61 protein-coding genes (1 of these 61 cut by a window edge) are annotated in these 57671 nt (G+C 39.7%); 23 read left to right on the forward strand and 38 right to left on the reverse strand.

Annotation, left to right across the window (positions count from 1 at the left end):
• Positions 1-249: hypothetical protein (locus B7E06_RS21975; RefSeq protein WP_218672919.1), on the forward strand; the 249-nt coding region annotated here is incomplete at its 5' end.
• On the opposite strand, the gene B7E06_RS14785 is transcribed toward B7E06_RS21975, so the two are convergent.
• Together B7E06_RS14785 and B7E06_RS14790 are read right to left on the reverse strand one after the other, a co-directional pair.
• Positions 219-578 carry a YlbF/YmcA family competence regulator gene (locus tag B7E06_RS14785; protein WP_082234728.1) on the reverse strand — a complete coding sequence of 120 codons (360 nt, stop codon included), beginning with the start codon at positions 576-578 and terminating at the stop codon, positions 219-221. The genes B7E06_RS21975 and B7E06_RS14785 overlap by 31 nt on opposite strands.
• Before the next feature lie 90 nt (positions 579-668).
• Complete coding sequence (locus B7E06_RS14790; protein WP_082234729.1) at positions 669-1802, reverse strand: DUF445 domain-containing protein; 1134 nt, start codon at positions 1800-1802, stop codon at positions 669-671.
• A 155-nt stretch (positions 1803-1957) separates the two neighbouring features.
• Between B7E06_RS14790 and B7E06_RS21910 the strand changes: the two genes are divergently transcribed.
• Entirely contained in the window at positions 1958-2116 is a 159-nt protein-coding gene (locus B7E06_RS21910; protein ID WP_179134063.1) for a hypothetical protein, read from the forward strand.
• A gap of 32 nt (positions 2117-2148) precedes the next feature.
• Here the strand turns inward: B7E06_RS21910 and B7E06_RS14795 are convergent, their stop codons facing one another.
• Complete coding sequence (locus B7E06_RS14795) at positions 2149-2430, reverse strand: metal-sensitive transcriptional regulator (protein ID WP_082234730.1); 282 nt, start codon at positions 2428-2430, stop codon at positions 2149-2151.
• Positions 2431-2542: 112 nt separating this feature from the next.
• Between B7E06_RS14795 and B7E06_RS14800 the strand changes: the two genes are divergently transcribed.
• Together B7E06_RS14800 and B7E06_RS14805 are read left to right on the forward strand one after the other, a co-directional pair.
• Complete coding sequence (locus B7E06_RS14800) at positions 2543-3436, forward strand: PucR family transcriptional regulator (protein ID WP_082234731.1); 894 nt, start codon at positions 2543-2545, stop codon at positions 3434-3436.
• A 127-nt stretch (positions 3437-3563) separates the two neighbouring features.
• A complete protein-coding gene (locus B7E06_RS14805) occupies positions 3564-4661 on the forward strand; it encodes an ABC transporter ATP-binding protein (protein ID WP_082234732.1) in 1098 nt (365 codons plus the stop codon).
• Positions 4662-4790: 129 nt separating this feature from the next.
• Here the strand turns inward: B7E06_RS14805 and B7E06_RS14810 are convergent, their stop codons facing one another.
• Both B7E06_RS14810 and fumC read right to left on the reverse strand, forming a co-directional pair.
• Positions 4791-4991: an alpha/beta-type small acid-soluble spore protein gene (locus B7E06_RS14810; RefSeq protein ID WP_082234733.1), complete on the reverse strand. Its 201-nt coding sequence runs from the start codon at positions 4989-4991 to the stop codon at positions 4791-4793.
• A gap of 118 nt (positions 4992-5109) precedes the next feature.
• Entirely contained in the window at positions 5110-6498 is a 1389-nt protein-coding gene (gene fumC, locus B7E06_RS14815; RefSeq protein WP_082234734.1) for a class II fumarate hydratase, read from the reverse strand.
• 315 nt (positions 6499-6813) lie between these two features.
• Between fumC and B7E06_RS14820 the strand changes: the two genes are divergently transcribed.
• A complete protein-coding gene (locus tag B7E06_RS14820; protein WP_082234735.1) occupies positions 6814-7725 on the forward strand; it encodes a zinc dependent phospholipase C family protein in 912 nt (303 codons plus the stop codon).
• A gap of 2 nt (positions 7726-7727) precedes the next feature.
• On the opposite strand, the gene B7E06_RS14825 is transcribed toward B7E06_RS14820, so the two are convergent.
• The gene (locus B7E06_RS14825; protein ID WP_082234736.1) at positions 7728-9023 is read right to left on the reverse strand and encodes an MFS transporter; all 1296 of its coding nucleotides are present in this window, start codon (positions 9021-9023) and stop codon (positions 7728-7730) included.
• A gap of 107 nt (positions 9024-9130) precedes the next feature.
• Between B7E06_RS14825 and B7E06_RS14830 the strand changes: the two genes are divergently transcribed.
• On the forward strand, positions 9131-9751 hold the full coding sequence (locus tag B7E06_RS14830) for an NAD(P)-dependent oxidoreductase (RefSeq protein WP_082234737.1): 621 nt from the start codon (positions 9131-9133) through the stop codon (positions 9749-9751).
• Positions 9752-9802: 51 nt separating this feature from the next.
• On the opposite strand, the gene B7E06_RS14835 is transcribed toward B7E06_RS14830, so the two are convergent.
• The 4 genes from B7E06_RS14835 to B7E06_RS14850 form a co-directional block, all read right to left on the reverse strand.
• Entirely contained in the window at positions 9803-10636 is an 834-nt protein-coding gene (locus B7E06_RS14835; protein ID WP_082234738.1) for a M15 family metallopeptidase, read from the reverse strand.
• A gap of 107 nt (positions 10637-10743) precedes the next feature.
• Entirely contained in the window at positions 10744-10986 is a 243-nt protein-coding gene (locus tag B7E06_RS14840) for an IDEAL domain-containing protein (protein ID WP_082234739.1), read from the reverse strand.
• A gap of 196 nt (positions 10987-11182) precedes the next feature.
• On the reverse strand, positions 11183-11791 hold the full coding sequence (gene wrbA, locus B7E06_RS14845; RefSeq protein WP_082234740.1) for an NAD(P)H:quinone oxidoreductase: 609 nt from the start codon (positions 11789-11791) through the stop codon (positions 11183-11185).
• Between the two features lie 123 nt (positions 11792-11914).
• On the reverse strand, positions 11915-12130 hold the full coding sequence (locus tag B7E06_RS14850) for a hypothetical protein (protein ID WP_082234741.1): 216 nt from the start codon (positions 12128-12130) through the stop codon (positions 11915-11917).
• 210 nt (positions 12131-12340) lie between these two features.
• On the opposite strand from B7E06_RS14850, the gene B7E06_RS14855 reads away from it, so the two are divergent.
• Positions 12341-13210: a cation diffusion facilitator family transporter gene (locus tag B7E06_RS14855; RefSeq protein ID WP_082234742.1), complete on the forward strand. Its 870-nt coding sequence runs from the start codon at positions 12341-12343 to the stop codon at positions 13208-13210.
• Positions 13211-13253: 43 nt separating this feature from the next.
• Here B7E06_RS14855 and B7E06_RS14860 read toward each other — a convergent pair whose 3' ends face one another.
• The 4 genes from B7E06_RS14860 to B7E06_RS14875 form a co-directional block, all read right to left on the reverse strand.
• Entirely contained in the window at positions 13254-13793 is a 540-nt protein-coding gene (locus B7E06_RS14860) for a GNAT family N-acetyltransferase (RefSeq protein ID WP_082234743.1), read from the reverse strand.
• A gap of 95 nt (positions 13794-13888) precedes the next feature.
• Positions 13889-14335, reverse strand: coding sequence for a hypothetical protein (locus B7E06_RS14865; protein WP_082234744.1), 447 nt, complete (start codon positions 14333-14335; stop codon positions 13889-13891).
• Between the two features lie 62 nt (positions 14336-14397).
• Entirely contained in the window at positions 14398-14691 is a 294-nt protein-coding gene (locus B7E06_RS14870) for an AzlD domain-containing protein (RefSeq protein WP_082234745.1), read from the reverse strand.
• Entirely contained in the window at positions 14688-15422 is a 735-nt protein-coding gene (locus B7E06_RS14875; protein ID WP_082234746.1) for an AzlC family ABC transporter permease, read from the reverse strand. The genes B7E06_RS14870 and B7E06_RS14875 overlap by 4 nt, the downstream gene beginning before the upstream one ends.
• A 366-nt stretch (positions 15423-15788) precedes the next feature.
• On the opposite strand from B7E06_RS14875, the gene nhaC reads away from it, so the two are divergent.
• From nhaC to B7E06_RS14895, 4 genes are all read left to right on the forward strand, one after another.
• The gene (gene nhaC / locus B7E06_RS14880; protein ID WP_082234747.1) at positions 15789-17168 is read left to right on the forward strand and encodes a Na+/H+ antiporter NhaC; all 1380 of its coding nucleotides are present in this window, start codon (positions 15789-15791) and stop codon (positions 17166-17168) included.
• A 596-nt stretch (positions 17169-17764) separates the two neighbouring features.
• Positions 17765-18592, forward strand: a complete 828-nt coding sequence (locus B7E06_RS14885) for an MBL fold metallo-hydrolase (protein ID WP_082234748.1) — start codon at positions 17765-17767, stop codon at positions 18590-18592.
• Positions 18593-18661: 69 nt separating this feature from the next.
• Positions 18662-19225, forward strand: coding sequence for a helix-turn-helix domain-containing protein (locus B7E06_RS14890; protein WP_082234749.1), 564 nt, complete (start codon positions 18662-18664; stop codon positions 19223-19225).
• Positions 19189-20055 (forward strand): IS3 family transposase, encoded by an 867-nt coding sequence (locus B7E06_RS14895; RefSeq protein ID WP_245807814.1) that lies wholly within the window; start codon positions 19189-19191, stop codon positions 20053-20055. Before B7E06_RS14890 ends, B7E06_RS14895 begins: the two co-directional genes overlap by 37 nt.
• A 46-nt stretch (positions 20056-20101) precedes the next feature.
• Here the strand turns inward: B7E06_RS14895 and B7E06_RS14900 are convergent, their stop codons facing one another.
• A complete protein-coding gene (locus B7E06_RS14900) occupies positions 20102-20872 on the reverse strand; it encodes a cobalamin-binding protein (protein ID WP_082236025.1) in 771 nt (256 codons plus the stop codon).
• A 94-nt stretch (positions 20873-20966) separates the two neighbouring features.
• Here B7E06_RS14900 and B7E06_RS14905 point away from each other — a divergent pair, with 94 nt between their 5' ends.
• The 4 genes from B7E06_RS14905 (at position 20967) to B7E06_RS14920 (ending at position 23515) form a co-directional block, all read left to right on the forward strand.
• Positions 20967-21791, forward strand: coding sequence for an alpha/beta fold hydrolase (locus B7E06_RS14905; RefSeq protein WP_082234751.1), 825 nt, complete (start codon positions 20967-20969; stop codon positions 21789-21791).
• A 22-nt stretch (positions 21792-21813) separates the two neighbouring features.
• Complete coding sequence (locus B7E06_RS14910) at positions 21814-22671, forward strand: hypothetical protein (RefSeq protein WP_082234752.1); 858 nt, start codon at positions 21814-21816, stop codon at positions 22669-22671.
• Between the two features lie 161 nt (positions 22672-22832).
• The gene (locus tag B7E06_RS14915; protein ID WP_082234753.1) at positions 22833-23033 is read left to right on the forward strand and encodes a cold-shock protein; all 201 of its coding nucleotides are present in this window, start codon (positions 22833-22835) and stop codon (positions 23031-23033) included.
• Positions 23034-23314: 281 nt separating this feature from the next.
• Positions 23315-23515 (forward strand): cold-shock protein, encoded by a 201-nt coding sequence (locus B7E06_RS14920; protein ID WP_082234754.1) that lies wholly within the window; start codon positions 23315-23317, stop codon positions 23513-23515.
• A 36-nt stretch (positions 23516-23551) separates the two neighbouring features.
• On the opposite strand, the gene map is transcribed toward B7E06_RS14920, so the two are convergent.
• Together map and B7E06_RS14930 are read right to left on the reverse strand one after the other, a co-directional pair.
• Positions 23552-24307 carry a type I methionyl aminopeptidase gene (gene map, locus B7E06_RS14925; protein ID WP_082234755.1) on the reverse strand — a complete coding sequence of 252 codons (756 nt, stop codon included), beginning with the start codon at positions 24305-24307 and terminating at the stop codon, positions 23552-23554.
• Positions 24308-24380: 73 nt separating this feature from the next.
• Positions 24381-24932, reverse strand: a complete 552-nt coding sequence (locus B7E06_RS14930) for a sugar O-acetyltransferase (protein ID WP_082234756.1) — start codon at positions 24930-24932, stop codon at positions 24381-24383.
• Positions 24933-25014: 82 nt separating this feature from the next.
• On the opposite strand from B7E06_RS14930, the gene B7E06_RS14935 reads away from it, so the two are divergent.
• From B7E06_RS14935 to B7E06_RS14950, 4 genes are all read left to right on the forward strand, one after another.
• On the forward strand, positions 25015-25518 hold the full coding sequence (locus B7E06_RS14935; RefSeq protein ID WP_082234757.1) for a GNAT family N-acetyltransferase: 504 nt from the start codon (positions 25015-25017) through the stop codon (positions 25516-25518).
• 57 nt (positions 25519-25575) lie between these two features.
• A complete protein-coding gene (locus tag B7E06_RS14940; RefSeq protein ID WP_082234758.1) occupies positions 25576-26298 on the forward strand; it encodes an ABC transporter ATP-binding protein in 723 nt (240 codons plus the stop codon).
• Entirely contained in the window at positions 26291-27940 is a 1650-nt protein-coding gene (locus B7E06_RS14945) for a putative ABC transporter permease subunit (protein WP_082234759.1), read from the forward strand. The genes B7E06_RS14940 and B7E06_RS14945 overlap by 8 nt, the downstream gene beginning before the upstream one ends.
• Before the next feature lie 123 nt (positions 27941-28063).
• Complete coding sequence (locus B7E06_RS14950) at positions 28064-30037, forward strand: glycosyltransferase (protein WP_082234760.1); 1974 nt, start codon at positions 28064-28066, stop codon at positions 30035-30037.
• A gap of 150 nt (positions 30038-30187) precedes the next feature.
• On the opposite strand, the gene B7E06_RS14955 is transcribed toward B7E06_RS14950, so the two are convergent.
• Positions 30188-30466: a hypothetical protein gene (locus B7E06_RS14955; RefSeq protein WP_082234761.1), complete on the reverse strand. Its 279-nt coding sequence runs from the start codon at positions 30464-30466 to the stop codon at positions 30188-30190.
• A gap of 141 nt (positions 30467-30607) precedes the next feature.
• Here B7E06_RS14955 and B7E06_RS14960 point away from each other — a divergent pair, with 141 nt between their 5' ends.
• Complete coding sequence (locus B7E06_RS14960; RefSeq protein WP_082234762.1) at positions 30608-31471, forward strand: DMT family transporter; 864 nt, start codon at positions 30608-30610, stop codon at positions 31469-31471.
• A gap of 99 nt (positions 31472-31570) precedes the next feature.
• On the opposite strand, the gene B7E06_RS14965 is transcribed toward B7E06_RS14960, so the two are convergent.
• Together B7E06_RS14965 and B7E06_RS14970 are read right to left on the reverse strand one after the other, a co-directional pair.
• Complete coding sequence (locus B7E06_RS14965; RefSeq protein ID WP_245807748.1) at positions 31571-32617, reverse strand: dipeptidase; 1047 nt, start codon at positions 32615-32617, stop codon at positions 31571-31573.
• Positions 32618-32730: 113 nt separating this feature from the next.
• The gene (locus B7E06_RS14970) at positions 32731-33495 is read right to left on the reverse strand and encodes a (S)-benzoin forming benzil reductase (RefSeq protein WP_082234763.1); all 765 of its coding nucleotides are present in this window, start codon (positions 33493-33495) and stop codon (positions 32731-32733) included.
• 153 nt (positions 33496-33648) lie between these two features.
• On the opposite strand from B7E06_RS14970, the gene B7E06_RS14975 reads away from it, so the two are divergent.
• Positions 33649-34281: a YczE/YyaS/YitT family protein gene (locus B7E06_RS14975; protein ID WP_082234764.1), complete on the forward strand. Its 633-nt coding sequence runs from the start codon at positions 33649-33651 to the stop codon at positions 34279-34281.
• 28 nt (positions 34282-34309) lie between these two features.
• On the opposite strand, the gene B7E06_RS14980 is transcribed toward B7E06_RS14975, so the two are convergent.
• From B7E06_RS14980 to B7E06_RS15015, 8 genes are all read right to left on the reverse strand, one after another.
• Positions 34310-36424: a TRAP transporter permease gene (locus B7E06_RS14980; protein ID WP_082234765.1), complete on the reverse strand. Its 2115-nt coding sequence runs from the start codon at positions 36422-36424 to the stop codon at positions 34310-34312.
• Positions 36417-36926 (reverse strand): DUF1850 domain-containing protein, encoded by a 510-nt coding sequence (locus B7E06_RS14985; protein ID WP_143414504.1) that lies wholly within the window; start codon positions 36924-36926, stop codon positions 36417-36419. The genes B7E06_RS14980 and B7E06_RS14985 overlap by 8 nt, the downstream gene beginning before the upstream one ends.
• Before the next feature lie 119 nt (positions 36927-37045).
• Positions 37046-38044 (reverse strand): TAXI family TRAP transporter solute-binding subunit, encoded by a 999-nt coding sequence (locus B7E06_RS14990; protein WP_082234767.1) that lies wholly within the window; start codon positions 38042-38044, stop codon positions 37046-37048.
• Between the two features lie 915 nt (positions 38045-38959).
• Positions 38960-39400, reverse strand: coding sequence for a hypothetical protein (locus tag B7E06_RS14995; protein ID WP_082234768.1), 441 nt, complete (start codon positions 39398-39400; stop codon positions 38960-38962).
• Positions 39401-39458: 58 nt separating this feature from the next.
• Complete coding sequence (dat, locus tag B7E06_RS15000; protein ID WP_082234769.1) at positions 39459-40328, reverse strand: D-amino-acid transaminase; 870 nt, start codon at positions 40326-40328, stop codon at positions 39459-39461.
• A gap of 96 nt (positions 40329-40424) precedes the next feature.
• Entirely contained in the window at positions 40425-41828 is a 1404-nt protein-coding gene (locus B7E06_RS15005; protein ID WP_082234770.1) for a SpoVR family protein, read from the reverse strand.
• A gap of 125 nt (positions 41829-41953) precedes the next feature.
• Positions 41954-42499 carry a YhcN/YlaJ family sporulation lipoprotein gene (locus B7E06_RS15010; RefSeq protein ID WP_082234771.1) on the reverse strand — a complete coding sequence of 182 codons (546 nt, stop codon included), beginning with the start codon at positions 42497-42499 and terminating at the stop codon, positions 41954-41956.
• A gap of 150 nt (positions 42500-42649) precedes the next feature.
• Positions 42650-43102, reverse strand: a complete 453-nt coding sequence (locus B7E06_RS15015) for a hypothetical protein (protein WP_082234772.1) — start codon at positions 43100-43102, stop codon at positions 42650-42652.
• Between the two features lie 174 nt (positions 43103-43276).
• Here B7E06_RS15015 and B7E06_RS15020 point away from each other — a divergent pair, with 174 nt between their 5' ends.
• Complete coding sequence (locus tag B7E06_RS15020; protein ID WP_082234773.1) at positions 43277-43510, forward strand: YhdB family protein; 234 nt, start codon at positions 43277-43279, stop codon at positions 43508-43510.
• A gap of 39 nt (positions 43511-43549) precedes the next feature.
• Here B7E06_RS15020 and B7E06_RS15025 read toward each other — a convergent pair whose 3' ends face one another.
• The 3 genes from B7E06_RS15025 to sigI form a co-directional block, all read right to left on the reverse strand.
• On the reverse strand, positions 43550-45112 hold the full coding sequence (locus B7E06_RS15025) for a GNAT family N-acetyltransferase (RefSeq protein ID WP_082234774.1): 1563 nt from the start codon (positions 45110-45112) through the stop codon (positions 43550-43552).
• A gap of 202 nt (positions 45113-45314) precedes the next feature.
• Entirely contained in the window at positions 45315-46553 is a 1239-nt protein-coding gene (locus B7E06_RS15030; RefSeq protein ID WP_082234775.1) for an anti-sigma factor domain-containing protein, read from the reverse strand.
• The gene (gene sigI, locus B7E06_RS15035; RefSeq protein WP_425432200.1) at positions 46550-47284 is read right to left on the reverse strand and encodes an RNA polymerase sigma factor SigI; all 735 of its coding nucleotides are present in this window, start codon (positions 47282-47284) and stop codon (positions 46550-46552) included. The genes B7E06_RS15030 and sigI overlap by 4 nt, the downstream gene beginning before the upstream one ends.
• A 395-nt stretch (positions 47285-47679) precedes the next feature.
• Between sigI and B7E06_RS15040 the strand changes: the two genes are divergently transcribed.
• Positions 47680-48261 carry a flavodoxin family protein gene (locus B7E06_RS15040; protein ID WP_082234777.1) on the forward strand — a complete coding sequence of 194 codons (582 nt, stop codon included), beginning with the start codon at positions 47680-47682 and terminating at the stop codon, positions 48259-48261.
• 43 nt (positions 48262-48304) lie between these two features.
• On the opposite strand, the gene B7E06_RS15045 is transcribed toward B7E06_RS15040, so the two are convergent.
• From B7E06_RS15045 to B7E06_RS15075, 7 genes are all read right to left on the reverse strand, one after another.
• A complete protein-coding gene (locus tag B7E06_RS15045) occupies positions 48305-49114 on the reverse strand; it encodes a S1C family serine protease (RefSeq protein ID WP_082234778.1) in 810 nt (269 codons plus the stop codon).
• A 13-nt stretch (positions 49115-49127) separates the two neighbouring features.
• Positions 49128-51161, reverse strand: a complete 2034-nt coding sequence (locus B7E06_RS15050) for an ABC transporter ATP-binding protein (RefSeq protein ID WP_082234779.1) — start codon at positions 51159-51161, stop codon at positions 49128-49130.
• On the reverse strand, positions 51158-52906 hold the full coding sequence (locus B7E06_RS15055; protein WP_082234780.1) for an ABC transporter ATP-binding protein: 1749 nt from the start codon (positions 52904-52906) through the stop codon (positions 51158-51160). The genes B7E06_RS15050 and B7E06_RS15055 overlap by 4 nt, the downstream gene beginning before the upstream one ends.
• Positions 52907-53273: 367 nt before the next feature.
• The gene (locus B7E06_RS15060; RefSeq protein WP_082234781.1) at positions 53274-54278 is read right to left on the reverse strand and encodes a TIGR00341 family protein; all 1005 of its coding nucleotides are present in this window, start codon (positions 54276-54278) and stop codon (positions 53274-53276) included.
• 79 nt (positions 54279-54357) lie between these two features.
• Complete coding sequence (locus tag B7E06_RS15065) at positions 54358-55446, reverse strand: Ger(x)C family spore germination protein (RefSeq protein WP_082234782.1); 1089 nt, start codon at positions 55444-55446, stop codon at positions 54358-54360.
• On the reverse strand, positions 55439-56557 hold the full coding sequence (locus tag B7E06_RS15070; RefSeq protein WP_179134064.1) for a GerAB/ArcD/ProY family transporter: 1119 nt from the start codon (positions 56555-56557) through the stop codon (positions 55439-55441). Before B7E06_RS15070 ends, B7E06_RS15065 begins: the two co-directional genes overlap by 8 nt.
• Positions 56550-57671: the 3' portion of a spore germination protein gene (locus B7E06_RS15075; RefSeq protein WP_082234784.1), read on the reverse strand. Its footprint extends 390 nt past the window's final position; 1122 of the gene's 1512 nt are visible here — the last part of the coding sequence; its start codon lies off the right edge, out of view; its stop codon occupies positions 56550-56552. The genes B7E06_RS15070 and B7E06_RS15075 overlap by 8 nt, the downstream gene beginning before the upstream one ends.

Below are 57671 nucleotides of genomic sequence, written 5' to 3' on the forward strand. Positions count from 1 at the left end.
TTCTATCGGCGGTTCTCCTCTTTTTCGACGGTTCTTCTCTCGCTTTCGGCGCTTCTCTCCGCTCTTTCAGCCGTGCTTTTCCTTTCTATCGGCGGCTCTCCTTCTTTTCGACTGTTCTTCTCCCGCTTTCGGCGCTTCTCTCCACTCTTTCAGCTCTTCCACTTTCACCAGTTTCTTTTCAAAAAAAAGCTGCCCCATCAAGGGCAGCTTCAAAGTTATTATTGCTGTGGTTCTTCAGGATTACCGTAAAGCTCTTCAAGAGGCTTCGTGATAATCTTACTGATATCATTAATAACAGTATTTAAACGCTGTTCAGCTTCCATTAGTGTAGAAATTTGCGGATGCTGCTGAACAAGTTCAACTACCTGGCGAGCTTTTTCCACTTCTTCTTCAGTAATTTCTTGTCCTTGCATTTGTTTTTGCTGAAGGTTGATTTGAGTTTGACGGAAATCTTCAAACATGCCTTTCGCTGCTTCATCATTCATTACAGCTTCATAAGCTTCTTTTAAGCCAGTAAATTCTTCGCTTTCGCGGATTGCTTTTTCGAGATCATAGGCGTGATCATATAAGTTTGCCATAAATAAAATGTACCTCCTAGGTTTGTTCAGTGTTAAACTCCTTCCCCACTATAACAAACATCACTTATCATGTATAGGCTTATGGTCTTCTTACAGAAACAGGACGAGTATTCCCTGAAACAGCCCGATGATTCCGCCTAATAATGCGCCGAGGTACGTAATCATTTTAAATTCGCGCCTCGAGATGCCAAGAACCATTTCTTCGAGTCGGCCGACATCGAATGATTCCACTTCCTCCTGCACGATTTCTGATAATTTCATGGACTGCATCATTCGATCGATCCGCTCTGCCAGCATTGCCGTTACTACAGGTATCAAGGCTGGAATAAAATCAGTAATCAGCTTTGATTTAAATGGGGCTGCCCATTCTTTAATTGAAGTATTCAGCCACTGTTCCAGAGGGAGGGCTTTCGAAACGGTCTGTCTTAAAGCGGAGTGAATATGATCCTTTCCTATTTTTTGTTCATATTCGCCAACTGGCTGATTTAAGGCGGCATGCAATTCGCTTTGAAGCATTCCCTGGAGCCATTCGGTCGTTTCACGTGCGGTTACATAGCGTATAAGCACCGGGTGAACCCTGTCTATCACTCGCTCAGAGCCCATAAAAGATTGAATCATATTACCGAGGAATCCCTGGTTCTCTAAGTAATTGTCAATCAGTGCGCCCACTTTCCATTTTCCTTCCGGACTGTTGAGAAATTCATATACTTTTTCCTGTAGATAATAAGCAAGCTCATTTGTGCCTGCCTCTGCTTTTTTCCGCCAGTTTGCCGGCAGTACATCTTCAACTTTCTGATGACGCCATTCGTTCATGAGCTGCTCATATCTCTGTTCGACCACTGTGTGTAAAGATTTTTCTAAAGAATCCTTATCTACAGTAAGATTCACTTTTTCAAGTGTGTTTTTTAGGCTTTCTGGAGATGATAATAACTTTTCAACTTCTCTTTGGGCGAAGCTGGTTAATTTGTTTTGAAAATTTGTTCCTTCTATGTTTTTCTTAAGCCCTTCAGCTGTCAGTAAGTGTTCGACAACCGTTCGTCCCATTTGTTTTGCCAGATCGTTCTGACGCTTTGGAATAAGCCCTGGAGTAAAAGGCAAACGGAATTTCCCCATATATATGGCGCGATATGGACGAAAAAGCATCCGTATGGCTAAGGAATTCGTCAGTCCACCGATCACTGCTCCAATCGCGACCATTAGCGATATTGTTATAAATGTATTCATATTAACCCCTCATTTCACTACATGCACTGAAATCCATTATAGATGAATCTTTTCCCCTAAGCCAATAGGAAATGCATCCTCTCCATTACCAGCCAATAATTGCCTTATTTGTTTAAGGGCTTGTCGAAAATAATAGGAATAAGGAGGTGATTTATATGGACAAAAAAGATAACAAAGTAGCAGAAGGTAAGGACCGCTTTGAACTCGATATCGATCGAATGATCAATGAAGGGATGGCAGGCGGCAGACCTGTAGCAACAAGAGGCCGTGAGCAAATTGAGGAAGCACATCCCATTCCTGAACAGGAAAAATAAAAAATGATGATGCCTCTTAAAGGCATCATCATTTATCTACTCTTAACAATCATACTAACAGCTTCATTAATTAATTCTTCTGCAGACTCGCCGTCTTTCTCTGCTTCCTTTATACAGGTTTCGAGGTTTTTTGCGACGATATAACCGATTGCACGATCGATCGCAGAACGAGCTGCTGAAAGCTGGGTAATGACGTCTTTACATTCTTTATCTTCTTCCATCATCTTCAACACGCCGCGTATTTGACCTTCTACACGCTTCAGTCTATTTTTCGTTTCCGGTGTGTATTCATATTTATTCTTAACGTCTGCCACATTCTTTCCCCCTAAACGTACTTAATAAAAATCATGTATAATATAGTAACTGTAAAGCTTAATTATATTTTATCATAATAGAAAATTTAATTGAAAAAAAAGGAGATTTAATATGTCTCTGCTTAATCAGCTAAGAAAAAATTATCCTTCTTTAATTTTAATTGAGGAAGACAAGCCTATCGATGAGGAATCATACGAGTTGTTTCGTACGACGGAAGAAGAGATCGTTGGAATTGCACGAGATGAAATAAACAGCCGGGAACTTGATCTTTTACATATTATTCTGAAACCGTATAAGGAAGCTGGCCTTAGTTCAAAAGAGAAAGCCTGGCAAAACTTCCTTGAAAGAAAAAAGGAGGAGCTGCGGATAAAACCGCTGCCTGATAAAGTACGCTTTATTTTCTTCTCAATATCTGACGAAAATATAGAGAGAGAAGCTTTTCAGGAAGCGATGCAGGCACTCTTTCCCAATACCATGCCTTTTATATGGAAAAATCATCATGAAGGTGCAGTTATTGAAGAATTTACGGAAGAAGGACAGGATCCCATTGCGTTCGGATCTATTGTGGATGTGCTTATGAGTGACTTTTATACGAACATACAGCTTTATATTAGTGAGGATGTATATAATCTTAAGGAAGCTCCAGACCAATTCGCCTGGGCAGAAAAATGCTTTTTGCTCGCTAAAAAGTATCAATCCGGTAAAGTTACGTCATTAAAAGAAGTTGTCCCTTATCTTTACATTGATGCTTTATGTAAAGAAGATCGCGACCAATTGAAAAAGTCGCTTCTTAAAGATGTTTCGGAGGACACAGAACTACTTCAGACAATTGAAGTTTTTCTGGAATCAGGATCCAATACAACCTTAGCTGCCAAGCAGCTCTTTATGCACCGCAATAGTCTCCAATACCGTGTGGATAAATTTATTGAGAAGACAGGTGTTGATATAAAACAATTTGACCGGGCAGCGATTATTTATTTATTACTTGCCGAACTTAATCATTAATCGACAAAGTGCACAAAGATTCTAAAAATTCTTTGTGCACTTTGTCCATTTATTTTACCCCTCTTGTCCGATAGACTGAAATTAATCAAGAAAGCGATTTCACACTTTCACACAGGGGGTTTCACTAATGGCAGAGTTAAAATTAAAAAGCATTGATAAGATTTATGATAAAAAAGTAAAAGCGGTAGATGATTTTAATCTACATATTGGCGATAAAGAATTTGTTGTATTTGTAGGACCATCAGGTTGTGGTAAATCTACAACCTTACGTATGATTGCCGGTCTTGAAGAAATTAGCTCCGGAGATTTCTTAATTGATGACAAACGAATGAATGATGTAGCTCCAAAAGACCGCGATATCGCAATGGTATTCCAAAACTATGCTCTTTACCCGCACATGAATGTATACGATAACATGGCCTTTGGTCTTAAGCTGCGTAAAATGGACAAGAAAGAAATCGAACAGCGTGTTAACAATGCAGCTAAAATCCTAGGGCTTGAAGCTCTTTTAGATCGTAAACCGAAAGCGCTATCTGGCGGTCAGCGTCAGCGTGTTGCTCTTGGACGTGCCATCGTACGTGATGCTAAAGTGTTCCTAATGGATGAGCCTTTATCAAACCTTGATGCAAAGCTTCGTGTTCAGATGCGTGCCGAAATTCAAAAACTTCACCAGCGTCTGCAGACGACTACTATTTATGTAACACACGACCAAACAGAAGCGATGACAATGGCTACGCGACTTGTTGTAATGAAGGATGGAATTATCCAGCAGGTCGGTGCGCCTAAAGAAGTATATGATAAGCCCGAAAATGTCTTCGTTGGAGGATTTATCGGGTCACCTGCCATGAACTTCTTCCACGGTACACTTGAGGAAGGACTTGTCAATCTTGCTGGTACTACTCTAGCCGTTCCAGAAGGAAAAATGAAAACACTTCGCGAACAAGGCTATATTGGTAAAGAAATTGTTTTAGGTGTGCGCCCTGAGGATATGCATGATGAACAGCTGTTTATCGATGCAAACTCTGATAAAACAATCAACGCAGACATTGAGGTTGCCGAATTAATGGGAGCAGAATCCTATTTATACTCTCGCGTCGGTGATCAGGAATTTGTCGCTCGAGTAGACTCGCGTTCTGATATTCATGGCGGTGATAAAATTCAACTGGCGTTTGATATGAACAAAGCACACTTCTTCGATGCGGAAACTGAAGACCGAATTCGCTAAAATATGACAAAAAACAGCTTCCACCAGGAGGCTGTTTTTTAGTTTCTCTTCTATATAAGATGATAAGAACTTTTTAATAGGAAATAAATAAGGAGAAAGGGCGCACCCTTTCTCCTCCTTCAAAAATTATTAACGTTGTTGTCCACCGAACTGTTGTTCAGCCATTTGTACAAGACGTTTAGTGATTTCTCCACCTACAGAACCGTTAGCACGGGAAGTAGAATCAGCACCAAGTTGTACTCCGAATTCCTGAGCGATTTCGTATTTCATTTGGTCTAAAGCTTGTTGTACACCAGGTACAAGTAGCTCGTTAGATCTGTTGTTAGCCATTTTTGTCTCACCTCCTGTGTGTAATTCTAGTATGATCACAGACCAATTTTTTTATCACAAAAAAACATTGGTAAATACAGGTATTTTTTTACTGAGACAAAAATGGCGTAATTAATGCTTAGGCATTAGGCTTGGTCATTGCTTTTGGATCTACATACTTTTCGAATTCCTCTTCTGAAAGAAGATCAAGTTCTACGGCAGTTTGTTTTAATGTCTGATTCTTTTCAAAAGCCGTTTTGGCGATTTTCGCTGCATTTTCATATCCAATGTGAGGGTTTAGTGCTGTCACAAGCATAAGGGAATCGCGCAGATACTTTTCAATCTGCTCATGGTCTGGCTCAAGCCCTGTAACACAACGTTCGTCAAAGGATACCATGCTGTCAGCTAAAAGCTGGGCAGATTGAAGGAAATTAAAAGCAATTACCGGCTTAAATACATTCAGCTCAAAATTCCCCTGACTTGCAGCAAATCCAATCGCTGCGTCATTTCCCATAACCTGTGCCGCCACCATTGTAATGGCTTCACTTTGTGTTGGATTTACTTTTCCAGGCATAATAGAGCTTCCAGGCTCATTTGCTGGAATAATAATTTCACCAATTCCACAGCGCGGTCCGCTTGCAAGCCAGCGTACGTCATTAGCAATTTTCATAACATCGGCTGCCAGCGCTTTTAATGCTCCATGGGTATGAACAAGTTCATCATGAGAGGTTAAAGCATGGAATTTGTTTGGTGCGGAAACAAATGAATTGCCTGTTTCCTTATTAATCTGTGCTACAACTTTCTCAGAAAAATCGACATGGGCATTCAAGCCAGTACCGACAGCTGTACCGCCAATAGCCAGTTCTTTGACGTATTGACTGCTTTCTTTAATCATATTCTCCGTTTTTTCAAGCATACGATGCCAGCCGCTGATCTCCTGGCCTAAAGTAAGTGGAGTAGCATCCTGCAAGTGTGTACGGCCGATTTTCACGATATCTTGAAACGCTTCCATTTTCTCTTTTAATGTATTCTTCAGCTGGGCAAGTGCCGGCAGCAGAACTTCTTCAACTTTACGGACAGACGCAATATGCATAGCTGTCGGATAAGTATCATTCGAACTTTGTGATTTATTCACATCATCATTTGGATGAAGGCGAAGATCACTATTTTTTGAAGTTAAGTATTCATTACCGACATATGCGATCACTTCATTTACATTCATATTTGACTGTGTGCCGCTTCCTGTCTGCCAGACAACTAATGGGAAATGTTCATCAAGCTCTCCCTTAAGAATCTGGTCAGCTGCATGGGCAATCGCCTCAGCTTTTTCGTTTTCAAGCAGGCCAAGTTCTGCATTGGCCAAAGCTGCGCTTTTCTTTAAAACGGCAAAGCCTTCAATAACTTCTTTAGGCATTTTTTCCTTGCCGATTGGAAAGTTTTCTTTACTACGCTGGGTTTGTGCTGCCCAGTACTTATCACCAGGGACTTTTATTTCACCTAGTGTGTCCTTTTCGATACGATAACTCATGAGGATCCTCCCTTTGTAAGTAAGCTACAGCCTAATTGTATCAATATTCTTACAAAGATTCATTACTGATTCAATGGAAACTGTCGAAAAAACTCATTTTAAAATAATCAGACTATTTAAATTTTTCTAATTATAATGTATGATAAGGACAACTTAAAGAAAGGAGGCAGAAACAGTCCGTACTACATACGCCATCTAAGGAGGGATAGTAAGTAACAGCTGTTTTTGCTTGATCTTTTCCGAAATGGGTAAATGGTTAAAAAAAGAGCCTATGGGTAGGCTCTTTTTTATGGAGAGATTTAAGGAGGGAGTTTCATGCCGAATATTTGGACACATATCATTTTTGCTGAAGACCTGTGCAGGAATTTGGGAAGAGACGATATCATCGATACTTCCAGCCGTTTTTTTTATATGGGAGCACAAGGACCCGATCCTTTGTTTTATTATAACTTCTGGCCGAAGTTATCAGACAAGGGAGTACCTGAACTCGGTACGAGAATGCATACCGAAAACTGCGGTGCGTTTCTCCTTCAACTAATTATGGAAGGAAAGACACTAAAAAACCAATCACAAGCTTACATTCTGGGCTTTGTGAGTCATCATATACTCGATCGAAACACACATCCTTACGTTCATTACAGGGCGGGATATAAAGATAATGACCATCAGAAGCTTGAAGTAGCTATAGATACACTTATGCTTGAGAAATACCGTAATATAGAACCATGGTCAGAACAGGTTCATTTAAAAATTCGTTTAACCAAGCCGGAAAGGAAACATATCTCAAGCTGGCTGCTGCCTCTGATCGCCAATCATTATCCTGTAAATGAACTTCCTAAAGAATACCTGTCTGGATCTTTCCGTGACATTACCATTGCCCAGAGCATCTTTTACGATCCTTACGGCTGGAAAAAAAACTTGATCGGTGCTTATATATCTCCTTATTCCCACAGACCTATTGAAGACCCTGTTGATTATCTAAATGAAAACAAAACGGAATGGCGGCACCCTGCTACTAATGAACCTCACTATACTTCTTTCCAGGAACTTTATAAAGATTCATTAAAAGAGGCTGCCCCGCTCATGGAAGAAATTCTTTCGTACTGGAGTTCACCGAGTACGGATGGCTGGGAAAAAATTAAATGTCTTGTAAAAAACGATTCATATGATACCGGAAAACCGCTGGCATTGAAGCTGAAAAATGTGTATGCAGACCCTATTTTTTAACATTATGTTTCAATAACAGTTTCATGAAGGTGATTGGTCTGCTCCACAGCCTGCCTTTCTCCTTCTTCCACATTTACAATTTTCAAAAGAATAATCCCGACAATAAAGAAAAAAATGAGGGAAAGAATTCCAATCCGGCTCGATCCTGTCAATTGACCAACGAGGGCAAAAACAAAAGGACCAAATACGGCTGAGAATTTTGCCGATATGTTGTAAAAGCCAAAATACTCCGCATGTCTGTCATTCGGGACCATTTTCCCAAATATTGATCGGCTGAGTGACTGAGCCCCGCCTTGAACCATTCCTACACAAATAGCAAGCAAATAGAAGTGAAGAGCTGAAGTCATAAAGTAACCAAGACCGACGATAACTAAATAAACATATAAAGATAGGGTTAAAGCTTTTTTAGCAGATATTCTTTCTGCTAAAAATCCAAAGAAAAAGGTAAACGGAATTCCAACAAACTGAGTAATTAACAGAGCTATGATTAAAGATGAGCTGTCAATACCGATATCGCGGCCATAAATTGTGGCCATTTTTATAATGGTGGAGATTCCATCATTAAACAGCCAGAACGCTAATAGAAATACCAGCAGGTGTTTAAATTGACGTATCTCTTTAAACGTTTGTTTTACTCTTCTAAAGCCGATCACCGGGTAAGACTTTGTTCTGATTACTTTTTGTTTTCTACTTTCTTTTATGTTTGTAAACAATGGAATAGAGAATACCAGCCACCATATACCGACTGAAATAAAAGCAAGCCGGGTTCCCGCCAACGTATCCGGCAGGCCAAACCATTCATATTTCATGATCATCAGCAGGTTTATAGCAAGAAGGATGCCTCCTCCGATATATCCAAATGCAAAGCCCCATGAAGAAACTTTATCTATGGATTGACGGTCAGAAACTTCCGGCAGGAAAGCGTCGTAGAAAACATTCCCCCCAGAAAAACCAATGGTTCCTATGATAAGCAGAAGAGAAGCTAAAAGATAATCCCCTTCTCCCACTAAAGCGAGCATTGAACTTGCTATCATGCCAAGAAAAGCAAAAAACATGAGGAATTTTTTCTTCGAAGAAGTATAATCACTAATAGCTCCGAGCAACGGCGCTAATACAGCAACTAACAGCACAGCGATTGATTGGGAGTAGCCCCAGTAACTGGCGGCCAGTGACTGATTTACCCCTTTCGCTGCTACATCATAGTAAAATATGGGGAGAACAGCAGCCATAATAGTAGTGGCAAATGCAGAATTACCAAAGTCATACATTACCCAGCTCATTACCGGTTTCTTTTTCATAAGCTTCCCCCATCCTCAAAGTATCATTTCTTATGTTAAGCTTAGCAAAAGAACAAGTATAATAGTTTGAATTTTTATAATATTTTTATGAGACAAGGAGTTATTTTATGAGAATTGCTGTTTTTGGAGCTACAGGGAGAGTTGGTTCCCGTGTCACTCAACTAGCTTTGAAGGAGGGCCATGAAGTCCAGGCGCTTGTAAGAGATCTAAATAAAGCTCATTCATTGATCCCAGGCGCTCGGCTTATTGAAGGAGATGCTATAGATTCTAAATCCGTTGAGAAAACATTAGAAGGCTGTGACTTGGTTTTTAGCGGGTTAAGCACTGATAAAGCTTATACATTAACAAAAGCAATCCCTCTCATCATTGCCAGTATGCATGAATTTGAGATCTCAAGGATTATAACGATCGGTACAGCAGGTATTTTAAACAGCCGTTACGAAGAAGGCAAATTTCGTTTTCAGACAAGCGAGTCTAAAAGGAGATCAACTTTTGCAGCCGAAGAGCATGCAAAGGTGTATGAAGCCCTTACAAAAAGTTCTCTCGATTGGACCATTCTCTGTCCAACTTATTTACCAACTGGAGACTCAGAAGGGACCGTCCGGTTTGAAGAAAATTTACTGCCCGAGGGTGGAAAAAAGATCACCGTTGAAGACACCGCTCAATTCGCCTATCAAGAACTAATCAATCAGAAATTTCATAATACAAGAATTGGCCTCAGCTATTAGAAGAGGCTCTTTGATCTATAAAAAAAGAAGCCTCTTTTTTAAGAGACTTCTTTATTCTTCGTAAAAACCGAAAAACTCTTCTAAAGTACTGCCAGATTCATGGATTTCAGTCGATATATCTTTCCCCACATATCGTAAATGCCACGGCTCATATTCATATCCGGTTATATTTCTTGTACCTTTTAAGTAACGAATAATAAATCCATATTCATGGGCGTGTTCTTCAAGCCACTTTCCTTCTTCTGTCTCAATAAAATCCTGTTCAAGTTTAAAAGCCATCTCTGGAGATGTTACGTCCATAGCAAGCCCTGTCTGGTGCTCACTTGTACCGGGTCGAGCAGAAAACTTATCGGCCTCTTCCTGTCCACGCTGATTCACATTACTTTCATAAATAGCTTCCTGCCTGTCATAAGAACGATAACCGGAAGCAGCATATAATTCCAGCCCTTCCACCTCTGCCCCTTTAAATAATTCTTCTAAGGCATTGGCAGCTTCAGGCTGCATATATTTTTTGGGCTGATCGCCATCAAAAGGAAAAGGAACATCAGGAATGATTAATTCTTCGGGCTCGTAATCTTCGGGTAATTTCCTTTGTTTGTTTACAACAACCTCTTTAATATCAGGCTCTGAAACAATCGTCAATCCATCTTCATCTACTTCTTCATCTAAATTTTCGGCATAAGCATAACTTGCTTCTTTTTCCTTTGATTCCTGAGTATTTTCTTCTTTAGTCTCTTCTTTTTGCTGGCTCTCTTCTGATGAATTATTATTTTGCTCTGCTGACTGGTTTTCTTCTGAATTTTCCTGCTGATTGGACATTGAACAGGCTGTAAACAGCAGGGACAGGCTAAACAAAACCAGTAAGGTGATTACTCTTGATCGCATGCCATACATACCTTCCTCATTGTAATACTTATTGTATTACTATAACACTGATTAATTTTAATTGTACATAAAAAAAGCGCCATTTTATAAATGGCACTTTTGCTTTATTATTCCCAAGTAAAAGGCTGATACTTTTCACTTAATCGCTGGAACTCTTTGCGATCATTATTAGCAATTGCAATGTTAATTTCTTTATCTAAACGTTCCTTGTTAAACTGAAAACTTATTTCATCCATAAACAACCTTGAGGCTAACTTAATACCATAGGACAATTCTCTCTTAGCAGTAATTTCACGATTCCTAAAGCCAGGATCTCTACGCAGCACATATATGAGTTTTTGCTTTCTCATGAGAATACCCCCTAATTGCTTTTTTCTATTATGCAGGATTTCCAAGTATTAAGCAACAATATTCTGAATATTTAGTTATATAATACCCCATAAACAGGTTTTTAAACCTTGATATGACTGGGTTTGCGTAGAGAAAAAATTTTAAAAGGAATTTGTTTTATCTATATCATTCTCTATCTTTTGAGAAGGATTTTATTTACCCATTCACCATTTTTTCAGCCACTTGAAGTGTACGGTTCACCTGATGACGTACCGCTCCTTCGATATCTTCTTTCATATTTCCCTCTCCATCAACCGTCACACTCGTTCCATAAGGATTTCCGCCTCCTGAAAAGATAGAGTTATCCGAGTAGCCTGGTGAAACAACAATGGCTCCCCAGTGGAACATTGTAGTGTACAGGCTAAGTATAGTAGCTTCCTGTCCACCGTGCGGGTTCTGAGCAGAAGTCATGGCACTGACCACTTTATTCACGAGTTTCCCCTGAGCCCATAGACCTCCTGCCTGATCAAGGAACTGTTTAGTCTGAGCCGGCAGGGTTCCAAATCTTGTAGGAGAACTGAATATATACGCATCTGCCCACTCCAAATCTTCAACTTGTGCTTCAGGCACTTGATCTTTTGTAGCCAGGTAGTGTTCTTTCCAGGCTGAATTCTGCTCAATAGCAGACATTGGGGCAAGCTCCGGTACACGGACGAGCTTTACGTCAGCTCCCCATTTGTTCGCAGCGTCTTCTGCCCACTGCGCCATTTTATAGTTAGTGCCAGTGGAACTGTAATAAATGACAGCCAATTTTACATTTGCCAATTGTAAACAACCTCCTAATTTATTTTAAATTTTTTTACTGATGGAGTTATACAAATATTTACCCTGACACCTTATATTTCAAACTAAAGAATCTTCTATTCAAGATAGTTAGCAATAGATTAACTACCCTGTTAAATCCATGGGATCGGTGTAGGTCCAGTAGCATTCCTGCCACCTTTGTTCAATGGCCAGTTCTTCAAAAGTATGAGCCCCGCTGTTATAAAAGCTCAGTAAAGCCTCTTCTACACTTTCTTTGCCAGGATCATATTTCACAGGTACTGTTTTGAAAAATTTCAACCCTTGAATGGTTCCTTCAATTACAATTTTCTCTTCAATCATAATTATTTCCCCTCTCTGGTCAATAATAATGAAGACATTTTGGTAACTTTTCCCCCTGTCAGGTCATAAGTAACCCTTTGAAAGTTGAGTAAACTCAACTAAGCTACCCATCTGCAAGGGATATGTATAAGGGTAGCTTTTTTTCTCTAGACCCACTCCCACAAAGTTTGGTAAGCTATACCCTGCTATTAAAAGAGCGGAGGAGATTGTATGAGCGAGATTGAAAAATTAAAACAGGGAGAGCGAGGTGCCTGGGTAAGCATTATTGCCTATCTGATTTTAGCTTCAGCTAAACTAACCATAGCCTCTGTTGGGAGTTCTGAAGCTCTACGTGCAGATGGACTGAATAATGCAACCGATATAGTAGCTTCTATTGCTGTATTAATTGGGCTTAAAATTTCCCGGAAACCGCCTGATAAAGATCACCCCTACGGTCACTTTCGGGCCGAAATTATTGCTTCATTAGTTGCTGCCTTCATTATGGTCGTAATCGGTTTAGAGGTGCTATCGGGAACTTTTGTTAATATTATACGTCAGGAAGCAATTGAGCCTTCGTCACTGACAGGCTGGACAGCCTTGGTGGCGGCTATCTTTATGTATGGGGTTTATCGGTATAATTTAAATTTATCAAAAAAAGTGAGCAGCAAAGCTTTAAATGCAGCGGCCCAGGACAATCGTTCCGACGCTTTAGTCAGTATTGGCGCAGCTATTGGTATTTTTGGAGCGCAATTCGGTATTTATTGGCTTGATCCTCTTGCTGGGTTTATTGTCGGTTTAATTATTTGCAAAACGGCATGGGATATTTTTGAAGATGCCACACACCACTTGACGGATGGTTATGATGAAAAAGATTTAATGGAAATTAGAGAACTCATTGAAGCACATCCTAAAGTTACGGCTGTAAAAGATGTGAAGGGACGTCAGCAGGGGAATCGGGCAATTATTGAAGCAACCATTCACGTAAGTCCAACGATCACTATTGAAGCAGGTCATAACATAACAGATGAGGTTGAAATCATTCTGGAGAATCAACTAAATATTCGGTATGCTCATATTCATGTAGAGCCTTCTGATATTTAAAAAAACGGCGTCAGGGGATGGCCTTCTCCCCCGGCGCCGTTTTTTAACTAATTTTAAATTGTGATACAAGTTCAGAGAGGTTTTCCCATCCATAAGCTGTTTCTTCATAGGTTCCCTGACCGATCGTAACTTCTTCCGCTTCCACAGGGGCTGCTCCAAACTTTCTGTAAAAATCTGCAGATGGGTTTCTCGTTAAAATCCAGACGAGCAGTGAATGATATTCATGCTTATGCATTTCTTCAGCAAATCTCTGAAGAAGCCGGCTTCCGTATCCCTTTCTTTGATAGCGGTCGAGCAGATAAACTGCATAAATTTCTCCGTCATAATTATATTTTTTCGTCCGTTCCTTTCCTCCTGAAATAAACCCAACAAGTTCACTATGCTCATTTTCAATAACGAGAGCTATTTGTCCGTTTACTGGAGCCTTCAGAATTGTTTCCCATAAGGCAATTCTATTTTCTAACGTAATGTTGCTTAAATCCTGTTCGTCTATTAAATCCTTATATGTAGATTTCCAGCTTTCAATATGAATATTTGCAATTTGTTCAGCATCTTCAAATTTAGCTTTTCTTACCTGCATCATGTCGTTCTCTCCCTTTCTCCAAGTGGATAATCCTATTTTATCAAAAAAAGCGATACCACGCTTGTGGTACCGCTTTAAATGTCTATGTGAATATTTTACATGCACTGAAAGCTTGCAATCCGGTTTGTATCAATTCCAAAGTAAACCCAGCGCTGTTGGTTTGGACGCCATCTAAATCCTGCCACTGATGTTCTTCCAATAAAGGTAGGATAAAACCAGAATCGATTGCCATTATTAAGTCTTATCCACGTGTATCTGTAAAGACATCCCCACAGAGACCCGGGATCAACGGCATACAGCTGGGGAGATCCCACAGCTTCTGCTGGAGGACTGCTGGGAGGAGGAGGGAGCTGTCCCGGCGAGATTTGGCCTCCTGGGACTCCTCCAGAGCCTCCAGGAAATCCTCCAGGACCACCAGGAAACCCACCTCCAGGCGGCGGTCCTCCTGGAACTCCTCCAGGGCCGCCCGGGCCAAACCCTGGATAACCCCCAGGCGGTCCTCCCGGTCCCCCGGGAATTCCCGGTACAAACTGTCTATACATAACGTCCATTCCCTTCTATATGAAGATTCCTTATACGTTATGCTTTTTCTTAATTTTGAGTGCTAAAAAGTCAAGAGATAAATCGTAACAATGGCCCCTGCTACAACAATAATAACGTTTAACCTCAACCATGCAAGCAGACCAGCTATAAGCGCAGCAATGATACCAATTTGAGGAGCATCAGGCTTTACTGTAAGAACTCCTGGAAAAATCAATGCGCCTAAAGCTGCATAAGGGATTGCATTCAGCCAACGGTCCACCCATAGAGGGAAATTAATTTTGTCAACAATAAAAGCAGGCAAAAAACGCGGCACAGCTGTTACGACAGCCATTCCAATAATCATCCAGATAATCATCTGTCTTCCTCCTCGTCCTCTATGATCCATATTCCACACAAACCGCCCAGCAGGGTCCCAGCTACAATGGACCACCCCTGGCTCATGCCTATTAGCTGACAAAGATAATTAATCATCATCGCTGTTAATGCGATCCAGATGATACGGTTGTATTTTCTAATAGACGGGACGAGCAGCCCAATAAACATAGCATAAAGAGCTATCCCCATACTTTCACTTAAACGTGGAGGAATAATGTCTCCAAGAAAACCGCCAATAAAAGATCCGCCTACCCAGGAAATATAAGCCGTAAGCATTAAAGAAGCATAAAAGTAGGCCCCAAACTTTTGTTTTGCTTCCGAGTTATGTAATGAGGACATTGTAAAGGTTTCATCCGTAAGCCCAAACGATAGAGGGATTCTTGCCCTTATAGCGATTTGTCTCAATCGATTCATAAAGGAGAGACTCATTACAAAGTGGCGAAAATTAAGAACAAACGTTGCGATTATAATCTCAATCGCACCCGTACCAACGGCCACCATACTGACAGCAAGGAACTGAGCGGCTCCCGCAAAGACCAGCACACTCATTAAGGTAAGCTCCACGAGAGTAAGGCCTGACTGGCTTGCCAGAACTCCATAAGTCAAAGCTACCGGAATATATCCTATCATGATAGGAAAGCCAGCGGCTGCTCCTTTCCTTACCATCTCCAGACGATTAAAAGATTCCTGTTGAAGACTGCTTGGCTGCATATTTATTTTTCCTTTCCCAATGACAAATTTTCCACTATTATACACAATCAAATTATGAAAGAAAATCCATTGACACCACGAGGAATGTCGATTAAAATACTTGTGTATCTTTAGTACTTAAAAGCGTTCAAGTAATATATATAATATCGTGAACCTCAAAGTAGAATTCAGTTGCGACAAACACTATAGAGACTGGATGGGTGGTGAAAATCCAGGTCCTTTGAATTTGAATTACAAGGTTCGAAGCAAGCGATAAAAAACACGAGTGGGTGATGAAACGTCATCAACTAGGGTGGTACCGCGGAGTAAACTTCGTCCCTATTTTTTAGGAGACGAAGTTTTTTTAATTATAGGGGGAATTTTATTATGTTAAAACTACAGCCGGCCAAACTTCCACGAGCTTCAGAAGCATCTGTCATTATATTAATAGTGCTGGCCGTAATCAGCTACTGCATTATCGGGCTTGAACTTGTTCCTCACATTCCGATTTTAATGAGTATATTTTTAGTGTCAGCTTATGGATTACTAAAGAGAATTCCTTTTCAAACTCTTCAGAACGGAATGATAAAAGGGGCAGAGACTGGCTTAGGAGCTGTCCTGCTGTTTTTCCTTATCGGTATTTTAATTTCAAGCTGGATGGCCAGTGGAACAATTCCTGTTCTCATGAATACAGCCTTTGCATTGGCTGGAAGTCCTTGGTTTTATGCGATTACTTTTACGATCACTGCCATCATTGGAGTCTCCTTAGGAAGCTCATTTACCACGGCAGCAACTGTCGGGGTAGCTATGCTTGGTGTCGCTGAATCAGCCGACTTCTCACTAGCAATCACAGCTGGTGCGGTCGTATCAGGGGCCTTTTTTGGAGACAAAATGTCCCCATTATCAGATACGACTAACCTGGCTTCTACTGTTGTTAAAGTGGACTTATTTGATCATATAAAAAATATGATGTGGACGACTATTCCTGCTTTCGTTCTCAGCTTTATACTATTTGCCCTTCTATCGCCTTCTGGGGCTGCAAACACTGCTGGGCTTGCTTCCTTCCAGGAAGGACTTAAAGCTTCAGGATTAATGCACTGGTCCTCGTGGATCCCTTTTATTATTTTAATAATTTTTACGTTAAGCAAGCAGCCGGCTTTCTTATCACTAGCCGTTACAAGTATAGCTGCTACACTAATTGCAGGCCTGCACTCCGTTATCCCATGGAGTGAATTGTGGTCTGTATGGTTTGACGGTTTTTCCATTGAAACTGGCAATGAAGCTGTAACAGAAATGTTAGCTATGGGTGGAATGAATGGAATGTTATTTACAGTCAGCCTTGTAATTTTAGCGCTGGCGTTAGGAGGGCTCTTTTTTACAACGGGCATCATCCCTTCGATCCTTGCAAAAGTTCAACATGCGCTGTCCTCTGCTCGTTCAGTCATCCTTTCTACGGCATTAACGGCGATTGGAATCAATGTCTCTATTGGAGAACAATACCTTTCCATTTTGCTTACAGGAGAAGCATATCAGGATTTATATGATAAGAATGGGCTGGCTCGTAAAAACTTATCCAGGACTTTGGAGGATGCAGGTACAGTCATTAATCCGTTGATTCCATGGAGTGTTTGCGGGGTGTTCCTTGCCGATGTTCTAGGGGTTTCTGTACTGAGTTACCTTCCATTTGCATTTTTCTGTCTGTTTTCTCCTATTTTAACTATATTAGTGGGACTGACAGGCAAAACATTAACTTACAAAAACAGTTAGTCTTAAAGAGGCATACTTCCATATTTGAATCTCCCTTTTGTTATGGCTGTTTTTTTACTTATGAAGAAAATGGGCTGTTCCGTTTATTTCGTTGGAGAAAAGCGGCTGGGAAATAGCTCGCTTTCCGCGGGGAGCCAATGAGCTAGCTCGTTACACTCGCGGATCTCACCTTGGCTCTATCTCCCTGCTGGAGTCTCGCCATTTCCCCCCCTCTTTACCATTGTTGGAATAAACGGAACGCTGTAGTTTCATTAACCGCTCTAAAGGAAATAGTCCTCTCTAACTCAATGTTCCGTTACGCCAATAAACATAAAGGGCCAGGGGAAACGGCGAGACTCCTATGGGAGAAAAGAACAGGGTGAGATCCCGGAGGGCTAAAAGCCCGAGGAAGCTCACCGTTCGCCCATGGAAAGCGAGTTGTTTCCCCAGGCCCGATTCTCCTTATTCAGGCAAACGGAACAATAATCCCTAAAACAAAATAGTGTCATAACAAAGCTGCTCTCTAATCTAAAGCCAGGAATTATCCTGGCTTTTTTGTTTCCAGTGAATAGAACATTTAGTCGTGCTTAAACTAAGTGGTAAAAGGAGGGACTCTCATGGAAGAAAAACCATATGAACCGCTGCAAGACGAACACTGGGATATGGAACAGGCAATAGCTGAAGACGTGCTTGAGGACGTCGCTTATTACCGCACATTAATGGTCAATGTAATATTTATCGGTAAACCATATGAAGAAAAATGGGTCCTCATAGACTGTGGGATCGGCCACTATGCCCAAAGAATAATAGAAGCTGCTAAAAAACGTTACGGAGATGTTCCACCCTCTGCCATTATCCTTACTCATGGACATTTTGACCATGTAGGATCAGCAAAGAAGCTGGCCAAATACTGGGATGTTCCCATTTATGCACATGAAAAAGAAATGGATTACCTGATTGGTGAAAGATCTTATCCAGTTGGTAATTCGACCATTGGCGGCGGATTAATATCTGTTCTTTCTCCCTTCTTCCCAACTACACCTCCAAACTTAAAAAAGTGGGTAGAGCCTTTACCAGCGGATGGTTCTGTGCCTTTTTTAGAAAAATGGCGGTATATTCATACACCAGGACATACGCCGGGCCATATTTCACTCTTTAGAGACAGTGATCGAACGATGGTTAGCGGAGATGCCTTCATTACAGTGAAACAGGAATCCAGCCTGGCCGTATTTATTCAGCATCAGCACGTCCACGGGCCTCCTGCATATTTCACTCACAACTGGCCGGAAGCCGAGCAGTCTGTTAAAAAACTGGCAGCATTAAACCCAACAACGGCTATAACCGGCCATGGGCTGCCTATGAGTGGGGAAGACCTGCAGAATCAGCTGAGCGACTTAGCTCATAATTTTAAAGAACTTGCCATTCCCAAAGATCACTACCATTAATGAAAGCAGGCTTTAGGTAGTGCACCCCGGAAGTTAGAGTTAAAAATCTAACTTCCGGGGTGTTTTTGTATGACAAAATATAGTGAGAAATTTAAATTACAGGTAGTAACGGAGTATCTTCAAGGTCATCTAGGGTACGCTTTATTAGCTAAGAAGCACTCAATCCCTAGTGATGTGCAAATTTTACGATGGGTTCGAGCTTATCAAGCATTCGGAGAAGAAGGTTTAAAAAGGAAGCGTTCGAAACAAGTCTACCCTGTCCAATTCAAGCTGAATGTATTAAACTTTATGAAACAGACAGGCGCTTCTCATCAGGAGACTGCGATTGCCTTCCAATTGAACAACCCGACGTTAATTGCGAACTGGTCCAATACATTTCGGAAGGAAGGGATCGAAGGCCTCCAAGAAAAAGCGAAAGGACGGCCTTCTATGTCAAAAAAACCTAAGAAAAAGTTAACCCAATCAGATAAGGGATTCACTCGTGAAGAACAATTAGAACGTGAAAATGAACTTCTACGTTTAGAGAATTCCTATCTAAAAAAGTTAAAAGCTTTTCAGGAGAATCCAAATGCCTATCTCGAAAAGCACAAACAGCACTGGTATTCGAACTCAAAAAAGAAGGATTCAAATTAAAAGATGCCTTACGAAGAGTGGACATCCCTGAAGCCACTTATCATTACCAGAGAAAGCAGTTCAAAAAGGAAGATCCAAATAAAGAGTGGAAAGAAAGGATTACGAACCTCTTCCATAAGCACAACGGAACGTATGGCTATCGCCGCATTTCCTTCGAACTCAGAAACCAAGGGTATATGATCAACCATAAAAAAGTTCAACGGATAATGAGTGAACTCGAATTGAAATGTGAAAAATTCACCCGTAAATCCAGATATAAATCGTACAAAGGTACGGTCGGAAAAGTGGCTGGTAATCGATTAAAACGCAGGTTCCATACCCCAATCCGTCTCCAAAAATTAGTCACCGATGTGACTGAATTTAAATGTACAGGAAATGAGAAACTTTATTTAAGCCCAATTATGGACTTATTTAATAAAGAAGTTGTCTCTTTTGGCATTTCCAAACGGCCAACCCTGAACTTTGTTTTAAAGCCGTTGAAGGAAGCATTGGAAACCATTCAAAAGGAAGCCGAATACCGGACAACCATCCACTCTGATCAAGGCTGGCATTATCAACACAACACATGGGTGAAAACATTAAAGAAACATCACATCTTTCAAAGTATGTCCAGGAAAGCAAACTGCGCAGATAATGCGGCCATGGAGAATTTTTTTGGGATTCTCAAACAAGAAATGTATTACGGAGAAGAACTGATTTCTTATGAAGCACTTAAAAAAAGAAAACTCGAGGTCTATGTGGACTACTATAATCATGAACGCGTCAAAGAAAAATTGGCTGGGTTAAGTCCCATACAATACCGAACTCAAACCAGCCAACCAGCTGCATAATAAAAACTCTAACTTTTAGGGGTCACTACCTTACGCCTGCTTTTTTTTATTTTAAATTCAATAAAGTGTCGAGCTTTTCCAGCCCTTGAAGAAGTCTTGGGCTGGGCCGGCAGTATAGGGATTCTTCCAGAACATGAATTTTCCCCTTTTGGATCGCTTTCATTTCATTCCAGCCCGGACGCTTTTTAAGTAGTTCCGGCCTCATTTTATCTTCCTTTACTCCAACCCATACCATACATATATGATCAGGGTCGGCTTTTCGAACATCCTCCCATTCCATTTGGAGGCTGGCCTCCCGCCTGTCGGCAAAGATATTCTGTCCTCCTGCTAGAGCGGTGATTTCGGTTAGCCAATTCCCGCCGCCAGGAGTAAATATCGGCTTTGGCCACCATTCCCAATACAGAGAAGGTGCTGCTCCTTCCCCCCTGTTTTTTTCTTTATATTTTTCAAGTTCTTTTAGAAAAAGATCAGCTTTTAGTTTTCCCAGCTCTTTATAACCTAATGCTTCCCCTGTTTTTATAATGTCTTCTGCAATTTCATTTAACGTACCAGGGTTTAAAATGATATAAGGAATTCCCCGCTCCTCAAGCCCCTTAATGTTTGCTTCCATTCCCGGCACAGATAAAGAAGCAAGCACCAGGTCTGGTTGAAGCTCCTCTACTTTTTCTATATCAATTGACAGGTCCGGCCCAAGCTGTGGGAGTTCCTTAACTGTCTCCGGATAATCAGAATAATTGTCGACACCAATCAACAACTCATCAAGCTCAAGATAGGCCACAATCTCAGTGTTACTCGGGCAAATCGACACTATTCGAATAAGACCACCCCTTTTTTCAGAATCCTCTGATGTTTCAATTTTAATCATTATAGCTTATATTTAGATTAGGAAAAAGATAGAAAGGGTGAACCGTGTGCCATCCGTATTATACAGCTCTTCTAGAGGTTTAGTTGAATACTCTTATGAAGGAAAAGGCCCTGTAATTTTATTATTAAAGGGCGGTCACTCCAGCCGCCGTACTGATTTCTCACATAGCAGTTTAATCTTTGAAGGATATACCCTTCTAACCATCTCACGCCCTGGTTATGATCAAACAGAAGTTTCTGCCGGAAGAAGTGCAGAAGAGTTCTCTGATACGGTTATTGAGATTTTAGATCACTTAAATATTGATAAAGTCAGTGTTATTGCCATTTCTGCTGCAGGTCCTACGGGGATTGCTCTATCGGTATGTCACCCTGACCGTGTAGAAAAATTAATTATGGAAGCAGCCTTGACTACTACGTGGGATGATCAGTTAAAAAGAACCGCCAAAAGATTGTTTGGTCGAAATGAGAAAATGGTATGGGCAAGCTTGCGGCTTCTTTTAAAACTCTCGCCTAATTATGCTATTAAACAGCTGATTCAATGGCTTTCAACTGACTCAGCTGATGATTTTATAGCTGGACTTACACCTAATGATCGCCGGTTTATTTCTGATATAATCATGACTTCAAGTTCGGGTAAGGGCTTTCTTTTAGATTTAGAGCATCGAGTTCCGGATCTTCGTGAAGTAAAAGTGCCGGTCCTTGGAATGTATGCTCAAAAAGATAAAAGTGTTGCCTACTCAAACGCTACATTTTTGCAGTCTAATGTGCCGCAGTGTGAGATTTACGATGTACCTTCCAACAGCCATCTTATTTGGATAGGGACACAGGCCCCGCAAGTGTGGAATAAACGTCTTGAATTTTTAAATCAATAATACTGATAGAGGAGGAAAGGACTTGAATGTCATCCAGATCTCTCACTATAAAAGTGAATTTCTTGCGTTTTACCGTTTCGCCCAACACCTTGATTCAGAAGATCAGGAGCTTTTCAACTTGTGGAAAACACATTATGGATTTAACCCGTATTTAAAAGAGGATCCGAAGAACCAGCTGGCAAAAGAGATGATCAAGCGGGCTTTCCCGAAATACTCAACGATTCTTTCACAAATAGAAAGTTTTGAACCTGATTTTGGAATGGTGAGACGCTATGTGTCTTTAGTCCAGGATGAATTAAAGAGTTATGAGCCTCTGCATTTATCCGTTGTCTTTTTTATTGGTGATTTTGATACCGATGCATTTATAGAAAAAGCGACAAGTGAATCATATATTCTATATTTTCCGATTGAAAAACCGTGGCAGGATGTCCACCTTGTCCAGGAATTGGCAAAAGTGGTTTATTTAAATCAGACGAAAGCGAATCCATATCCACCCAAAAACATTGCACACGCCATCTTTATTGAAGGGTTGTCCCTACATACAGCTGTTAAGACAACTGCAGCTGAATTTAAGACAATGGCCCTGTATCCATGGATGTCTTCGTGTAATAAAGAGCCTAATCGGATTATGATCAACCTTCTCCCTCATATGAGACGGACTGATTATAAAGCTCTTTATTCCTTTACAAAAGGAACCGGTGCTTCAGGTTATTTAAATGAAGCAAGCTTTGCGGGCTGGAATGTCATTCACCATTTATTAAATAATGAGGACACCTTATCAGAGCTTGTTAAGACACCCGAAGAAAACATTACTGGATTAGTGGAAAGAACCCTTCATCGGGTGATTGAAGAATCAACTTATATTTCTTCAAAAGAGTAGGTTTGCATTTTATATTATTTCTGATATAATAAAGTTAATTATTGTTGTTCGTTAAGATTCATAACAGAGAAGGTAGCGTTATGTGAGTTCGTCTTGATTGAATATGAAGAGCAAGAATAGTAATACAATGTGGGGAAAGTCCCACGCAGGAGGTATTCTACATGGTAGAAGGTACAGTTAAATGGTTTAATGCAGAAAAAGGTTTCGGTTTCATCGAGGTTGAAGGTCAAGACGACGTATTCGTTCACTTCTCTGCTATCCAAGAAGAAGGTTTCAAAAGCCTTGAAGAAGGTCAAGCAGTAAACTTCGAAATTCAAGAAGGTCAACGCGGACCTCAAGCTGCTAACGTTACAAAAGCATAATTGATGTCTCTTTAAAAGGGCTCCCCTAGTGGGAGCTCTTTTATTTTATATATAGTAAGTAGATTATTCGATGTAAAACGACAAAACTTTCAAGCTTTTTGAGCCAATTTATTGGTAAAAGACGTATCAATTTAAAATCTGATCTGTTATACTAAGAATTAGTTATTGTTGTTCGGATCGATTCAAAGAAAGAATTGCTTCATAGTAATTTTCATCTTTATCATGTGAAGAGCAAGAATAGTAATACAATGTGGGGCAAATCCCACGCAGGAGGTATTTTCATGGTAGAAGGTACAGTTAAATGGTTTAACGCAGAAAAAGGTTTCGGTTTCATCGAAGTTGAAGGTCAAGACGACGTATTTGTTCACTTCTCTGCTATCCAAGAAGAAGGATTCAAGAGCCTTGAAGAAGGACAAGTAGTAAGCTTCGAAATTCAAGAAGGTCAACGCGGACCTCAAGCTGCTAACGTTACAAAAGCATAATATAAAAAAAAGCTCCCATACTGGGAGCTTTTTTATTTATTCTTCTTCCTGGTCCGTTAAAATAAGGGGACCATCTTTTGTAATGGCAATCGTATGTTCATACTGAGCAGATAGAGAACCATCCAGAGTCCGTGCTGTCCAGTTATTCTCATCCATCTTATTGCCAAATGTACCAATATTGATCATCGGCTCAATGGTAATAACCATCCCCTCTTTTAAACGAGCTCCTTTGCCAGCCTGACCGAAGTGAGGAATATATGGATCTTCATGAATCGTTTCCCCGATTCCATGTCCAGTAAAATCTCTGACTACAGAATATCCTTCCCCTTCTGCATAAGACTGAATGGCATGACCAAGATCACCAATACGGTTTCCAACTTGAGCTTTTTCAATAGCCTTGTATAGAGAGGTTTTTGTAACATCGAGAAGTTTTTTCGCCTCATCACTAATTTCTCCTACTGGATGTGTCCAAGCAGAATCAGCTAATGCCCCATTTAGATTGACTACCATATCAACGGTAACAATGTCGCCTTCGTTTAATTTTTCATCTCTAGGAAAGCCATGGCAGATCTCATCGTTAATGGAGGCACATGTTGTGTATTCATATCCTTGATAACCTTTCTGTTCCCCTGTAGCACCGTGTTTCTCCAAGTAGTCTTCTACAAATTTTTCAATCTCCATCGTAGTGACACCCGGCTTTATAAAAGTCCTTAATTCTTTATGGACATTAGCTAGAAGCTTACCAGCCTCATGCATCAACTCTATTTCTCGTTTACTTTTTCTTTTAATCATTATCCGATCCCTCTTTCAAACATAATCCCTTAGTATCATAACGAAAAAACTGCCAGAAAACTAGCAGGGCCACTTATAACTCCTTAATTATTTTGGCCGGGTTCCCTCCTGCAAAGACACCTGCTGGAATATCTTTTGTTACTACAGCTCCTGAACCGATAACAGCCCCTTCTCCGATAGTAACTCCGGGGTTTATGACCGCACTTCCTCCGATCCATACATCATCTTCAATGGTAATTGGCTTCCCTGATTCTAACCCGCTTGCGCGGACTTCTTTATCTAAAGGATGAGTTGCTGTATAGAGATGTACACCAGGACCCATCAGTACACGATGGCCAATATTAATTTTGCAGACATCCAGCATAACACAGTTGTAATTCGCGAAGAAATTTTCTCCTACATGAATATTATAGCCATAATCACATTGAAAAGACGGTTCAATGTATGCCCCTTTTCCTGCAGATCCAAAAATATCTGATAGTAATTGCTCTCTTGGATAATCATCAGTTTCTTTTGTTAAATTATATGTATAAAGCAATTGACTTGCCCGCTTTCTTTCCAATACTAATTCTTGATCCCATGCTTTATATAGCTCGCCTGCCAGCATTTTTTCTTTTTCAGTCATAAGTTACTCCTTTACACGTTTTTTTATAATTTACTTTATTATAAGGATTAGATAATATTATTACAATCAAGGGGGAATCCAAATGAAATTTAGAATATTGACAGGTGAGGATGCTAAAACCTACCGGGAACTTCGGCTTGAAGCCCTTCTTAACAGTCCTGACGCTTTTTTAACAGCTTACGAACAGGAGAAACAACGAGCTAATCCTATTCAAGCAACAGCTGAACGGCTCGACAGCAGTCATGCCCTTACAATCGGCTGTTTCAATAAGGACCAGCTTGTTGGAAATGCAACTTTAACCTTTCAAATGCACCCCAAGTGTAAACATAAAGCCTCAATTGTTGGTGTTTATGTCTCCCCTTCTCATCGACGGCACAATGTTGCCCGGCAGCTAATAAACGAATGTATCAAAGAAGCAAAAGCCCGGGAAATCGAAGTCATACAGCTGGCCGTTGTGACGACGAATCAGCCGGCACTTAAACTTTACAAAACAGCCGGTTTTTCCATTTTCGGAACTGAGCGTCACGCTGTCAAAGTTTCAGACCGTTATATGGATGAGTACTGGATGGATTACCATATAGACTAGTTTTGAAACGAATCTCCAGCTTAGACGTAAGTAATGGAGAAAGGAAGGTAACTACATATGATTAAAATTGACCGCATTACCAAAGAATTCTCTGGAAAAAAAGTAATCCACGACTTATCACTTAAAGTAGAGGACGGAAAAATTTTTGGCTTTCTCGGTCCTAATGGTGCTGGTAAGTCTACGACTATTAAAATGATGACCGGTATTCTCCCTGTTGAAACCGGATCAATTACTCTCAATAAGTTTGATATAATGGCAACACCTTTACAAGCCAAACAAATCATTGGGTACGTTCCTGATCGCTCTGATGTCTTTCTGCGTTTAAAAGGAATTGAGTATTTAAACTTTATAGCAGATGTTTATAAGGTTCCTAATGATATTCGCCGAGAGCGAATCGAGCGTTTCACGAAAAAATTTGACATCTATGAGGCATTAAACGATTATATGCAGACATACTCCCATGGCATGCGTCAAAAAATCGTGGTCAGCGGTGTCCTATTACATGATCCTGATATTTGGATACTGGATGAGCCGCTGACGGGACTGGATCCAAAATCAGCTTATACTTTGAAAGAATTAATGCGTGAACATGCAAATAAAGGAAAAGTTGTTTTCTTCTCTACCCATGTGCTTGAAGTTGTAGAACAGCTTTGTGATGAAGTGGCGATCATTAATCGCGGTCAAATTGAATTTCACGGGCACATGGCCGAACTGAAACAGCAGTTTAAAAATGATGAAAACCTGGAAAAGGTTTTCCTGGAGCTAACGAAGAATGAATAAAACTTTTCGTTTAATTCAGCTAATGTTAAAGATGCAATTCTCCTTATCAGGCAAAAGCACTATGGAAATTGGATCTTATGTGTTATTGCTGGTGTTTGCATTTCCCTTTTCTGCTGTTTTATTTTATTCGCTGGACAGCATTATAGGAGCTTTGTATGAAACCTTGGCTCCCACAGGAAACGAAACATTTATTCTTAGCCTGTTGTTTATTCTTATGTTTGTGTTATTTATTTTTTTAAGTATCAGTTCGATATTAAGTTCATTTTATTTTGCGGAAGATATAGAATCTTTTATCCCACTGCCTTTTCAACCTTACCAGCTCATGGCCGCTAAATCAGCTGCTCCACTTGTTACACTATATATCGCTAACTTGATTATTCTAGCTCCCGCATTGGTAATCTTTAATCTTTACCATAACTCCGGCTTCCTTTACTACATTTATGCTTTTGCGGCATGGCTGAGTGCACCTGTTCTGCCATTTGTGCTTACTGCCATTGTTATTATGTTTGTTATGCGGTTTCTTAATATCGCTAAAAACAAAGATCGAATGAAAATAATTGCCGGTCTACTTATGTTTGTTTTTATCATCGGAATAAATGTTTTATTACGACTGAATTTGTCAGCTGATGAAACAGGAGAAAGCATGGCACAGCTGATTCATGAAAAAAACGGCCTATTACAGGCGGCCGATGTGCTATTTCCTACAGCTTATTTTAATTCTGCAGGCCTTGGCTCCCCGAATTCAATATCTGCGATTGGCTATATTTTTCTATCCTTAGCTATTACAGCTGCTGCCTTTGGAGTTTTCCTGACCGCAGGACAGCGGCTTTATTTTAAAGGAGTACTCGGCTTATCGGGAAGTTCTAAGAAATCTTTTAATAACGAAAGCATACGGAAACAAGTAAAGCAACGTCCTGTTCTCTGGGTAAGCTGGCTGCGGGAGATGCGCGTTATTTTCCGTACTCCTGCATATTTTACTCAAATCATTGTACAATCTCTTTTATTGCCTGTTTTATTTGTCGTCATCTTTTTCTTCGACCGAGGAACCAGCTTAGGGACAATGTCAGAACAAGCAGATGAAAAAAACCTGATACTGATGATAACAGGTTTTACAGTTTTTATACTCGGAATTAGTCCTGCATCCATCTCTTCAATATCACGAGACGGAAAAAACTGGTTTAATCATTTATATATGCCTATTTCTGCAAGAACCTTAATAACAAGTAAGTTACTTGCAGCCTTTGTCATTCATCTCCTTTCCTTAATAATTGTAGGTGTAGTCGGATGGTTCTTTATGGACCTTCCTTTAGCTATTATTTTCATCTGGATGGTTTTATCTCTTTTTATCAATTGGATAACAGCTGTAATCGGAACAGCCACTGATTTATATATTCCTCGATTAAACTGGACAGATGAGCGGGAGGTCTTTAAGGGCCGGCTGACTGGTTTCCTCTCTTTCTTTATCGAAGCAGCTTTATTAGGACCAATTTTCCTGATCATTTGGAGAATTGATGCTATTCAGGGGCGATTGGATACCTCCCTGGCTCTGTTGGCTGCCTTAATCACTATTACAGTTTTCAGTCAGGTCATCTTAGATTTTCTTACAAAGAAATACTTTTACCGCCTGCTTGACAGGGAATAATCAGTCCGAAATCTGGACTGATTTTTTCATTAATTAAAAACGGCGGATGTCGGCGTATCAAAAAAATATTGCAGACATAAGGTATATCATACTGTTTTTGTGAGGTAAAGGAGTGTTTATTCAATGAGGAAGTTGGTCCTCTTTGTGAAGCCTGGTTTAGATAATTTTCTAGACCCAGTGATTGAGCAGTTTACCAAAACTTTTGAAACTAAAAAAATTATTGTTAAAGATAATCGGGAAATTGATGAAGGTATGAAATGGGCTGATATCTGCTGGTTTGAATGGTGTGATGACCTCGCTATTTATGGAACCAAACTTTCTCTATCTTATGAAAAAAAGATAATTATAAGACTTCATAGTTATGAAGCCTTCACCTATAATATCCACAGGATTAATTGGCACAGTGTGGATCGCATCATTTTTGTAGGCCAGCCCATTAAAGATTATGTTCTCTCACAAATTCCCCATGTAAATCAAAATAAAGCTGTGGTCATTGAAAATGGCGTAAACTTAGAGAAATTCACCTATAAACAAAGAGAGAAAGGCTTTAATCTCGCATTCGTTGGTTATATCAATTATAAAAAAGGCCCTATGCTTCTTCTTCATGCCTTTAAGGCCTTGCATGACCGTGATCCTCGTTATAAACTCTTTATAGCTGGAGCGAACCAGGATAAAAGATATACTTTATATTTCAATCAAATGCTTGAAGAATTCGGATTAACAGACGCGGTAATAATAGAACCATGGCAGAACGATGTGAATCAATATTTAGAAAACAAACATTACATCATTTCGTCCAGCCTGTTTGAATCCCAACACATGTCTGTTATGGAAGGTATGGCGAAAGGTCTTAAACCTCTTGTTCATAATTTTTATGGAGCAAAGCTGATTTATGATCCTTCTTTCGTCTGGAGTTCCATTGATGAATTCGTCGAAATGGTTTTGAGTAATGAATATTCCCCCGTCACCTATCGTAATTACATCGAACAAAATTATTCACTAGACTCCAAGGTAAATAAATTAAACAATCTTATGGGGAATATATCCAACGAGATCTCACTTTCTGTTACAAATGAAAACCTCCCAAAAGTTACTGTCGGGATAATTAACTGTAATTACAACGAATATCTTGATCAATCTCTTCAATCTGTATTAAATCAAAATTACCCTAATATCGAAATCATCATTATTGATGATTCCTCTACAGACAATTCTAAAAACATTATAGAAAAGTACAAGAGAGACTACCCAAATATTAGAGCCATTTACCATGAAACAAAAACGGGTTCTCCTGATCTTGTTATTAACGAGATCTTTGAACAAGCCACAGGTGATTATGTTCTTCACTTAAGTGGTGATGACTACCTTCTACATTCAAATATTTTGATGAATTTCGTTAAATGTTTTCTCAAAGATGAAAGTCTCGACTATGTATACGGAAACCTAATGCTTGTAGATACAAACGGAAAACATTTAAATACATGGAATTACAGGCATTATAGTGATAATGAATTAGTTCAGACAATTTTCCATCGGTTCGGTTCAGGCGTTATTCCAATGACTGGCTTATTTAAACGGTCCCTGTTCGAAAAATATAATTGGGTAAAAGATGAAGCTAAACCAATGGCTGGTGATACACTGAACTGTCTTATTAATACAAAGGTTGGATGGAATCGCCTTTACTTAAATGAACCTTTCTATTGTCACCGAAATTATAATCGCAACCCTCTTAACAGCAAGAGCACCAGTGTAGAGAACAGAGTAAAATCAATGATTTATTTACTCGAATATATTATTAAAGAATTTAATGAAGAAATTTACTTTCCCCATCTAAACTGGTCCGAATTAGCAGAAAGTGAGCGTCTTTCATTAAAAAATTTCGTGCTTGGCCAGACCTATTGGAAAATGGCTGAAGACTACTTAACTAATGGGTTCACAAAGCATTTAAGTGAAGAAAAGAAGAAGGAGTGTGTGCATCCTATTATATTTAAAGCCGAGGAATATTTAAATAAAAGCCTTACATTTGGAGAAGCATATAAAAATCAAGTGGATGCATTAAAGAGAGAAATCGAGAAGATAAAAAAACACGAATTTTAGTGGAATGACTAAGATTCGTGGTTTTTTAACTCCCCTATAACTATTTCTATATTTCATTTTGTTCTCCAGATCTTCTTGTTATTCTTTAGAAGCTTATCCTTCTTAAAGGTTTTAATTAAAAAGCCGGCCTTCTTCAATAAAGGCCGGCTTTTATTTAATTTGAATTTTTTTAAATTCTGATATCCATACATTTGGTGAATCTTTTACACGATAAGAAAATACACCCCTGATCGTATGCAGATAGAAAAAACCTAAAGTATTCGACAGCGAACGATAGGAAGCATCGTGGACCTCGTGCAGAGGAAATCTTTCAGAAGGGGTAATAACTACATCTTCGTGAAGTTCAATAACTGACTCTTTTTCAATATACTTCTGCTGATTGCTTTCGATTTTCCGGATCGTCCATACAATCGGCTGGGAGCAGATCATTTTCTCACCTCATTTTCCTTTAAGCTTAAAGAATAAAGGGAACCCCGTCAATTCTAAGGGCTTTTTCTTTCATCTTTCTAGCTTTTGTATTAGGATAGTACAGTGATTTTGCAAAAGATAATCTTTATTGGAGGAAGTATTGTGAGCAACCGTAATAAAGGAATCATTCTGTTATTATTATCTGCGTTTGGCTTCTCTCTGATGGCTGCACTTGTCAAGCTGTCAGGCGATGTCCCAACCATTCAAAAAACTTTCTTTCGCAATGTCGTATCCGCGGCTATTGCCTTTATATTAGTTCTCTATCATAAAGAACGACTATTTGGAAAAAAAGAAAACCAGGGTTTGCTTCTTGCACGCTCTGCCCTTGGCACAGTCGGAATCGTGCTGTTTTTTTATGCCATCGATCACCTTGTGCTGTCTGATGCTGATATGCTGAACAAGCTCAGTCCATTTTTATTAATTATCTTTTCCGCGATATTTTTAAAGGAGAAAGCTCGGCCTTATCAGGTCATTGCTATTATTATTGCCTTTATTGGAACCTTATTTATTATAAAACCACAATTTTCTATAGATCTGGTCCCGTATCTGGCTGGATTCTTTTCAGCTGTGTTCGCTGCCGGTGCTTATACACTGCTTCGGGTTTTAGGGGATAAGGAAAAATTTTATACTGTTGTCTTTTACTTTTCCTTTTTCACAACCGTTTCCCTTCTCCCCTTTACTATTGCTTTTTACGAGCCAATGACAGCACAACAATGGGTTTATCTCCTTGGAGCCGGTGTATTTGCTACGGTCGGTCAATTTGGACTGACGATAGCTTATAAGTTTGCTCCTGCTCGTGAAATATCTATTTTCTTTTATTCAACAGTTGTATATTCCGCTATAATCAGCATCCTCTTGTTCGGGCAGGTGCCGGACTGGCTTAGTATTCTGGGGTACATCACTATTTTTGGGGCCTCTCTTTATATGTTCTTAAGAAATAATAAGGAAGCGAAAGTGGAAGCGTAAAAAATTCAGACCATATATGGTAGAAGAGGGCAGCTTTTTTAGCTCCCTCTTCTTATTTTATAATAAAGCTGTATGGAGAAAAAATTCTTAAAAAGATGCTTATGATTTCCATGTTTCATTTAAAACACGTATCCAATTATCTTGTGCGATCATTTTTAGTTCCTTAGTTGAGAATCCCTCCTGTTTTAGCAGCTCAAAAACTTGTGGAACCCCTGTAACGTCTTTCATCTGATCAGGAATTGTCGTTCCATCAAAGTCAGAGCCAAGCGCCACATGTTCAATACCGATGGTGTCTGCAATATAGCGGATATGTGCAATGATTTCATCACTGGTGGTGGTGTGGTTCATCTTACCGTCTTTCCGGAGCATATTGACACTGAATGTAACGCCGACCAGTCCATTTGTATCTCTTACAGCCGCGAGCTGCTTATCCGTTAGATTGCGGGAAATTGGACACAATGCATGTGCATTGGAATGGGTGGCTACGATGGGAGCGTTCGAATACTTAACCACATCCCAGAATCCTTGTTCATTTAAGTGAGATGTATCAAGCATAATTCCAAGTTCGTTGCACTTTTTAACGAGATGAATGCCAGCCTCGCTTAAACCTGGTCCAATATCAGGGGTTGAAGGAAATCGATAAGGAACTCCCTGACCGAAATCATTTGGACGGCTCCATACTAACCCTAAAGAACGAAGCCCTTTCTTGTGAAAGCTTTCAAGATTAGACAAGTCTTTCTTAATAGCTTCTGCTCCTTCAAAATGAAGGATAGAAACCATCTTACCCTTCTTTACAGCCTTCTTAAGTTGTTTGCGATCTTTCACAATAATAAAGTCCCCATTAGCTCGTTCCTCTAAATGGTAGAGAAGATTAACCATTTCGTTCGTCACTTTTAAACAGGCTCCATGATCGGCTGCTTCTGCTAATGGTGCATCATAGCCTTCTTCTGTTAGATAATCTTCAGGATTTGGAACCGATAAACCCTTATGAGGAGGCGGGAAAACAGCAAAGAAGCCCCCTGCAAAACCCGCCCGTCTCGCCCTTACTATATCTAAATGACCTTCGCAGGACTCTGAGAAAAAATCGATATTTTTATTCATATAAAGTTTTAATATTGTATCATTGTGTCCATCAAAGAATTGCAAAAAAACATCTCCTTTCTGCTCTTTTATACCTTCTCGACTGTCTCACAATATTCCTCCTTTAACATCTGGTAAACAAAAAAATAAACCCTCTCTGATATTGAGAGGGCTCACAATTACTCTTCTATTAAGTCATACAGCTTGTGAACATGTCCATTTTGAATTTTTTCAGGAGATGCAAGGAGTTTCATCAAAACTTGAGCCACCGTTTGGGGTGACCTCAGCTTTCCTTCTTCTTTCAGCTTTTTAAAATTTTCTACCTCAGCAAAATCTTCTTCACTCGATGTCCTGATTTCACCTTGCATATCGGTGTCCACAACTCCCGGACTAAAAGCTAAAATGATATGCTGGCAGCCAGCTTTCTCCTGTTCAAAAGCTGCTGTTTCTGTAAACCTGTTAATCGCTGCTTTTGCACTGCTGTAAACACTCCAGCCGTGAATCGTTTTCTCGGCCGCACCTGAGGTAATGTTTACTATAGTTGTGGATGTCTGTTGAGTATTGGCTTTTTTTAAAAATTTATTTACAAACAGGATCGGTGCACTAATGTTAATCTGAAAGTGGCGAGAAACAGCCGCTTCATCCAGGCTTCCTACAGGGTTGATTGGTTCAATAACTCCTGCATTATTGACTAAATATACGTGCTCTGTATCATCTTTAAAAACGAGTTCACAGATTTGTTCAATACCATCACTCAGTTCGTTCGGTTTACTAAGATCTAAACGGATATGTGTATAGGATACTTGATGGGTTTCTGCCACCTGTTTTAAATCGGGATTACTGTTTCTCGATACTCCAATCACATGGGTTCCTTGCTTGAGATACTCTTCTGCAATGGCTTCTCCGATTCCACGAGAGTCTCCCGTTACGACAGCGTATTTCATAGTAGAACATACTCCTCTATAATGAGATTATTTTTATATTTCCCTTTATAAATTATACAGAAACATTTCCGCCTATTGAACCTCACAACCTTTACATTAAAAAAGTGAACGTATATGATTGTGGTTATAGCCATTGTCATGAAGGAGTTAATCATGAAGTATCTTTTTTTGTTTTTAATATTTACTTTCGGACTTATCCTTTCAAGCCTTGGGATTGCCTTAGTTATTAGATCCGGCCTGGGAGTCGGTCCTGGGGACAGCGTGGCCGTAGGTATTTCCATGCATACCCCGTTAACTGTCGGCACCATTTTAATTATTGCTTTTATCCTGCTCCTTTTACTAAATGCCAGACTTGAACATAAAAGGCCGCAGTATGAATCACTTATCCCGATTATCCTCCGGGGAGTAACCGTGGATTTCTTCCTCTATAATATGCTTGGGAACGCCCAGTATGATGCCTGGTATGCTCAGTGGGGAATCTTTTCGCTTGGTTTAATTACAATGGCAGTAGGGATTGCTCTGTATCTGCGCACTCCTTTTCCAAGAATTCCGCTTGATCACTTTATGATGATTATGAATAAACGGTCGAAGCAGTCTAAAAGCAGTGTCCGTATTTTCACAGAGTCATTTCTTGCCTTGATCGGGTATCTGCTTGGTGCACCTGTCGGTATTGGCACATTAATTGTCGCCCTGGGACTTGGTCCGTTTATCCAAATAACCTACCATTGGGCAAGCCCCATCGCCCATTTATGGCATGAATCGGCTCAACAAAAAAGTAAAGCGTGATCCAACTTTGGATCACGCTTTTTTCATTTTAAGCTTTGGCAGATGTTCCTCTCTCTGCCTTATAGACCGGAACTCCGATTTTATCTCTCTTAAATAGAAATTGCATTCCTAATAAGATAATAAAAATAGCAACTCCTACTATATCACTCATGGTTGTAGGGTAGATTAATGAAAGGCCGCCTAAAATGGCAGGAATCCTTTCATACCATTCCACTTTTCTATACCAATAACCAATGATCCCTGCGCCAATGGCAATCATACCGGATATCGCCGTAATCAAAATCCAGCTTAATTCTAGAATGCTTACATCTATCATGAGAAGCTGAGGCTCCAGTACAAACATATAAGGAATGATAAAGGCCGCTATGGCAAGCTTAGCCGCATTCAAACCCGTTCGTATGGGTTCAGAAGACGCAACTCCAGAAGCGGCAAATGCAGCTAAAGCTACAGGCGGAGTGATATCTGCAATAATACCAAAGTAAAACACAAATAAGTGGGCACCTAAATCAGGAACACCTAGTAAAATAACTGCCGGTGCCGCAATAGTTGATGTAATAACATAGTTCGCAGTTGTCGGTGAACCCATACCTAAAATAATGGCAGCAATCATAGTAAAGAAGAGAGTCAGCAGGATATGGCCGTTAGCTAAATCCACTAAGCTGTTCGCCAATTTCAACCCAAGCCCTGTAGTAGTAACGACCCCAACGATAATACCGGCAGCTGCCGTGGCTGCAACTACTCCAAGCGCTGTTCTGGCTCCATCTACTAAAGCCTCAATGGACTCTGCAAAATTTCCGTCGAATAAATAGCTAACGACAATGGTTGCCATAGTAGCAAAAATAATAGAAGAAACGAGATTGAATCCTCCCGTTGCAAAACCATAAACCGCATAGATCAGAAACCCACCTGCAAAAACGAAGACATAGAGCTTGCGAAATTTTTCCTTACGTAGTAGTCCTACGAGAATCGTTGTAAGAATTCCATAAAGAGCGGCTCGCATTACACTTATACCACTGCTTAAGAAAAAGATAATAGCTATGATCGGCAGAAGCAGATATATCTTCTTTAATACTTTTTTACGATCAGGCATTTCTTCATCACTTAAGCCGCTTAAGCCTGTTCGTTTAGCTTCAAAGTGTGTCATAATCCATATGCCTGTAAAGTAAAGAAGTGCAGGGATAGCAGCAGCTTTTGCAATGGACCAGTAATCTATTCCAATGAATTCAATCATTAAAAAAGCGGCAGCACCCATAATTGGAGGCATTAACTGTCCACCTGTAGAAGCGGCTGCTTCCACACCACCGGCAAATTCCCGTCGATATCCCAGTTTCTTCATCATTGGAATTGTAAAAGCACCTGAGGTTACTACGTTCGCAACAGAGCTTCCGCTGATCGTCCCTTGAAGCGCACTGGAAAAAATAGCAACTTTTGCAGGACCGCCGGTAAGTTTACCGGCAAAAGAAACGGCCAGGTCGTTAAAGTACTGCCCGACTCCTGTCTTAACGAGAAAAGCTCCGAAGAGTAAAAAAAGGAAAATAAATGTTGAGGATACGGCAATCGGCGTACCTAATATACCTTCTGTCGTAAAATACATAGACTGCACAAGGTTATCAATATCTACACCCCGGTGAACAAGAAATCCCGGCATCTGCCTTCCCCAGTAAGCATAGGCTAAAAACGCAGCAGCAATTACCGTAATTGGCAGACCTACCGCTCGCCTGGTTGCTTCAATGACAAGAAGCACGGCTAATACCCCTACATAAAAATCAATTGTAGTTAACCGGCCGCCGCTCGTGACAATCTGCTCGTAAAAAATTACCCAATACGATCCAACAACGGCGCTTAACGCCATTAAAATAAAATCATACCAGGCTACTTTGCCTTTTTGTCTATTTTTCTTAGTTGCTGGATAAAGAAGAAATATCAATACAAGACCAAACCCAACGTGTACGGAACGAAGGATTTGAGCCGGAGGATTAGAAATAGTAGAAGAATATAGCTGAAATAATGAGAATAATAAAAGACCAATAAAAGCCATTCTTCCTATCCATCCTGTCAGCTGCCTGCCTCCAGCATCTGGATCATATTTTTCCATAATTTCTTGTTGCTTCTCAATGGAGATGTTGTGCTTCTCCTCACTCATTAAACGTCACTCCCCTTACCAGGTTCCACATGGATTCACGGCCAGGTTTTATTTTAACCACTGAACCCGCCCCCAGAAAATCTTTTAATAAATAAGAATTCTCCTTATATAAAAGGGTATGTTCTGCCCTGACTTTTCCTATAGATAAAGTAATGTCCTCATGATAGCCCTTTAACCCTGTAATGTAATACTTTCCATCCTTCATTTCGAAGGTCTCACCTTCTTGAGCATTGGACGGCATGCCGACAGCTGTATCTTCGTAAATAAGCTGCACGGGGTAAATACGATTATTTCTTACTTCATACTCTTCGATCACATCAGACAGGTGGACAGAATGGGTGTATTTGATCCGAAAATGTCCGCCTTCCTCTATTTTTAAGTACACTACCTTGTTTTTCTCTTCCAAAACGTCAAACTCAAGGACAGACTGAACAGGATAAAAATATCCCCATAAAAGCAAGCCAGCTAATATAGCGGCAGCTAAGAAAAAAACTACTTTCATATTAACCATCCTAATTGCCATCTTAAGCGGCATATTAAAAGGGCTCTACCGGTATTTCTATTCACTGCATAGTGAAAATCATCCCCGGGAGAGCCCCGTATGCCACTAATTAAGTTGCATTAATCAGCGCTGATTCCTGCTTCATCAAAGTATTTCTGTGCACCTGGATGCATATCAACACCGACTCCCTCAAGGGCAGTTTCAGCTGAAATTTCTTCTCCTTTAGCATGGGAGATTTTATCTGTATTTTCGAAAATAGCTTTCGTCATTTCATATACCATGTCTTCACTCAAATCCTTGTGAGCTACAAGCATTGCTTGTACAGCAACTGTAGGAACAGCAGATTCTAAACCATAAGTTCCTTCAGGCACTTCATCTTCGGAATAGTAGCTGTACTTGTCCATCAATTCCTTGGCTTTATCCGCCTCAATAGGAACGATGTTTACATCTACTGTAGCAGCAAGGCTTTCTACAGCTCCTGTTGGTGTACCAGAAGTAATAAATGCGGCATCAATCGTACCATCCTGGATGCCTGTAGTAGAGTCACCAAAATCTAAGTCGCGCGCATTAATATCTTCACTTATATCCAACCCGTGGATTTCAAGGATGTTGTCTGCGTTTGCATTCGTACCTGATCCGGGAGCACCTACTGAAACGGTTTTACCCTTCAAGTCTTCAATGCTTTCAATGCCACTGTCTTTCGTTGTTACAATTTGGATAGTTTCAGGATATAAAGTCCCAATAGCTCCGAAATTTTCATTAGGTTCATCGAACATAACTTCTCCATTGGCAGCATATGAAGCAATATCAGTTTGGGTAAAGGCAATCTCGCCATCTCCATCGTTAATCGCATTCATATTCTCCACAGAAGCTCCAGTAGAAGTAGCATTGGCTTCTACATTATCTAAGTTATCGTTTAGTACTTGAGCAAAAGTTCCTCCTAAAGGATAGTATGTTCCTTCCGTACCGCCCGTTAGGATCTGGACAAACTGCTGTCCGTCTCCTTCTCCTTCTGCTTCATCGCCTTCACCACCACCTGTTCCGCCTCCGCAGGCCATCAGCACAAGCGAAAGAGTTAACAAAAGAGCGAAGAGTAGAAATCCTTTCTTTTTTAACATAGATATTCCTCCCTTTTTTTCTTTATAAGAATCGTTTGATTTATATAACCAAACGGACTTCCCATTCCTATATTAACCAATAATACACAAATAATCCCATGTTACATAAACAGGAAAAAATACTCATATATTTATCATAATTTTCACACATAAAAAAGTCAATATAATAAAAGAGTGTACGAAATGCATAAACTCCTTTCAAAGAATAGAGGAAGTCTTCTGTTTTTAATAAATTCAAGCGTTTCTGCATTAAGCCAAGTGTTTATGAGCTAGCTCCTTGCACTCCCGGATCTCACCATGGCTCTACCTCCCTGGGAGTCTCGCCATTTCCCTTGGTTGACCCCCCTTCTATGAAGGAGAATGGCTGTTCCGTTCACTGGGGCAGGAAAAAAGCGGCTGGGAAATAGCTCGCTTTCCGCGGGGAGCCGATGAGCTAGCTCGTTACACTCGCGGATCTCATCCTGGCTCCATCTCCCTGCAGGAGTCTCGCCATTTCCCAGCCTCTTTAACGTTGATGGTGTAAACGGAACACTATATTTGGAGGAAGAACTTCTACCTTTGACCTCTTAATTTAATGTTCCGTTACACTAAAAAACATAAAGGGCCAGGGGAAACGGCGAGACTCCTATGGGAGGATAGAACAGGGTGAGATCCCGGAAGGCTTTAGCCTGAGGAAACTCACCGTTCGCCCATAGAAAGCTAGTTGTTTCCCCTGGCCCGATTCTTTTTATCAAGGTAAACGGAACATCGGTATTTCCTCCAACTTTCTATCGAAATTATTATCACTTTTCCATATTTCTTTACTTTAATAAACGCAAAGGGCCGAGGGAAACGACGATTTTCCTATTTAAGCGAGAATAAAAGAACCTAAAAAAATTACAAAAGAGTGTACGTTAGCCGTACACTCTTTTGCATTTATTTCTTATTAAAATCCAAGCGTGTGATTCCATTTTCCTCTACTTCCTGAGCAATTTGTTCCTCAAGATGCAGTCTCCGCTCAACCATATCATCTGATAACGGAGTAGAAATTTCTCCATACTCTTCTTTCAGCTGCTTCTCAGACATTTTTTCGATAAGCATATCCCAGAAGCTGTGCTCTTCGTATTCATCAATATACTTCTGAAACAGCTGTTCTTCATATTCTCTATTTAATTCATGAATATCAAAGGCTTGCTGATAAGAAACCTTATCTTCTAGTCCGGCTTCTTTATATTTAGAGAGAATGAGCTCTCTTATTTCTTCAAAATTTTCATCGAGCTCAAGTTTTGTGGAATTGACCATCCAAGTACCTAGAAAAACGGCTTCTACAAGCTTTTGATACTGTTCTTGATCCATTTCCAATTGTACTTTTCCCATAACAGCCCTCCTGTTCTATTGAAACAGGGCCATTATATCACATAAAGAGCAGCTTGCTCTACTTGGCGAAGATAGTGCCTTTGACGCCGGCATCCATTTCGTATTTCTCCTGCATTCTTCGGGTTATACGACCGGGATGACTATCTCCCACCTTAATACCATCCACTTCTATGACAGGCATTACTTCAGCTGTACTGCTTGAAAGGAAAAGCTCATCAGCGTACTGAATATCTTCTAATTGAAATGACTCTTCGATAAACGAAATGCCTTCCTCTTTGCAAAACTGCTCGATTCTCATTCTTACACACCCATGGAGAATATTTTTCTTAGGCGGGTGAGTATAGATATCTCCATTTTTTACAAGATAAATATTTGAAGAACTACACTCCGTTACTTCTCCATCTTTATGGAGAATAGCTTCAAAGCATCCTGCTTCACTTGCTTCCTGCTTTGCCATAACATTTGGCAGCAGGTTCAAGCTTTTAATGTAGCACCATTCCCACCGGACATCCGCCTTCGACACGGCTTTTACTCCTGTCTTCATCTGCTCTGTTTTACGAGATAGGTCCTGAGCATATGCATAAAGATTAGCTTGCGTTCCTGTAGGAAAAGCATGGTCTCTTGGCGCAGATCCACGTGTAATCTGTAGATACACTTTAGCATCTGTCTGTATATCATTCTTCGTGATTAGTTCATCCAGACGGTTGTACAATTCGTCTTTTGTAAACGGCACTTTGATTTTCACTGCTTCTGCCGAACGAAACAGCCGATCTACGTGCTCTTTGATTAAATAATACTTTCCTTCATACACACGGATCACTTCGTAAATCCCGTCACCAAATTGAAGCCCGCGTTCCTCAAAAGGATACGTTAAATCATCTTTATGCACAAAACCTTCTTGAGTTAGCAAATAGTTATAGACACTCATTATGAACATCCTCCTCTGGGTTACTCTGTATTACGACTAGTTTACCAAAAAATAAACATACATAATAGAAGTCTCGTCTTCCCAGAGGAATATTTTCTACAAGTATTTTTTCTGGATTTTTTTACCTGTATAGGTGAAAGCCACGTCTCTCTCCTCTACCCTTGTTTCTATGTGAATGGGGCGTCCCCACAGCTGATAAACATAAGGTAGTGTCTTTTCTAAATATTTTAAATCGAGTTCTACGTCTTCAAAGTGATGTTTTAAATAAAGCTCCCCACTCTTCATATAATCGCCATCTTCAACAGTAATGTATGGAAAACCGCCGTTTACTCTCATAGTTACGAGTTGATCTCGCACAGCCTCATGATCTTTATCGGTGATTTTATATTTATTCCCTTGTTTTTGGAATAAATATAGATCCTCGCGCCTTACAAGTTCTTTTGTTAAATAGTTTCTGATAAAACTTTGGTCAGATTCTACTTCGCGGACTTCAAACATCTTTTCACGACCAGAACCGGGATTCACTCCATGACGGATCATTTCTTCTGTGGGATTATCATACCGTTCTTCAATATCTTCAAAAATTTTCAATCCTAAATAATAAGGGTTTAGCTGTGTTTTTGACGGCTGGACAACACTGGCATTTAACTTGGCAAAATCAATAACTTCATCACTCGTTAAATCTAATTCCCTGATTATGCGGGCATGCCAGTAAGAAGCCCATCCTTCGTTCATAATTTTCGTTTCAAGCTGCGGCCAGAAATACAGCATCTCTTCCCGCATCATTGTTAAAATATCGCACTGCCAGTCTTCAAGCTCACGGCTGAACTGTTCGATGAAAAGAAGTAAATCTTTTTCAGGATGTGGCGGTATCTTTCTCGTCTTTTTAAACTCTATTTCTTCAGGCGATTCGCCAATGGACCAAAGATCATCATACGGAGTTCTTCGCTTCTTAGTGGTATCTTCCGGCTGATCTGGCTGCCAGGAAAGCTTTGGTCTTACAAGTGAAGGATCAATATGCTCTTGAATAGCCAACACAGCATCAAGAAATGATTCAACCTCTGCTTTGCCGTATTTCTTTTCATACTTTGCAATTCGCTCGGCTGTTGCCGCCATGCTCTCTACCATATCGCGCTTCGTATTTTGAAAACGCGCATTATTTTTAAAAAAGTCACAGTGGGCCAATACGTGAGCAACGATCAATTTATTCTGTATTAAGCTGTTCGAGTTAAGAAGAAATGCGTAACAAGGATTTGAATTAATGACCAGTTCATAAATTTTGCTTAATCCTAAATCATACTGTAGTTTCATTTTGTAATATTGCTTTCCAAAGCTCCAATGAGAAAATCTTGTCGGCATCCCATAAGCACCAAAAGTATATATTATGTCATCCGGACAAACTTCATAATGCATCGGGTAAAAGTCCAGTCCAAATCCTTCAGCGATCTCTGTGATCTCTTCAATAGCCTTCTGCAATTTAGTGTGATCCTGTGCCCTCAAGTTGCCCCCTCCTTTAAATTCATAATTATTTATATGAGGTATAAAGGAGTAAAATGAACTTGTTTCATAAATCAAATAGAACAAATAAAGCCAGGAAGCCCTTTTAAAAGGTTCCTGGCTTTGTATTATCCTTGGTGTCCCGGAAAAATTCGATCTGCCATTTTACCGAATTGACGAAAGAATCCCTGGACAGGTCTGCCTTCCTGAACATCATTTACATAGTTATTTGTCAAATCTACAAAATCAGGGTTTGTAGAGATATATACATTATTGATATCCTGATCTGTACCTTTTACAACTTTTGTAATTTGATCTTCTACTTCATTCGGAAGTTCTTCAGCTTGACCATTTTTGTTCTTTAAAGATGCAGCCACATAAGCGTTGTCACGTGTCTTTAAGACATAAGCATTATCAATGCCCTTCACCTGGTCTTCAATTTTATTCGCAGCTTCTTTAGCCACTTCATAGTTGGTATTGTGCTGCATGCCCCGGTCGTTATCATACTGATTGTTTTGTGGAGCTTCGCTATTATCCTGTTCGCTTGTACGCTCGAAACGGGTATTCTCTACACCATCATAATTGGCATTATTATCACGAGTACCCTGCTCAGCCTGACATGCCGTAAGAGATATTGCAGCCAGCAAACTTGCTGTGATTAGTTTCCATTTCATTGTTTAATTCCCTCCTTACTTTTTTGTAACCGTAGTATGTGTAAGGGGGTATAAAATATACAAGAGCGAAAAACCAATAATCTGCAGATACATTTTGGGGAAACTGAAAAAAAGAACCCCAAATTAAAGGAGTTCTAATATAGATCCCGCTCACCAACGAGGAAGCAGCCACCACACATTTAAAGCAGCCATGTATAGCAATAACATTGAATTAAAATATATAAAAAAGACCGGAAATAATTTATAAAGACCCTGTATTCTTGGGTAGCTTTTTTTCATAAATATAAATGAAGCAATCATAACCGCATAAAATAAAACAAACCATATACCATATAGATTCGTACTCATAGTAATTCCAATCTCATAACCGATGGAATAGATCAGCCAAGGTATTAAGAAAGCGGCTGTTGCAATCAGCAGCCACTTTTTTTTATTTCTTATGTAATAAATGGCTGTACCTGTATAAATGAGAGTAAGTATACCGATAATTTCTGCTAAAGTAATAATGACCCTATTGCCAAAAGTGATAAAGCTAAGCAGCAAAAAGGCTGCAAATAAACAAAGACTTCCTATACTCCCCATCATCCAATGTCTCTCTGACATGTCTAAAAATTCCCCTTCCCTTACCTGACAGCATGTTTAAGGCACTAATGCCCGGACGGCAAAAATAGCAGTAGAGCTGTTTGTCGATTTTTCCATTATTGTGAGGAACTCTCTGTTTTTTGTTACCCCCACGGGAGATAATAAAAACACTCCTTGTTTAAAGGAAGTGAATGTATGAACCCAGATGATTACGAAAAAGCACTCCATTTTATGATATGGGGACAGTGGGACGATCTTCTCGTTCTTATGGTGAGAACTAAAGATCAGTTTCTGGCTAAGAAAATTGAATCTTTTCTCCATGCTTATCATTACTCTACAATAGAGTCCGAGCTGTATCTAAGCCACGAAAACTTATTACACTATATAGACCATGCTCATGCTACGACAGCCGCTGAGATGTATTATTAAATAAGAAATCACCCGTATTGATAAACACGGGTGATTTCTTTACGTCCGTTCCGGTTTGTATTCCGTGTTTACTTTATAATTCAACTCAAATAAATCTCGTCTTCGGTCACGCAGCTGCCTCACCGTCCCTGATTTACGCTGCCTCCGGAGAATTTCCAGATCCACATCTCCTACCACAACAGTTTCTACATTGGCATTACATTCGCCTATAATACCATCCCGAGCGAATTCAAAATCAGACGGTGTAAAAATACCGGACTGAGCATATTGGATGTCCATATTTTCCACTTGCGTTAAGTTCCCAACGGTGCCAGCAATGACCGTATACACTTGATTTTCTACTGCACGTGCCTGAGCACAGTAGCGTACTCTTAAATATCCTTGACGGTCATCTGTACAGAAAGGAACGAAAATAATGTTCGCACCCTGATCCACAGCATAGCGAGCTAATTCCGGGAACTGAATATCATAGCAAATTTGGATGGCGATTTTTCCACAATCCGTATCAAAAACTTTAACTGCATCTCCCGGCTGAATTCCCCACCAAGTCCGTTCATTTGGTGTAACATGAATTTTATACTGCTTTTCAATCGTGCCATCCCTTCTGAACAAATAGGAGATATTGTAGATTTTCTCATTTTCTTCGACAAAATGAGAACCTCCGACAATGTTTACATTGTATTTTACTGCTAGGTGTGTAAACATCTCAATATATTCTTCCGTATACTCCGATAAACGGCGAACAGCTTTCGAAGGTACTTTCTCCTCAAGGAACGACATTAACTGCGTAGTGAATATTTCTGGGAAAACCGCGAAATCCGACCCGTAGTCTGCGGCTACATCAACGTAATACTCACACTGACGACTGAATTCTTCAAAGGAATTAATATTCTTCATCATATATTGAATGACCATAATTCTGACAGGGTGGCTTGTTTTAAAATGCCGTTTTGTACGGGCACGATAGTCGATGTTATTCCATTCCATAAGCGTTGCGTATTTTGAAGACATTTTATCGTCTGGCAGATAATTTGGGTTAATTCTCATTACGGAAAAACCGTTCATAATTTGAAAGGTCAGCACCGGATCATAAATGTTCTGACTTCTTACTTCTTCTACATACTCTCTTGGCGACATTTCATTTTCGTATTTATGATAGTTAGGAATTCTCCCACCGATAATTACACTTTTGAGATTATATTCCCGAGCCAGGTCTTTACGCGCTTCATAAAGACGGCGGCCAATCTTCATACCCCTGTATTCTGGATGTACCATCACTTCAATCCCATACAAATTGTAGCCGTCAGGGTCATGGTTTGTAATGTATCCTTCGTCCGTAATATCATCCCAAGTATGCTTATCATCATATTCATCAAAATTGACAATTAAACTCGAGCAGCTGCCGATAATTTTACCATCGAATTCTACCACGAACTGGCCTTCCGGGAAATGGCGGAGATGGCTTTCTAAATGCTCTCGCTTCCACGGTTCCATATTGGGAAAGCACGCTTCCTGAAGTTTAAAAATTTGTTCAATGTCCTGATCCTGAGTATTTCTAACAATCATTTTTTTTTCAAATTGAGACAAATCAAGCTTAGACATAATACAAGTCCTTTCTATATGGTTCTAAACTCTTCGTTGATCTTATCGTACTCAATAGTTCAAGTTTTTGTCTACTTTTATACGATTTTGTTTAAAAATAACTTCAATATAATTACTTAAGTTCTAGTCTAAATTACCCATTAATATTTATCCTTACTTTATATATTCACTATTTTGCCATTAAAAAAACACCCTGATAAGATTATGGCTTATTCGGGTGCTTCTCCTGCTTATTTGATTTACCATGAGAACTTTTAGCGTTTTTTGAAGAAGGATTTTTTTCCTTATCCTTTTTGCCTTTTCTTTGTGAAGATTCATTCCCGCGATTTTCCTTCTTTCCTTTCGAATCCTCTTTCTTACCTTTAGGATTCTCTTTACCTTTAGGTTTCTCTTTCTTTTCTTTATGAGACTTTTCTTTGGGAGCTTTCTTTTGTTTATTCTCAGCTGATTTTTGTTTATCTTTTTTTTCCGGATTATCTTTAGGCTGTGAATCAGCATGAGAAGGAGGCTTAGTAGCCTTTTCCTTCTTGTCTGAGTTATTTGGATGTTTCTTTTTCTGAGAAGGTTTTGCTTCTTTTCCTTCTTTACTTGCAGTTTTGGGAGGAGAGGGAATGGGAACTGCCGTCGGCTCTTCCAGACGACTTGTATCAGCAGGAATTTCCACTTCTTCTTCATCTTGTTCTTCTGTATCTTTAGTCGAGTCATTTTCATTATAAAACGATTGAATAATTTCTTTATCATCTTCTTCTAAAGATACAGACGGCTGATCACTTTGGTTATTATCCAGATCACCTTCATTTTCTATTTTGCGTGCCATAATTTCATTTACAGAGAACCCTTCTTCCTCTGCCTGTACTCTAACCGTATCAGGCACCGTATAAGAAGCTAACAAAATATCCTGCATTCTTTCGTCTAAGTAACTTTCAATCTGGTCAGAGAAATCTAAGTCACTCGTTCCCTCCAAGTAGCTGACACCTATAAGCACTTGATGCTCACTATTCAACAAGCCTTCTGCCCTGCTGAATTTAATCATTTGAAGAGCTACTTTTGATACAGAGCTCTTTTTCCAATCTTCCAGGCTTGCGATCATTTCCTCGGCATCTTCATTTAAAGCTTGAATATCAATAACTTTCATTTTTTCATTTACTTTCATTTCCACGCTAGGATTGATATCCATGTTCACTAAGGCATAAGCTTTATTGCCTTCATGCCAGAGATAAGTTGGAAACATTGACAGCAAAAGAGCCAAAACTGCTGTAGCAATTTTCAAACGGTGGATGAGCATAAATTTACCTATCATTGAACCTGGTTCATAAGCCTGGAAGTAAACTTCCATTCCAATCTCGGCATTTTTTAACCGCTTGGCTTTAAGAAAAGAACCTTCAGAGGTCATAACGATAGTGAATTTTTTTGACTGCTCCATTACAATACCTTTTCTCACATACCCACCCCTTTTAAGTACTCTTTGAGGTAAACATAGTCTCCAGACAAAATGAGAACCATGGCGATGATGAATTTACGGTTTCTTTCAAGAGTTTTCTTACTGACGTTTACACGGCTGACTAAATCCTTCATAGGAAGCCGGCCTTTTTCAAGTACCTGCTGTCTCAGTGCATTGTCATTATAAACCGTCCGGGCTACCTCAATAGCGGACTCTCTTGCGTCTACATGCTTGGGTGAAGATTCCGTTAATTCGTGAAAGGTGAGATTATATTTTTGAAGTTCCCTTTGAAATTCAATAATTTCTTCTTTTCTGTACCAGGATTCTGTTTCCAGAGCATATCGGTCTTTGGCTGCTTGAATTTCCAACGGATTCTCCATTTGTTCATCATCGGAATATTCATCATCCAGTGAAATAACCTTAAGACTCTTCTGCTCATTTCGGATATAATCAATCACCTTACGTTTTATGACAAGCTTTGCAAACGACAAAAACGAGCTTCCTTTATCACACGAATAAGCGTGAATAGCTTCGTTAAAAGCAAGCAGTCCAATACTGAACTCATCATCTCTCTCAGGATCTATATAGCGTTTACACACTTCAGAAACACTTTTGGCGATAAAAGGTTGATACTGTTTTAAAATTTCATTTTTAATATTATCGTCTCCCTGCTTGGCAGCAGCGACTTGATCGTCAAGGGAGGTGTTTCTATTTTTTAACAGACGATTCATCAACCTTTACCACCTCAGCCCTCATATTGTTTCGATTTAAAAACTTTTTCTTTGGGTGTTTTTTAATAAATTATTTCATTTTGATTACAAAGAAGTATCAACCTCTAAAAACTGAAGCTATAAACCCAACTATATAAATAGGTAAGTGTTTGTATTGTATCGAGCCATGATAAGTTTACTTAATTACCCTAATAAATACCACCACACAGTATTTACATTTTGTTAAATAATGATTTCAAAAAGTAGTTCTTTTTACCTAATAAATAGTTATTATCTCTAGACTTATAACTAACGGTCTTTAACTAGGTCTAAAGAATCATAAATATAGAAAGTGTTTATTTTTTTCAGAAAAGGTTAAACCTCTTTTAGATCCGAATTTTGGGAGGTGAAAAGAGATGAAGGCCTTATTGCTTAATTGCAGTCTTGAAAAAGGGTGCCAGGAGAACGAAACGGAGAACCTTATAAATCAGGCTGCTTCGGTGTTCCAGCAGGAGAAAATTGACGTTGAACGCATTCACTTAAGGGATTTCCAGATCACGTTCGGCATAACGAACAGTCTTGACGGAGATGATGACTGGCCTTTTATATTTGACCGTATTCTTGAAACAGATATTATTTTAGTTGCCACTCCGATTGCTTTAGGTGAGCAAAGCAGTATCGCTACATTAATTATCGAAAGACTGCAAGGGTATTATGATATAAAAGATAAAAAGGGCCGGCAGCTCTTCTATAATAAAGTGGCCGGTGTTCTTGTTGCTGACCATGGAGATGGTGGTGCACGATCAGCAGCAGAATCTATCTTATATTCCCTAAGTATGCTTGGCTTTACCATCCCTCCTCAACCGAGTGCGATATGTCTACCCGACGAATCACCTTCCGATAAAATTCTGCAAACGAGCACAAGCCTCGTTAATCTTGCTGAAATCTTATCCTTTCATCCTATTCCGGTTCTGGATGACGAGCCTTTTGAAGCATAAAAAAGCTCCATTTTCGTAGCAGATTACGGAAATGGAGCTTTTTTTATTTATTTTTGTGATAATAATCAATTGGCACAGCTAAACCGACGCGCCCCTCCTCATCATCATGAAGAGTAGCAAATACCACCCCAATTACCTGGCCCTCTTTATTAATAACCGGGCTTCCTGAGTTTCCCCGGTAAATTGGCGCATCCAACATTAGAACCGGCTGATCCCAGCTGTTAAGGTTGGTATATTTTAAGATTTCTCCTTTGTTTGCAATGCCATTAAAATTTAACGGACTGCCTATAAAAAAGAATTCTTCCCCTTTTTCAAAACTTGTTTCCTCGGCTAGCTGAAGATGCGGAAGGTTTTTGCCATCTACCTTGAGAACAGCTAAATCGATAGATGGGTAAGTTTCTTCCACTTCCGCTTGAAACAGTCCTTTCTCTGGAAAAGCGACAGTAATCCGACTTTCTCCTTCAATGACATGGTAATTGGTAAGGATCGTCCCTTTTTCATTAATTGAAAAACCCGTACCGCTGCTTTGCCCAGTCTCAATGGTTACCACCGCTTTTTTATACGCTTTAATTTCTTCATTTGCAGACAGTTTCGCAGAGGTTACGAGAAAGTCGACAGCCGGAATGGAAAACGTGCCGGGAAGAACAGCAATCACGTTCAGTGCCATCATAAAAGCAATCAAATAGAAAATCCAGCGGGGAAATGGGCGTCTAGGTTTAGGGTTTTCTCTTTCAACCTGTGCCTGTTCCCACGCTTTTCTTCTTTCTTCCTGCACGATTTCATTCATTTCTTCCTCATCAATGTCCTCATATAAATCTTCATCAATGATATCCTTTTTATTCCGATCCGTCATGTAAAGCCGCCCCTTAAACAGCAGTCTGCTTAACAGCTCCCTGCTGCAATTGATACATTTGATGATACTTTCCTTTTAACTGCATAAGGTCGCTGTGGTTCCCTTTTTCTATCATTGTACCATGATCGAGAACCATGATTTGATCAGCCTGCTGAATAGTTGACAGACGGTGGGCGATTACGAGAGTGGTCCTCCCTTTTTTTAATACTTCGAGTGCCTTCTGAATAAGTTGTTCGGTTTCTGTATCGATGTTCGCGGTTGCTTCATCTAGTATTAAGATAGCCGGATTAAATGCTAAGGCTCTCGCAAATGAAATGAGTTGTCTTTCCCCCATCGACAGTGAGCTTCCTTTTTCCTTTAATGGAGAGTCATATGTTTCAGGCAGCTTTTCAATAAAACGATCCGCTCCTACAGCCTTTAAGGCTTCTATTGCCTTTTCCCGGGAAATATTTGAATCATTCATGGTAACATTTGATAAAATTGTTCCCGAGAAAATAAACGGATCCTGTAATACAATTCCCATATGACTGCGAACCTGCTGTCTTGATAAGTTACTAATAGACGCGTCATCAATCTTAATTTTTCCTTTTTGTGGATCATAAAATCGAAACAGTAAATTCATAATGGAACTTTTTCCAGAGCCAGTATGGCCAACAAATGCAGCTGTTTCTCCAGCCTTTACTTCAAAGTTTAAATTCTTTAAGATATAATCTTTGTCATCGTACGCAAATGAGACATCTTCAAATTTAATATGACCCTGGTAGCGGGGGAGTTTTTCACCATTTACTTTTTCCCCTTTTTCATCGAGCAGTTCAAAAACACGGCCTGCCGATACTCTTGCTTGTTCCAGTTGAGGCAGCTGGTTAACGAGATCCGTTACAGGCTGGAATAATCGGTTTAAATAATCAACGAATGCATAAAGCACACCTGCTGTTACTAGTCCTTCCGTCCCTATCGATCCTGATCCAAAATACCAAATAAAAGCGACAAATGCCAAATTCCTAAGCACATTGACCAGGTTGAAGGAAGTTAACGCACTCAGTCTTACAAGCTTCCGTTGAAAAACAAAGTGTTTTTCATTCAGCTGTTCAAAGTCAGTCGATACCTGCTGTTCCTGACGAAATGCTTGAATAATAGACATTCCCTGTATAGATTCATTGATATTGCCGTTCATATCACTAACAGCCGCTCTTACAACTTTATTATATCTTCCGCCCCAGTGCTTATATGCCTTCATCCATAACCAGATGACAGGAAGAAGAAGTAAACAGAACAGCGCAAGTCGTATATCAAGCAGAAACAATGCTGTATAAATCCCCGCCATATAAAAGCTGCTCGTCACAAAAGTAGTGAGTACTTTAACATATAGCTCGCGAATTGCTTCTGTATCGTTTGTCACTCTTGCGACAACTTTTCCAGCTGGCTGGTCTACAAAATAACTAATCGGAAGTCTTTGGAGATGGGCAAACAAGTCATCTCTCATTTGACGGATAATCCGGTTTGATGTTTTCTGCAGGACGAATGTATGAATATATTTAAATAAAGCAGCAAAAATCAGCAACCCGGCATATATCGCCAGCAGCCAATAGATTGCCCGTTGTTCAGGAGCAAAGAAGCGGTAAAGCTCCTCTAACTTTAACTTCACAGCCTGGACGCTAATTTCCCCATTCGAGGATTTAATCGTCATTATACCTTCATTGACTGAGCGGCTGCCGCTGATGGGTACTTTCTCAGATATAAAATAATAATCCCTTCCTGCCTGAAGAATGGTCGCTTCTGCCAATACTTGCTTATCCAGATTCTCCAGCCTGTCTGAACGAACATAAAGGGCACCGTTATAAGAAACAGTGTGATCTGATTTTTCGTTCACTTCGTACCATTGATTTTCAATTCCTACGATATGTTCATCGATCAGCCTCTTTGCGATAAAAGGACCGGTGAGTTCAAGTGATACGGCAAATAAAACACAAATAAGCCCAATGATAATCTGCTTTTTAAATAAAAGGGCATAATTCATTAATCTTTTTTCTGTAGAAGGAGTCCTCATTTTCCTGCCTCCTCTGCTTCCAGCTGCTGATGCTCGTATTGATCTTTGTACCAGCCATTCAACTGAATTAATTCTTCATGTGTTCCTTCTTCAATTATCTGTCCCTCATCAAGAACGATAATATGATCTGCATGTTTGACCGCTGATAATCGGTGAGCTGCTATGAAAGTAGTTTTTCCTTTTCTCTCTTTTCGCAATTGTTCTAAAATACTAGCTTCCGTTTTTCCGTCTACAGCCGACATAGCATCATCAAGCAACAGGATTTGCGGATTCATAATAAAGGCTCTTGCTATAGCTACTCTTTGTTTTTGACCTCCTGAAAGTGTCACACCACTCTCCCCAACAAGAGTATCAAGCCCGCCTGGCAAGTTTTTAATATCATCAAGAAAACAGGACAATTCCATTACCCGGTAAATCTCTTCGTCTGATGCCGTATTTTTTCCAAACTGTATATTTTCTCTAATCGTTTTTGAAAACAAAACCTGATCTTGTGGTACATATCCGATCCAGCCTCTTGTCACATCAAGTGCCATTTCATTTAGGGGCATACCATTGATTAGTACAGTACCTTTAAAACTTGGATACTCTCTTAACAACTGTCGAAGAATTGTCGTCTTCCCAGCTCCCGTTTTCCCGACAATTCCTATCGTCTGTCCCTGTCTGACTGTAAGGCTTATATTAACTAAGGCTTCTCCATCAGCTTCAGGGTACTTAAAAGTGACATTTTGGAACTCTATTGTTTCTGGATGCACTACAATTTTGGGCACTTTAGGTGAGACTATATCCGGCTTTTCATTCAATGTTTCATTGACACGGTCAAGAGAAGCATTCCCCCGCTGCATAACATTGATCAGTTCGCCAACCGCAAACATCGGCCATATCAGCATGCCTAAGTAAACATTAAAGGACACAAGTTCACCTAAAGTAATTACATTTTGGAAAACTAATGCCGTACCATATCCAAGTCCAATCGTATAGGAAATACCTACAAGAATTGTGATCGTCGGTTCAAACAACGCATCCACCTTAGCCACTTTAACGTTTTTGTCGTATACATCCTGGGTCATATGGTTAAAAGTCTTCTCATCATGACTTTCCTGCACATAAGCCCTGATCACCCTTACACCTCTTACAGATTCTAAGACACTATTATTCATTTCACCGAAGGCATTCTGAGCCTCCATGAACCGGCTGTGAATAACTTTGCCGTAACGATTCATTACATATGCCATAATTGGCAGCGGCAATAAGGCGGCGATGGTAAGCTTAAAGTTGATCGTAAAACCCATCATAGCGATGATCATAATCATAAAAATTGTGGAATCCACTAAAGTTAGAATTCCAAAGCCAGCTGTCATCGTCAGTGCCTTTAGGTCATTGGTACTTCTGGCCATTAAATCCCCTGTTTTGTTGCGGTTAAAGAACCCTGGGGTCATTTTTAAAAAATGGTTCATTAAATTTGAACGCATCCTTCTTTCAAGCGTTGCAGCCCCGCTAAATAGCGTGTAATCCCATAAGTAAGATAGAGTGTAGCTTAAGATGATAATGCCTCCGTAAATGAGCAGAAGCTCTCCAATCCTCTCATACGTTAAGGTATTGAACTGCATCTCATCAATGGCCATTCCCACCAGCTTAGGAGGAATCAGATCTATCGCACTTACCACAATAAGAGCGGCGATAGCAAACGTGTAACTTTTTCGATATTCTTTAAAAAACCAGCTTAACTTCCATAAAACATTAAACAAATTCCATCATCCTCTCTACATACAAGTACAGCTATCCACTTTCTTTCCAGTCTTCTTCTTTTGTCCTTTTAAAAATTTCCATCATCATTTTCTCTCCTCCTGGCCAATTAATTTTATGTGAAGCGGTTTCCCGCAAAACACCAAAAAAGCATACGTACTCGCCGTATGCTTTAGAACACAAAGATACATATAGAGTCACGAACAGACGCAACCCTTTTTTAATACACTTTTAACGGACTACCGGGCCACGACACACTATTAAATTGCGCTTTGGAACCATTTTAACTTTTTTCATCGTCGTGACCTCCTTTGCTTAATGATTATATATTATATAGTTATCGGAAAATTTTATCAATTGTTTTTTTCTTCACAAATTAAATTCACCCCCGCTAATAACAATTAATACGGCCAAAATTAAAATAATCGTAAATACAAAAATAAATGATAGTGGCCGCGAGACATTTGCTTTTTGTACTTCTTTCCAGAGTACAGGTCGAATCCCTGTCACAGAAAAAATAATGACGGCAGCCAGCAGAATTGACATGATATTAACTGTTACCAGCAAAAAAGCACCGTAGGCGAAATTCCAATCACCGTTTCCCATAGAAAACCCTAACGCAACACTCGGGGGGAGCAGAGCTACAGCTACCATAACGCCTACCAAATTTCCGGATAAGCGATTTAAAAAAGCCAGGGAACCCGCCGCACCCGAAGCAACTCCAAGGATAATATCAGCTACTTCTACTTTTGTCCGGCTTAAATATTGGTTGGTTTCCAGTTCCATATGTGTAAAAGCAGCAAAAAATACGGAAATCATTACAACCCCTCCTACTCCCCCCAGTAAAGTTAAGGCTGATTTACTGAGCAGCTTATAATCCCCCAAGACAGAAGTAAAGGCAATAGATATTACCGGTCCAATCATAGGAGCAATAACCATAGCTCCAATAACAACAGCTTCACTATCCTTTATAAATCCGACCGTTGCGACAATAGCTGACAAAACAATTAATAAGGAATAATTCCACGTAATCCTGCTGTTTGTTTTTACTGTAGTTAATAGTTCGTGACGGCTTGCTCGTTTAACTTTAGCCGATTCCTGTTTTTTTTCCCTTTCACTTTTAACGGATTCTTTTGAAAAATAAGCATGCACGGGAATAAGAATCGTCTCAAATCCATCGACAATATTTGAAATTTCTTCTAAATCATTTAAAATTTCTTCGACTTTATCGTTTTTAAATAATATCCTAAACAAAGTTCTTCCATCCGCTTCTTTCTCTATCCAATACGATTGAAATGAAAAGTCTTCCAACTGTTTCTGGAATTCTTTAATGTGAGAAGGAGGGACATGTACTTCCACTAGTCGCAAGCTCATTGAATCTCCCCCATTCAAGGGTTTTACCAATAGCATGCCCTTTCATAATAGAGTAATTCTCTGTGCAGGTTAGGATTGATTAATAAGAAATCCCTGTTCCGTTTAGTTCAATATCTACATCAATGGCTATTGGAACACTTGAATATTTCCTTTCCCACTTTTTCATGTCAGACCCTTTCATCCGATTTTGATATAAGGCTCCCAGTCCTAACGGATCTGTTTCGTTCTCTTTAAATTGGGTGATAAGATGGTTCATTTTGTTTTCGAAATGTTTTTCTAGTTTTTTCTCTACATCACTAACCAGCTTAGGTGTTTTATCACTGGCAATATCAAGCCTTTTCATCTCATTAAGAAAGGCCTCCGCTTTTACGGTAACATTAAATTCCGGATTTTCCGGACTGCCATTTAATTTGTATTTAACTTTTGAATCCGTAATTATAAAACCCACTTTTCCATCTTTATAGTTAATATTTTCCCTGCCCTCTTTCACTCTTTCTCGGAGAAGTTTAAAAGTTAAAGCTTCTGATTCCGGAATAATTTGTACTAGCCTCCCCCGCTTAAGAACAGCTATGCCTGAATAAAGCACAGATCCATTCTCTTTGGAAAGATAAGGAAGAAATCCATCAATCCCTTCTCCGTAATAGGCATAAAGGTAATTATGCAGGTTCGTTTCCGGAAAATTTCGGGTGGAGTTATTTTCGATGACTCCTTTAATATAACGAGCAGTCGTTATATTTTGACTGTATTTTTCTTCCAATATTTCTTTTGTGCTGTCCTCTGTTATGGCTAAATAGATGTTTCTACCTATACGCGGGTCTCTGCTTAATACATCCATGAATTCCCTCATATTATTTTTTTCTACCAGCTCTTTATTAAATAAAGTAACGGCTAGCTTTCCCATTGATAAAGGCTTGGACGATTCTCTCTCTATTTTTGTATCAAATTCATTTAATGAACCTGCCTCTACTGAGAGCATAACTTCTTCAATTTTGCTGCTTCCGTCCATTCCATATTGAGGTATGGCAACAGTTCCTATAATGTTTTCTTCATTCTTATAATCATAACCGGAGATCTGGACAATGGCCCGATCTTCAACACTTTTCACTTCCGTGCAGCCTGCTAATATAATTATTGATCCTATGAAGGTTACTAATATTCGCTTATGCATGATTCTTCTTCCTCCATTTCCCAACCGTTTTCATTAAAATAAACAATAGAGGAATATAGAGAAGCACGTAAAATCCAATCAAATTCGCCATATCGTTCAGCTTCTCGACTCCCTGTCTGCTGTCAATAATCACTGTAAATATATAGAGGAGGAAACAAAACAGCCAAATAAAAGCCTTCTGGCTGGATACAAACATCCTTTTAGGGATACGACTGGCTCCCCATAATGCCAGGCAAATATTTGGGACAATCACGTACACCCATAATGCAATACCAATATATTCAAATCGTTCTATGAATGGAAAATGTACAATTTTCCATAAAGAGATGGTTCCCCAAGTAACGTGTTTTAACTGCTCTTCACTATAGTAAAGAAAGGAGACAAGAGCAGTCACTAAATAAATAAGTACCGTATAAAACACCGCAAAATGAGCCCATTTTTTGGATTCGTCCGGCTTTTTGATAAACGGGTAAAATATAAAGAGCAGTTCTATTCCTAAAAAGCCTAGAATAGAGGCTTTCGCAGATTTGAGCAAATCGAGAATGCTCGCATCAATAACTGGGTAAAGATAGTCTGTTACTCCCACCTCTATTGGGAAGAATTTCAGCAGCAGGAGAGGAAGAGTCAAAATTGTGCTTATTAAACATAAACCTGTAACGAGTCGAAAACCGCCGATGACCATATAATAAACGAGCAAAATAAAAGCAAGTGCGAAAATCTCTATTTGTATACTTGGGAATACCCACACTTGAATAACTTCAATAAAAGTACGTAATACCGTAAGAGCGAGGAAAAGATAATACACACTAAACAACAGGCTGAAAACAGCGCCGATATATTTGCCAAAAACTATACGGTGGACAGAAACAATGTCTCCTTCGCTATCCTGGAGAATTTGATAAATCATCCATAACATCAGATGGAGGAAAGCTCCTGCAATTAATATAGAAATCCAGGAATTGAATCCTGCATATTTTGCAATATAGCCTTCAAATCCCAGAATTCCTACTCCCACCTGCATCGAATGAATAATAAAAAACACAAACATTGGCGTAATGAGGAGCCTCTCTGATACAGGAAGTTCAGCCTTTGCACGGGAAATTTTATTCATCAACATCCCTCTTCTTTATGGCCTTATTTTGGTCAAACCGCTTAACCTGCTCAGGGCTTGTCTGAACTGGTCTTTCTGACTGTCTGCTGAAAGGAAGGCGGATAAATGCATCACGCAGATCCCTGAATCTTAAAGGATAGATCGGGGCAAAAAACGGACGTCCTAACGATTTAAGCTTTATTAAATGGCCGATGTAAAAAGCCATTACCATAGATACTCCTATTAGTCCCCATAATTGTGCCCCTACCAAATAGGGAAAGCGAATTAACCGAATCGTATTGCCAATCTGATAAACAGGCGTTGTAAAGGAAGCGAGTGCTGCAAGAGCAACAATAATAAGCAGGACGTTACTCGTAAGTCCTGCATCAACGGCAGCTGTTCCAATTACAATACCTCCTACAATACCGATGGTCTGACCAATCTTTGTAGGAAGACGGGCTCCTGCTTCTCTTAACAGTTCAATAGCTATTTCCAGAATAATTACTTCAAGAATCGGCGGAAATGGAATATCAGCCCGTGAAGCAACAATTGTTGTCATTAGTTCTTCTGGAATCATCTCATGGTGATACGTAAGAATGGCTACATAAAGCGGTGTGCTCAATACGGAAAACAAAACCGCAAAAAGGCGGATCAATCGAAAAACAGAAGCTAAATGCCAGGGTAAAAAGTAGTCATCGGACGCTGAGAAAAATTCGACAATTGTTGTTGGACAAGTAAGAACATGGGGCGAGCCATCGACTAAGATGCCAATCTTTCCTTCAACTAAACCTTCCACCACTCTATCCGGCCGCTCTGTGTCAAGAAACTGGGGAAAAGGAGAATGAGAATTATCTGCAATCATTTGAGTGATAAAGGAACTGTCAATGATCTGGTCATATTCGATATTATTAAGACGCTGAACCACTGTATTTACATTTTCCTGATTTGCGATTCCATCTATATAAATTATCCCTACCCTCGTTTGAGTCAGTGTACCGATCGTTAACTCTTTAACCATGAGGGATGATATTGGAAGTCTTTTTCTAATCAGACGTGTATTTTCATTAATAGATTCTACAAAGGCTTCTTTAGGACCAACCACACTGAATTCTACTTCTGGAATAGATACATCTCT

It is taken from the genome of Halobacillus massiliensis (assembly GCF_900166625.1).
GTDB classification, from domain to species: domain Bacteria; phylum Bacillota; class Bacilli; order Bacillales; family Halobacillaceae; genus Halobacillus_A; species Halobacillus_A massiliensis.

Excerpts from the sequence above, each read along its gene's own strand:
- B7E06_RS14785 (WP_082234728.1), bottom strand. The coding sequence starts at position 578 with ATGGCAAACTTATATGATCACGCCTATGATCTCGAAAAAGCAATCCGC.
- B7E06_RS14790 (WP_082234729.1), bottom strand. The coding sequence starts at position 1,802 with ATGAATACATTTATAACAATATCGCTAATGGTCGCGATTGGAGCAGTG.
- B7E06_RS21910 (WP_179134063.1), top strand. The coding sequence starts at position 1,958 with ATGGACAAAAAAGATAACAAAGTAGCAGAAGGTAAGGACCGCTTTGAA.
- B7E06_RS14800 (WP_082234731.1), top strand. The coding sequence starts at position 2,543 with ATGTCTCTGCTTAATCAGCTAAGAAAAAATTATCCTTCTTTAATTTTA.
- B7E06_RS14805 (WP_082234732.1), top strand. The coding sequence starts at position 3,564 with ATGGCAGAGTTAAAATTAAAAAGCATTGATAAGATTTATGATAAAAAA.
- B7E06_RS14810 (WP_082234733.1), bottom strand. The coding sequence starts at position 4,991 with ATGGCTAACAACAGATCTAACGAGCTACTTGTACCTGGTGTACAACAA.
- fumC (WP_082234734.1), bottom strand. The coding sequence starts at position 6,498 with ATGAGTTATCGTATCGAAAAGGACACACTAGGTGAAATAAAAGTCCCT.
- B7E06_RS14820 (WP_082234735.1), top strand. The coding sequence starts at position 6,814 with ATGCCGAATATTTGGACACATATCATTTTTGCTGAAGACCTGTGCAGG.
- B7E06_RS14825 (WP_082234736.1), bottom strand. The coding sequence starts at position 9,023 with ATGAAAAAGAAACCGGTAATGAGCTGGGTAATGTATGACTTTGGTAAT.
- B7E06_RS14830 (WP_082234737.1), top strand. The coding sequence starts at position 9,131 with ATGAGAATTGCTGTTTTTGGAGCTACAGGGAGAGTTGGTTCCCGTGTC.
- B7E06_RS14835 (WP_082234738.1), bottom strand. The coding sequence starts at position 10,636 with ATGCGATCAAGAGTAATCACCTTACTGGTTTTGTTTAGCCTGTCCCTG.
- B7E06_RS14840 (WP_082234739.1), bottom strand. The coding sequence starts at position 10,986 with ATGAGAAAGCAAAAACTCATATATGTGCTGCGTAGAGATCCTGGCTTT.
- B7E06_RS14850 (WP_082234741.1), bottom strand. The coding sequence starts at position 12,130 with ATGATTGAAGAGAAAATTGTAATTGAAGGAACCATTCAAGGGTTGAAA.
- B7E06_RS14855 (WP_082234742.1), top strand. The coding sequence starts at position 12,341 with ATGAGCGAGATTGAAAAATTAAAACAGGGAGAGCGAGGTGCCTGGGTA.
- B7E06_RS14860 (WP_082234743.1), bottom strand. The coding sequence starts at position 13,793 with ATGATGCAGGTAAGAAAAGCTAAATTTGAAGATGCTGAACAAATTGCA.
- B7E06_RS14865 (WP_082234744.1), bottom strand. The coding sequence starts at position 14,335 with ATGTATAGACAGTTTGTACCGGGAATTCCCGGGGGACCGGGAGGACCG.
- B7E06_RS14870 (WP_082234745.1), bottom strand. The coding sequence starts at position 14,691 with ATGATTATCTGGATGATTATTGGAATGGCTGTCGTAACAGCTGTGCCG.
- B7E06_RS14875 (WP_082234746.1), bottom strand. The coding sequence starts at position 15,422 with ATGCAGCCAAGCAGTCTTCAACAGGAATCTTTTAATCGTCTGGAGATG.
- nhaC (WP_082234747.1), top strand. The coding sequence starts at position 15,789 with ATGTTAAAACTACAGCCGGCCAAACTTCCACGAGCTTCAGAAGCATCT.
- B7E06_RS14885 (WP_082234748.1), top strand. The coding sequence starts at position 17,765 with ATGGAAGAAAAACCATATGAACCGCTGCAAGACGAACACTGGGATATG.
- B7E06_RS14890 (WP_082234749.1), top strand. The coding sequence starts at position 18,662 with ATGACAAAATATAGTGAGAAATTTAAATTACAGGTAGTAACGGAGTAT.
- B7E06_RS14915 (WP_082234753.1), top strand. The coding sequence starts at position 22,833 with ATGGTAGAAGGTACAGTTAAATGGTTTAATGCAGAAAAAGGTTTCGGT.
- B7E06_RS14920 (WP_082234754.1), top strand. The coding sequence starts at position 23,315 with ATGGTAGAAGGTACAGTTAAATGGTTTAACGCAGAAAAAGGTTTCGGT.
- map (WP_082234755.1), bottom strand. The coding sequence starts at position 24,307 with ATGATTAAAAGAAAAAGTAAACGAGAAATAGAGTTGATGCATGAGGCT.
- B7E06_RS14930 (WP_082234756.1), bottom strand. The coding sequence starts at position 24,932 with ATGACTGAAAAAGAAAAAATGCTGGCAGGCGAGCTATATAAAGCATGG.
- B7E06_RS14935 (WP_082234757.1), top strand. The coding sequence starts at position 25,015 with ATGAAATTTAGAATATTGACAGGTGAGGATGCTAAAACCTACCGGGAA.
- B7E06_RS14940 (WP_082234758.1), top strand. The coding sequence starts at position 25,576 with ATGATTAAAATTGACCGCATTACCAAAGAATTCTCTGGAAAAAAAGTA.
- B7E06_RS14945 (WP_082234759.1), top strand. The coding sequence starts at position 26,291 with ATGAATAAAACTTTTCGTTTAATTCAGCTAATGTTAAAGATGCAATTC.
- B7E06_RS14950 (WP_082234760.1), top strand. The coding sequence starts at position 28,064 with ATGAGGAAGTTGGTCCTCTTTGTGAAGCCTGGTTTAGATAATTTTCTA.
- B7E06_RS14955 (WP_082234761.1), bottom strand. The coding sequence starts at position 30,466 with ATGATCTGCTCCCAGCCGATTGTATGGACGATCCGGAAAATCGAAAGC.
- B7E06_RS14970 (WP_082234763.1), bottom strand. The coding sequence starts at position 33,495 with ATGAAATACGCTGTCGTAACGGGAGACTCTCGTGGAATCGGAGAAGCC.
- B7E06_RS14975 (WP_082234764.1), top strand. The coding sequence starts at position 33,649 with ATGAAGTATCTTTTTTTGTTTTTAATATTTACTTTCGGACTTATCCTT.
- B7E06_RS14980 (WP_082234765.1), bottom strand. The coding sequence starts at position 36,424 with ATGAGTGAGGAGAAGCACAACATCTCCATTGAGAAGCAACAAGAAATT.
- B7E06_RS14985 (WP_143414504.1), bottom strand. The coding sequence starts at position 36,926 with ATGAAAGTAGTTTTTTTCTTAGCTGCCGCTATATTAGCTGGCTTGCTT.
- B7E06_RS14990 (WP_082234767.1), bottom strand. The coding sequence starts at position 38,044 with ATGTTAAAAAAGAAAGGATTTCTACTCTTCGCTCTTTTGTTAACTCTT.
- B7E06_RS14995 (WP_082234768.1), bottom strand. The coding sequence starts at position 39,400 with ATGGGAAAAGTACAATTGGAAATGGATCAAGAACAGTATCAAAAGCTT.
- dat (WP_082234769.1), bottom strand. The coding sequence starts at position 40,328 with ATGAGTGTCTATAACTATTTGCTAACTCAAGAAGGTTTTGTGCATAAA.
- B7E06_RS15010 (WP_082234771.1), bottom strand. The coding sequence starts at position 42,499 with ATGAAATGGAAACTAATCACAGCAAGTTTGCTGGCTGCAATATCTCTT.
- B7E06_RS15015 (WP_082234772.1), bottom strand. The coding sequence starts at position 43,102 with ATGTCAGAGAGACATTGGATGATGGGGAGTATAGGAAGTCTTTGTTTA.
- B7E06_RS15020 (WP_082234773.1), top strand. The coding sequence starts at position 43,277 with ATGAACCCAGATGATTACGAAAAAGCACTCCATTTTATGATATGGGGA.
- B7E06_RS15025 (WP_082234774.1), bottom strand. The coding sequence starts at position 45,112 with ATGTCTAAGCTTGATTTGTCTCAATTTGAAAAAAAAATGATTGTTAGA.
- sigI (WP_425432200.1), bottom strand. The coding sequence starts at position 47,284 with ATGAATCGTCTGTTAAAAAATAGAAACACCTCCCTTGACGATCAAGTC.
- B7E06_RS15040 (WP_082234777.1), top strand. The coding sequence starts at position 47,680 with ATGAAGGCCTTATTGCTTAATTGCAGTCTTGAAAAAGGGTGCCAGGAG.
- B7E06_RS15045 (WP_082234778.1), bottom strand. The coding sequence starts at position 49,114 with ATGACGGATCGGAATAAAAAGGATATCATTGATGAAGATTTATATGAG.
- B7E06_RS15050 (WP_082234779.1), bottom strand. The coding sequence starts at position 51,161 with ATGAGGACTCCTTCTACAGAAAAAAGATTAATGAATTATGCCCTTTTA.
- B7E06_RS15060 (WP_082234781.1), bottom strand. The coding sequence starts at position 54,278 with ATGAGCTTGCGACTAGTGGAAGTACATGTCCCTCCTTCTCACATTAAA.
- B7E06_RS15065 (WP_082234782.1), bottom strand. The coding sequence starts at position 55,446 with ATGCATAAGCGAATATTAGTAACCTTCATAGGATCAATAATTATATTA.
- B7E06_RS15070 (WP_179134064.1), bottom strand. The coding sequence starts at position 56,557 with ATGAATAAAATTTCCCGTGCAAAGGCTGAACTTCCTGTATCAGAGAGG.